Genomic DNA, 55044 nt, shown 5'->3' on the forward strand with positions numbered 1-55044 from the left:
GTTCCTCGCGACGCGGACGACGTCCTCACGGAACTCTTGGGGATAGGGAGCGGGCATGGCGCACATCCTTCCCTGCAACGCCGCACGGCGCCACAGATCATGTGACACCTGATCGTGCATCAGTCCCCCATGATGAGGCGCTCCCAGTGATGTGGCGTTGAGATTTGCTGTGGAGTCTATGCCACACCGTCACACGTTCGCGGCGCCCGCGATCGGGATCGAGGCGCCGGACATGAACGCCGCGCGCCCGGAGAGCAGGAACTCCAGCAGCGCGCCGATCTCCTCGGGTCTGCCGTAGCGGCCCATCGGGATGTGGGCCAGCAGCTCGGGCCCCACGGCCGGGTCGTCCATGTACCCCGCGGTCATCCGGCTGCGGAAGTAGCCCGGGCACACGGCCATGACGCTCAGCCCGTCTCCGGCCCAGTCGAGGGCGAGCGACTTCGCCAGCGCTTCGGCGGCTGCCTTGCTCGCGTTGTAGTCCGCGAAGCCGGGTTCCGGGCGAACGGCGTTGACCGAGGCGTTGATGACGAGCGTGCCCGGCCGGACCAGCCACTCGCGGGCCGCCTGCGCGCCGATGAGCGCCCCCACGACGTTGACGTCGAGGACGCGGCGGAAGTGCTCGGGGTCCAAGTCCTGCGCGGGCTTGGCCTCGCCGTCGATGCCGGCGTTGAGGAAGGCCGCGTCCACCCCGCCGAACGCATCGTGCGCCGCGGCGAAGGCCGAGGTGAGCGCGGAGGCGTCCCGCGCCTCGGCGACGGAACCGCCCGCGGCCACCCCCGCCTCCAGTGCGGGGGACAGGGACTCCTGGCGGGTGCCTGTGATCCACACGCGGTGCCCGGCGGCGGTGAGGTGGGCCGCGCAGGCGCGCCCGATCCCGCTGGTGCCGCCGGTGATGAGGTAGCGGCGGGGCACATCCGCCTGGGCAGTGTCCATGCCGCGAACGCTACCGGAGGCCGGCCACAACCCGCCCCAGCATGCTCCGCCGTGCCGCGTCGCCCGCCCCCAGCGCCCCCTCCGGTCTCGCCGAAGCGCGCCGCGAAACACGGCGCTCACGCGCTGGTTACACTCGCGACGTTCGGCCGTGCTCGAATGACCGGACACGCAGTCGCGCACCACACGCAGTCCCGCACCCGACGCAGTCGCGCAACTGGCCGCGCACCCGACCGGGTCCGCAGCCGCCTTCACCAGTGGCCCCCACCACGTGGGTCCATTGCCCGGTCCCATCCCCTCCGAGCGCAAGCGAGACCGCCCATGCCCAGCCCCCTCCTCACACCGGAGACCCGGTCCATCGAGTTCGTGCCGCTGACCGAGCGCCACGGCTCCCCGCGCAGCCTCTTCACGCTGTGGTTCGGCGCGAACCTGCAGGTGACGTCCATCGCCGCGGGCGCGCTCACCGTCACGGTGGGGCTCTCGCTGCCGTGGGCGCTGCTCGCCACCATCATCGGCACGCTCGTGGGCGCGGTCTTCATGGCGCTGCATTCGGCGCAGGGCCCCATCCTGGGCGTCCCGCAGATGATCCAGAGCCGCGCCCAGTTCGGCTACGTGGGCGCCGTGCTGCCCCTGGTCCTCGTCGTGCTCATGTACCTGGGCTACTTCTCCACGACCGCGGTGCAGGGCGGGGCCGCGCTCGCCTCGCTCACGCACCTCGACATCTCCGCGGCGATCGTCGTCATCATCGCCGTCATCGTGGTGGTGGCCGTCCTGGGCTACCCGCTCATCCACGCCGCCCAGAAGCTCCTGTCGATCCTCAGCGGCGCGGCCTTCCTCATCCTCACCGTCTGCCTCCTTCTCAACAACGACGTGGCCGCGGTGTGGACGTTCGACGAGTTCGCGTGGGGCCCCTTCGTGCTGGCGATTGCGATCGGGGCCACCTGGCAGCTGACCTACGCGCCCTACGTCGCCGACTACTCCCGCTACCTGCCGCCCGAGACCTCGGTCGCGAAGTCCTTCTGGTTCAGCTATGCGGGCACGACGATTGCGACGATCTGGATGTTCGGCTTCGGCGCGGTGGCCACGGCCGTCGCCGCCGACGCCTTCGAGGGCGGCTCGGTGGACTTCATCGTGGGGCAGGCGCCGTTCGGCCACGCGGCGTTCTACCTCATCATCATCGCCGGCGTGATCGGCATCGATGCGCTCAACCTCTACGGCCTCTTCATGTCCGCGACGACGATCCTGAATTCGCTCTTCCGGTTCCGGGTCACGCCGGCCGTGCGCCTGTCCATCATCGTTGTGGGCGCCGCGGTGGCCTGCGCGGTGAGCCTGGTGGGGCGCGAGAACTTCCTGGCGAACTTCACGAACTTCATCCTGCTGCTCGCGTACTTCCTCATCCCGTGGACGTCGATCAACCTGGCCGACTTCTACCTGGTGCGCCGCGAGCGGTACAACATCCGGGCCCTCTTCGATCCCGCCGGCGAATACGGCGGCATCGACTGGCGGACCATGCTCGCCTACGGCATCGGGATCGCCGTGGAGGTCCCGTTCATCTCCAGCGACTTCTACACCGGGCCGCTCGCGCAGGCCTTCGACGGCGCGGACATCTCCTGGATCCTCGGGATCTTCGCGGCGGCGGTGCCCTACGTGGCCCTCATGCACTGGTTCCCGATGCGCCGCGGCTTCCCGCCCGTCTCCACCGGGGCCGAGGCGGTGGCCGAGGAGGCCTCACACCTCCCGTCCGCGCGCTGAGGGTGAGGCTGGGCCGCCGGGCCCAGGCACGGTGGCCCGGGCCGGGTGTGGCCTCCGACCCCGCTGCGCGAGTCCGGCACCCGGTTCCAGCCTGAGCCCCAACCCCGGCCCAGATTCCGACCCCGGCCCAGATCCCGGCGCCGCAGGGGCAGCGGGGACGGGAGCCGGGCCGTGCGCTCAGCCCACGTGGGAGTCGAACCAGTCGACCGCCTCGGCGGGGTGCTCCCCGAAGTAGTTGTAGCCGCGGAAGCGCTCCGTGGTGCCCTCGATCCACACGAGCTTCTTGTCGTCGGTGGGCAGGGCGTCGTAGATGTCCTGGACGTCCTGCGGCTTCGTCATCGAGTCGTCGTGGACCTGCGCGACGAGCGTGGGCACCCCGATCGCTCCCATGTGCGGCAGCGGTGTCTGCTCCGCCAAACGGAAGCCCGTGCGCTCGTGCACAGCCGCGTCGAACGCGGTGTAGCCGGCCTCGCCCAGGCCCAGCCCCTCGGCGAACGTGTCGACGATGTAGGTGCCCGACACCGGCTGGAGCATGATCATCGCCTCGACCTCGGAGAACTCCTCCGGCATCCGGTCCCACGCGATCGCGGTGGAGTCCGCGCCCAAGCACACGGACAGCAGCGCCTTGTGCATGTTCTGCGTGTCCGGGCGCGCCTTTGCGTAGCGCAGGGAGCCGACGACGTCCTGCCACTCCGTCATCCCGATGCCGGCGATGCCGCCGTTGCCCTGCCCGCTCATGCCGTGGTTGCGCATGTCGTAGGCGAGGATCGCGTAGCCGGCGTCGTGGAGGGCCTTGTACTCGGGCAGGAAGTTGACCTCGAAGCCGCCGAGCCCCCCGAACTCCGGCAGGTGCCCGGCATAGCCGTAGCGCGAACCGGGGAGGAAGTGATTGTGGATGATGACCGCCTTGGCATCCTCGGCCGGGATGAACCAGCCGGACAGCGGGGTCCCGTCCAGCGACGGGAACGTCACATCCTCGTACTCCATGCCGTACTCATCGGGCCTGCGCAGGATCGGCGTGCGGCGGCCCGCGGTGGTCCCCGTCGTCCAGAGGTGGAGGAAGCCGTCGAAGGCCTCCCGGGTGTCCTTGTCCATCCCGAGGTCCTCGATGAGCTGTGCGGAACTGGCATCTGCCATGGTGTTCTCCTCTGCGGGTCGGTGGTGCTGAGTGGTTCGGTGGTGCTGAGTCGGTCACTGGTGCCGACTGTCACCGTGCACGCTATGCGAGCGGCCCGCGCATCGGAAGGCACGGCTAAGGGGGGTATTGCGAGCCCCCCGCTGGGCACGTTGGTGTGCAGTATCGTCGGTGTGCGTGACCGGCAGCCGCTTCCAGGAGTTCCTCGCCACCCGCCGCGCCCGCGTGCGCCCCGAGGACGTGGGCCTGCCCCGCGGGCCTCGCCGGCGGGTGCCCGGGCTGCGCCGCGAAGAAGTCGCGGCGCTGGCCGGAGTCAGCTCGGACTACTACATCCAGATCGAGCGGGGCCGCTCACGGGGGGTCTCGGACGAGGTGCTGGCGGCCATTGCGCACGCCCTGCGGCTGGACCAGGCCGAAACCGCGCACCTGTTCAACCTCGCCCACGCGACCCGGGCGGCCGCGGCTCCGCGCTCGCCCCTGCCCGCCGAGGCGCGCGACGGGCAGCCGCCGCCCGGGCTCCTCGCGCTCGTCGACGCACTCGCGACGCCGGCGCACGTGCAGAACGGGCGCCTCGACCTCCTCCACGCCAACGCCCAGGGCCGAGCGCTCTATGAGGCCGTGTCCGATCAGGACCCGGTGCGCCCGAACTTCGCGCGCTTCGTCTACCTGGACCCCGCTGCACGCAGCTTCTACGGCGACTGGCCGCAGGTGGCCGATGAGGCCGCCGCGATGCTCGAGGCGGAGGTGGGCCGCAGCCAGGCCGCCCGCGCAGACGAGGGCGGGGCCGGTGATGGCAGCGCAGTCGGCAGCGCAGTCGGGAATGAGCCCGGCGACGATGCGGACGCGCCACGCGGGGCCTACGGCAGCCTGGGCGAACTCGTGGGGGAGCTGCTGGCCGGCAGCGTCGAGTTCCGGTGCCGCTGGGGCCAGCGGGATGTCAGCGACCACCGGCGCGGAGCCAAGCGCCTGCTGCACCCGCGGGTGGGCGAGCTGCGCCTGCGCTTCGAGGCGCTCGAGGTGGGCGACCGGCCGGGCATGCGCCTGTTCGGATACACTGCGGACCCAGCTCACCCCGACACGGCCGCACGGCTGGGGCGGCTGGGCCGACCGGCCGACGATCTGCCGTCGCGGTGCGCTTGACCCGCGGGCGGGCCCGGTACGCGGGCAGGCAGGGTACGCGGGCACGCGGCGCCGGCCGGGAACGCCGGGTGCTGGGCCCAAGGAGGAATCGCCATGAGCAACGTCGAAGCACACCCGGCGCAGGTCCTGTGCCGCGGCGAGGGCCTGCCCGGCCCCCGCTCGGAGTGCGCCGGGGGCGCCGAGGTTGAGCTCATCGAGGCGCGCGAGGTGCCCCTGGGCGGACCGCGGGCCATGACCGTGCGCCGGACGCTGCCGCAGCGGCAGCGCTCCCTCATCGGCGCCTGGTGCTTCTTCGACCACTACGGGCCCGACGACGTCGCGGCCACCGGTGGCATGGACGTAGCGCCCCACCCGCACACCGGCCTGCAGACCGTGAGCTGGCTCTTCGACGGGGCCATCGCCCACATCGACTCCGGGGGCGGCCGCGGCACCGTGCTGCCCGGCGAGATCAACCTCATGACCGCGGGCACCGGCATCTGCCACTCGGAGACCTCCACCCCGGACACGCAGACCCTGCACGGGGTGCAGCTGTGGCTGGCGCTGCCGGACGCGGTGCGCGGCACGCTGGGCCGCGCCTTCGAGCACTTCGAGCCGGAGCCGGTGCCACTGGCCCGCGCCTCCGCGGGCGACTCGGACACTGGCTCGTCTGACGCTGGCGCCTCGGACGCTGGCGCCCCGGGTGCCGGCGACTCGGACCGTGCGGTGGACGGCTCGCCCGCCGGCGAGGCGCTCGTCTTCATCGGCAGCCTGCTGGGCCGCACCTCGCCCATCAGCGTCTACAGCCCCCTCGTGGGCGCGCAGCTGCGCCTGGAGCCGGGCGCCGTGGTGGACCTGGCCGTCGATCCCTCCTTCGAGCACGGTCTGCTGCTGGATTCCGGTGCCGTCGCGCTCGAGGGCGTCGAGATCCCCCGTGCGGGGCTGGCCTACACCGGCGTGGGCAGTCAGTCGCTGCGCATCGCCAACCTCGGCGAGGAGCCCGCGCTGCTCGTGCTCATCGGCGGGCAGCCGTTCGGCGAGGAGATCGTCATGTGGTGGAATTTCGTGGGCCGCGACTCGCAGGAGATCGCCCGCTACCGGGCGGAGTGGGAGGCCCACGGCGAGCGGTTCGGGGAGGTCGACGGCTACGTCGGGCACCTCGGGCCCGGCCGGAGCAAGGACGGCCTGGCGCGCCTGCCCGCCCCCGCCCTGCCCGATGTCGAGCTGCGTCCCCGCCGCAATCCGCCGCCCAGCGCCCAGCGCTCCCGGACCCAGCCGCTCACCCCCGCTCCCGGTGGAGCCGCCGCGGAGACAGCCCCGAATGGAGATTCCCATGGCCGATGACCAGCTGACCGACAAGAACGGCGCCCCCGTGAGCGTTGCCGTCGATCAGGCCAACAGCGCCTACGCGATCATGCTCGACGACGGCACCGTCGCCGGGCGCACGTTCTTCATGGCCGCGCCCGAGGCGCCCGGCGAGTGGATCTTCTACCACACCGAGGTCTCGGAGGAGTTCGGCGGCCGCGGCCTGGCCACGGTGCTCATCGCCGCGGCCATGGCCGACGTGCGCGCGCAGGGCATCACCGTCGTGCCGATCTGCCCCATGGTCCGTGCGTGGCTGCAGAAGAACGCCGAGGAGTACGAGGCCGCGGGCGGGCGCGTCCGCAAGGCGACGGGCAAGGACATGGAGGCCGTCGAGGACGCGGTGCAGGGCGGGCAGGCGTGAAGCGGCCCTACATCGACAAGGATGCGCCGCAGGTCCAGAAGGCCATGGAGAAGGCGGCCGTCGCCGCGCGGGAGGCCTCGCACGCCGCCGGCCTGGAGGACTCCACGATCGAGCTGGTCAACGTGCGCGTCTCGCAGCTCAACGGCTGCCCCACCTGCCTGAGCATCCATGTCCCGCAGGCCCGCGCCGCAGGCGTGAGCCAGCGCCAACTTGACCTGCTGCCCTCGTGGCCCGAGGCGCGCGGGGTCTACACGGACGTCGAGCGCGCGGCCCTGCTGCTGGCCGAATCGCTCACGGTCATCGACCAGTCCGCGGACCGCAATGCGCTGGTGGAGCGGGCCGCCCAGGCGCTCACCGCCGACCAGATCGCCGCCGTCGAATGGACGGCGGTGCTCATCAACGCGTTCAACCGCATCTCGATCGCCAGCGGCCACCCGCCGCGGCCGGAGTAGGAGCGTGCCGGTGACCACCGTGGGGGCTGCCGACGGCTTCGCGCTGGCCGTGCAGACCGGCGGCCCGCCCGTTGCGCCGCCGCTGCTCCTGCTGCCCGGGCAGGCGAACTCCCACCGCTGGTGGGACGGCCTGCGCGAGGTGTTCGAGCCGGTCTTTCGGACGATCACCTTCGACTACCGGGGCACCGGTGACAGCCGCGGTGAGGTGGGGGAGTGGGGCACGTCCCTCTTCGCCGCCGATGCCGCCGCCGTGCTCGTCCACCTGGGCTATGACGAGGCCTGCGTATTCGGCACCTCGATGGGCGGCCGGGTGGCGCAGAAGCTCGCCATCGAACACCCGCAGCGCGTATCGGCGCTGGCCATCGGGTGCAGTGCGCCCGGCGGCGAGCACGCCGTCGCGCGCGATCCGGCAGTGACGCGGGCGATGGGCCACGGCGACGTGCGCCAGCGGCTGCGCTTCCTCTTCGAGCTGTTCTACACCCCCGCGTGGCCGCATCCCCTGGAGGAGAGCACGCTGCTGGGTGATCCCAGCATGACGCGCGCGGAGAAGACCGCGCACCGCCGCGGCAGCCTGGCCCACGACGCGTGGGGCGAACTGCCCCGCATCGCCGCGTCCACCCTCGTCATCCACGGTGAGGACGACGTGATGACGCCCGCGGCCAATGCGCGCCTGCTGGCTGAGCGCATCCCCGGCGCGCGACTCGAGCTGTTCCCCGGCCGCCACGGGTTCTTCTCCGAATACGCAGACGAGGTGCTGCCGCGGGTGCGCGAGTTCCTGGCCACGACGGGTGTTGACGGTGGCCCCTGACTCGGCCCGCCGCCCCCCGACCGCCCGAATCCAGAGGATTGCCCCGTGAGTGAAACCGCCCCCGGTATGTCAATGCCCGCCGCCGCCTCGGCGACACCGGCCCCCGCCTCGGCAGCGGAGCCCGTGATCCGCCTGGACCGGGTGACGCTGCGGCGCGGGCAGACGCAGATCCTGCACGGGGTCGACCTCACGGTGCACGCGGGGCAGCGGTGGGCACTGCTGGGTCCCAACGGCGCCGGCAAGACCACAATGCTGGGGTTCTGCGGGGCGCAGACCCACCCCACGAGCGGGACCGTGGACGTGCTGGGCCACCGGATCGGGCGAGTGGACATGCAGGCGCTGCGGCGCGAGATCGGCCACGTCAATCCGCGCCACCCGCTGCGCTCGCCGCTGACCGTCACGCAGGTGGTGCTCACCGGATTGACGGGCACGATCGAGATGCCCATGCGCTGGGAGCCCACGGCGCAGGACACGCAACGGGCCCGCGCAGCCCTTGAGCGGATCGGCCTGTCCGAGCGCCGGGACGCGCCCTGGACCACCCTGTCCCAGGGTGAGCGCGGGCGCGCCCTCATCGCCCGCGCCCTCGTCATCGAGCCGGCGCTGCTGCTCCTCGACGAGCCCACCACCGGTCTGGACGTCGCGGCGCGCGAGCAGTTCCTCGAGACGATCAATGGGCTGGACCCCGGTCCCGCGCTCACCACGGTCCTCGTCACGCACCACCTCGAGGAGCTGCCGGAGACCACGACGCATGCCATGGTCATCGCCCACGGTCGCGCGGTCGCGGCGGGGCCGGTGGACGAGGTCCTGACCACGGAGACGATCAGCGCGGCCTTCGAGCATCCCATCGAGGTCTCGAAGGCCCACGGCCGGTGGGCCGCGCGCGCCCGGCGGGGCCGCTGAGCGCATACGTGGGCAGGCGCCGGGCGCGCGGTGCTATCCCGTCAGCGAGTTGAAGAGCAGACTCGTGCGGGTGTCGACCACCCCCGGGACGGCGCGGATGCGCTCGAGGACCGTGTCGAACTCGGAGAGGCTGATCGCGCGCAGATGCACGACCAGGTCCCATTCGCCGATCGTCGAATGGAGCTGCTCGACCTCCGGGTAGCCGCGGATGGCCCGCACGGCGTCGCGGCCGCGGTTCGGGGCGATCGAGACCATGGCGACGCCGCGGATCGCATCGCGGTCCACATCATTGGCGAGGCGGATGGTGAAGGCCTCGATGACCCCCTCGGCCACCAGCTTCTCGATGCGGCCCGTCACGGTCGAGCGATTCACCCCGACCTGCCGCGCGAGTTCGGCGATGGGGGTTCGGCTGTCCGCGCGCAGCAGCGAGATTACCCGGCGGTCCACGTCGTCCAACATGGCACATAGCCTATTCCAGGACCGCAGAATGCCTGTTTCCTAGGCGGAATATGGTCCATTCGGCGATTGAACGACCACATTGCCGAGTCATAGCGTGGCGGGTGTCAGCGAACGCCTCCCGGAAGAAGAGACCGCACATGCCCACTCCGCCCGCTCCCGGCCTCACCCACTTCGCCGCTCGCGCAGGCGACCACAACGACCGTGCGATGGCGGCCTCACCCCGCCTGGCGCAGGCCCTCGCCGGGCTCCTCGGCCAGCCCCCGACGGTCATCGGCGCCCCGGAGCCGGCCCTCGCCGCGGACTGGGACGTCGAGCTCACCGCCGCGCGCCCCGCGCTCCAGGCGATGCGCGCGCACTACGACGACGTGCTCGGCCGCGGCCTCACGCCCGTCACGGCGCTGAGCCGGTGCGCGGTCGCGCTCGCCACTCTCCCGGCCGTCGCGCAGCACCGCCCGGATGCCGTGGTGATCTGGTTCGATGCCCACGCGGACCTCAACACACCGGCCACGACCCCCACGGGCTACCTGGGCGGGCTGGCGCTGTCCGGCTCGCTCGGCTGGTGGGACTCCGGGCTCGGGGCCGGCCTTGCCCCCGATCGCACCGTCCTTGCGGGCGTCCGCGACATCGACCCGCCGGAGGCCGAGCTCATGCGCTCCCACGCCGTGGCGCTCGTGGCACCCGGACCGGACTTCGCACGGCGGCTGGGAGAGGCCGTCGCCGGTCGGCCGGTGTACATCCACATCGACTGCGATGTGCTCGATCCCGACACGGTGCCCACGGACTACCGGGTGCCGAACGGCCTGAGCCTCGGCGACCTCCGTGCCGCGGCGGCCGTGCTCACCGGCAGTGAGATCGTCGGACTCGAGATCGGCGAGCTGGAGACCCAGACGCAGGCGGAGGACCTCGACCCCCTCCTCCAGGCCCTCGCGCCCGTCCTCACGGCAGTCGTGCAGAGCTGAGGTCCGCGCGCCGAGCTGCGATCACTCCGGCATCTGCGCGACCGGGGCCCCAGGGACCGCCTGCCCTCAGCCCCCCGGTCCGCCGGCCCTGCGGCCCCGGCCCTGCTCACGCGCGGTCCGAGCCCGAGGCGCCCTCGTCGTCTGCCAGCTGCTGGGCCAGGTAGCGCCCCGTCACGCTGTCGGGGTCCGCGGCGACCTGGCGCGGCGTCCCGGTGGCGATGATGCGCCCGCCCTCGGTGCCGCCGCCGGGGCCCATGTCGACGATGTGGTCCGCGTTGGCGATCATGTCGAGGTCGTGCTCGATGACGAGGACGGTGCCGCCCTGGTCGAGCAGCCGCTGGAGCACTCCGATGAGCGTGCGCACGTCCAGCGGGTGCAGGCCCACGGTGGGCTCGTCGAAGACGAAGAGCGTCCCCCGCTGCCCGCGCTGGAGCTCGGAGACGAGCTTGAGGCGCTGGGCCTCGCCCCCGGAGAGCTCGGGTGTCGCCTCGGTGAGGGTGAGGTAGCCCAGGCCCACATCGCGCAGCCCCTCCAGGCGCGTGCGGACCGGCGCGAGGTCGCCCACCCGGTCCAGCAACTCGGCGGCGGTGAGCGCGAGCAGCTCCGGCAGCGCCAGCGCGGGCCCGCCATCCGCGCTGGGGCGGCGGTAGTCGAGCGCCTGCGGGGCGTAGCGGCCGCCCTCGCATTCGGGGCAGGCGATGTCCACGTCCGGCAGGAACTGCACGTCCAGGGTGACCTGGCCCGTCCCCTCGCAGCGCGGGCAGCGCAGCGCACCCGTGTTGTAGGAGAACGACCCGGCGTCCAGGCCAGCCTGCTGCGCCGCGGGCAGGCGGGCGTATGCACGGCGCAGCTCGTCCATGATCCCCGTGTAGGTGGCGACGGTGGAGCGCACGTTGATGCCGATGGGCGCCGCGTCGACGACGTTGACGCGGGTGATGCCGCCCGGCTCCACCGCCCTCACGTGCGCGGGCACGGTGGGACCGGAATCGCCGCCGGCCGCGGAGCCGCCTGTGGACCCGCCCCCGCCGCCCCCGCTGCCGCCACTGGTGGCTCCCCCGGTGCTGGCCTCCGTGCGGGCGCGCAGGGCGGGGATGAGGCTGTCGAGCACGAGCGTCGTCTTGCCCGAGCCGGAGACGCCCGTGACCGCCGTCATCCGGCCGACGGGGAAGGCGGCCTCGAGTTCGTGCACCGTGTGGATGGGGGCGGTGTTCAGCCGGATGGTGCCGTGGTCGAACGTCTTCGCCGCGGGGGCGGGCGTGCGCGCGCTCACCCGCTCGCTGCCGGTGAGGAACCCGCCGATGAGCGAGGCGGGATCGGCGCCCAGCTGCGCCACGGTGCCGGTGGCCACGACCCGGCCGCCGGCAGCGCCCGAGCCCGGGCCGATCTCGATGAGGTGGTCGGCCTGCCGCAGCACGAGCGGCTCATGGTCGACGAGGACCACCGAGTTGCCGTCGGCCAGCAGGTCCTCGACGACGCCCAGCAGCCCGGTGACGTTGGACGGGTGCAGCCCGATCGACGGCTCGTCGAGGACGTAGAGCACCCCGGTGGTCTCGTTGCGCACCGCGCGGGCCAGCTGCACGCGCTGCCGCTCGCCGGTCGACAGGGTCGCCGAGGCCCGGTCGAGGCCGAGGTAGCCCAGGCCCAGCTCCACGAGCCGACGGGCCATGCCGCGCAGCGCGTCGCTGAGGCTGCGGGCCATGGGCAGCATGTCCTCCGGCAGCGTGGCGGGCACGGTGTCCGTCCAGGCGAGCAGCTGATCGAGGGTCTTCGCGGTGACCGCCGCGAGGTTCTCATCCCCGATCTCCGGGCCGCGGGCGCGCTCGCTCAGGCGGCTGCCGCCGCAGGCGGGGCACGGTGAGACGGTGAGGAAGCGGCTCACGCGCCGCAGCCGCTTCTCATCCCCGGCGCGCTTGAGCTCCTCGAGCACGGTCAGCCGGGCGTTGCGGAAGGTGAAGTTGAGGTCGTGGACCCCGTTCTTCGTGGTGACGGTGATGTGCTTCTTCTCCTCGGGCCCGTCGAGCACGATCTGCCGCTCCGCGTCGCTCAGCTCGTCCCACGGCACGTCCGTGCGGACGCCGAATTCCCGGGCGATCTGCGGCTGGACGCGGAAGCCGAACATCTGCCAGGGGATGACCGCGCCCTCGTCGAGGCTCAGGTGCGGATCGCGGATGAGCGAGGCGTCGTCGACCGTGCGCACCACCCCGGTGCCCTCGCACTCGGGGCAGGCCCCCTCGGAGTTGAAGGCGAGCTCCTCCGCGCCGGGCGGGTGGACCTGGGCCCCGCAGATCGGGCAGGAGAACGGCACTTCCTCGGCCACCCGCAGGGTGGGCTCCTGCCGGTGGCCGTGGGGGCACAGGTGGCCGGCCAGGCGGGAGAACATGAGCCGCAGGACGTTGAGCAGCTCCGTGGACGTGCCGAACGTGGAGCGGACACCGGGCACGCCGGGCCGCTGGCGCAGGGCCAGCGCGGCCGGCACGTGGCTTACGCGGTTCACGTCCGCGCGGGCGGCCTGGCCCATCCGGCGGCGCGTGTAGGTGGACAGCGCCTCGATGTAGCGCCGGGAGCCCTCCGCATAGAGCACGCCCATGGCCAGGGAGGACTTCCCGGACCCGGACACCCCGGCGATCCCCACGAGCTTGCCCAGCGGCACGTCGACGTCGATGTCGCGCAGGTTGTGCACGCGTGCCCCGCGCACCTCGATGATGCCGGTGAAGGCCCGTTCGGCCCGCTGTGCCGCCGAGGTGCGGGCCGGCTTACCGCGTTCGTCCGGTTCCGGGTTCGCTGCGTCCGCCATGACCCGATTCTTCCACCACCGGCGTGGGCCCGCGACGGCCGTGTGGGGTCGCGGGGGGCCTTGCGGCGGCACCGCCGGGAGCGTGCTCAGCCTGCCGTGCTCACCCCATGAAGCCGGTGAGCGCCATCCAGGGGATCGCAACGGCGAAGAACACGATGAGCATGATGATGCCCGCGATCGCGCCCACGCGGAACCACTCGCCGGCCTTGACGTAGCCGGAGCCGAACACCACGCCGGCGGGGCCGGAGGCGTAGTGGGTGAGGCCGCCGAACAGGTTCGAGGCGAAGCCCAGGCTCAGCGCAGCGAACAGCGCTGGGGCGCCCGCGGTGATCGCCGCCCCCAGGAACACCGCGTACATCGCGACGATCTGGGCGGTGTTCGAGGCGAAGAAGTAGTGGGCGAAGAAGTAGACGAGCACGAGGATCGCAAACGCCGGCACCCAGCTCAGACCGCCCACCGCGTGCGCCACCGAGTCGCCGATCCAGCCGATGACGCCCAGGGCGTTGAGCTGGTCGGCCATGCCCACGAGCACGGCGAAGAAGATGAGGGTGGACCACGCCGAGGCGTTCTTCGCCAGGTCCTTCCAGGTCAGCACCCGGGTGACGAGCAGGATCGCGATGCCGGCGAAGGCGGCCGCCGTCGCGTTGACGTGCAGCTGGGTGCCCAGGCACCACAGGACGAGCAGGAGGACGAACGTGCCCGCCATCGTCCACTCGCCGGAACTCAGCCGGCCCATGCGCGCAAGCTCGGCCCGCGCCTCGGCGGGAGCGCCCGGCGTGCTCTTCTCCGTGGGCGGGTAGATCTTCGACATCACCCACGGCATGAGCAGCAGGGTGACGAGCCCGGGCACCAGCGCGGCGAGCGCCCAGCCGCCCCAGGTGATCTCGACTCCCTGCTGGGCCGCCGCGGCCTGCGCGATGGGGTTGCCCGCCATGGCCGTGAGGAACATGGCCGCCGTGACGGCGTTGACCTGCACCTCGGTCATGCCCAAATACGAGCCCAGCTTGCGGCGCGAGGCATCGGTGTCCGGGGTGGAGCCGTGGACCTCGGCCAGCGAGCGGATGATCGGGTAGATGACGCCGCCGGCGCGGGCGGTGTTCGACGGCGTGGCCGGGGCCAGGATGAGGTCCGTGATCGTGAGCCCGTAGGACAGGCCCAGGCTGGACTTGCCCAGCCAGGAGACGAACACGAGCGCGATGCGCCGGCCCAGTCCGGTGATGAGGAAGCCGTCGGCGATGAAGAACGCCGCGACGATGAGCCACACCGCGGAGTTGCCGAAGCCGGACAGCGCCTCGTCCTTGGCGTTCATGGCCCCCGTGAGCATGGCGGCCGCCAGTCCGATGAGGCCGACGGACGCGGTGGGCAGCGGCTGGAGGATGAGGCCCAGGATCGTGGCGACGAAGATCGCGAGCATGTGCATGCCGCGCTCGTCGACTCCCGCGGGCGGCGGGATGAAGTAGATGGCCAGCGCAGCGGCGGCCATGATCGCGAACTTGACGATGAGCCCGCGCGTCTGCCGGCGGGCGGCCGCCCGCTCGTCCGGCTGGGCGGGGCCCTGCGCCGCGGGCTGCGAGCCCGGCTGCGCGGTGGGCTGTGAGGTGGGATCGGCCACGGCCGTGTCCTCCGAGTCTGCTGTCTCAGTCCGCCGGGCGAATGGGGGCGCCGCACCGCGGCTGCGAAGGTGCGGCCGGGCGGGGCGGCGGCGCCGTCGAGGGGCGCCGTGGCCAGCGCGCGCGGCGGGGGCTGCGCACTGCCGCGCTGAACTCTAGGCGCGCGATCTCCCGCGCGATACCCCCGCACGGGTGACGTGAGACGCAGCGTCTTACCGGCACCGGAGCGGTGCCGGACCGCAGTCGGGGTGCTGCGGGCCGGCGGTCCGGATCGTGCGGCCCGGGGCCGGGGTGCAGCCGGCAGCGAGGGCTGAGTGCTGTCGGCGCACGGCCCGGGGACGGCGGGCGCCTGCGCGGTCTCAGGCCTCACCGGTGTCGCCGCGGTTGGCCGCCCGCAGCTCGCAGGCGATGTCGAGGTGGCCCGCGTGGCGCGCGTACTCCTGGAGGACGTGGAGCATGATCCAGTGCAGCTGCGCCACGCTGTCCGCATCCGCGAAGCGGCCGCCGGGGGCCGCCCACTCGTCGAGCGCGTGGGCCCGCACGATCGCGCGGGAGTCGGCCCCGGCCGCGTGCAGCGCTGCCAGGAGGTCGTCGATGTCCTGATCCGGATTGACCATGGGGCCTGCGCGCACGCCGCCCTCGCGGTCGCCGAACGGATCGTCGATCTGCTCGGCGAGGAACGCCCAGCGGAACCAGCGCCGCTCCATGTGCGCAAGGTGGTTGACGAGGCCCGCGGGGGTCCACCCCGAGGGCAGCTGGGAGGCGTAGAGCTCGGAGGGCTGCAGCCCGCGCACCTTCTCCTCGACCGTCCGGCGGTAGAACTCGAAGTAGTCGAGGAGGAGTTCGCGCACGTCCTGGCTGTTTCCCGGTTCCGCGGTCATGGGGCCAGCCTCTCACGCGCGGACCCCGCATCCGGGTCTCGTGGGCCCGGGACTTGTGGGCCCCGGGTCCGCTTGGCCCGGGCGTGCCCGGGGTTGTGCACCCGGGTCTGCCCGGGTCCGGCGCGGGCCCGCGCCGGGGTCCCGGCCACGCGGCACAGGCCGGGCGGTTAGGGTGCGGGGTGCGGCGGACCCATCCGGGCAGCCGCCGCGGGCGGCCGCTGCCGCGCACACCCCACTCCACCCGAAGGGCACCCTCCATGGCATTCTCTCCGTCCACGGCGATCCTGCGCGCCATCCCCGGCGCCTCCATCCTCAATTCCGGGGTGGAGAAGTTCGCGCTCGAAGACGGCAGCGCGGCGTTCCTCCAGCAGATGGCCGCGAAGGGCTTCCCTGCGCTCGCGAAGCTCGAGCCCGCGCAGTTCGGCAAGCTGCTCGCCGCCGCCGAGGTGGCCGTCGGCGCAGCGCTGCTGGCCCCCTTCGTGCCCACGAAGCTCGCCGGGCTCGGGCTGGCGGCGTTCTCCGGCGGCATGCTCACGATGTACTTCCGCACCGAGGAATTCACGAAGGACGACGGCCTGCGCCCGGCCGGGGACGGCGTGGCCGTCTCGCACAATGTGTGGCTGGCCGCGATCGCGCTCGCCCTGCTCCTCAAGCGGGGGAAGTAGGCGGCAGGTGGCGGACCACCGCGAGGGCGCGCACCACGACGCCCACCCAGGCACCCACCCGGATGCGCACTACGCCGACGAGCGGCTGGCGCGGGTCTACGACGCCTTCGAGGGGCCCCGCGATGATCTGGACCTCTACATGTCGATCGCGCAGGCGGTGGGGGCCACCTCCGTCCTGGACGTGGGCTGCGGCACGGGTGCTTTCGCGCTGTTCGCCCAGCGGGCGGGCATGGCCGCGGCCGGTATCGATCCCGCCCAGGCCATGCTCGACGTCGCCCGCCACAAGCCCGGTGGCGAGTTCGTCGACTGGTTCTGCGCCGATTCCCTCCATCCGCCGCCGGTGAGCGCGGATTTCGCGACGATGACGGGCAACGTCGCACAGGTGTTCCTCACCGATGACGCGTGGGCGGCCACGCTCAATGCCCTCGCCCAGCGCCTCGTGCCCGGTGGCCACCTGGTCTTCGAAACCCGCAGGCCCGAGGCGCGGGCGTGGGAAGCGTGGGCGCGGGCGGAGCCGGTCGAACACCATGTGCCCGGGATCGGCCGGGTGCGGGAGACGCGGACCGACGTCGTCGCGCACCCGCCCCTCGTCTCGTTCGCCCAGGTCTACGCGTTCCCCCACGGCGAGGAGCTGCGCTCGGAGTCGACACTGCGCTTCCGCGGCCGGGATGAGAACCGGGCGGCACTGGGCGCCGCCGGATTCGATGTGCTTGAGATCCGCGATGCCCCCGACCGGCCCGGCGCCGAGGACGTCTACGTCTGCCAGAAGGTCATCCGCTGAGCGGTTGTGGGCCGGCAGACACGCGGCCCGCGGAATGGGCGGCGCCCGCGCCCGGTTGACGCAGCGGGCCGCGGACGTGCGGTCACCGCGACCGCCGGCGCACTCGCACCGGCGGGGGAGAGGAGCAGCCACGATGCGCGCAGCGTTCTACGAGAAGCCGGCCAAGGACAATTCGACCCTGCGAACCGGGCAGCGCCCCTCCCCGACGGTGGGGCCGGGCACCGTGCTCATCGAGGTGCGGGCCGCTGGGGTGAACCCGGTGGACTGGAAGGTCATGGCCGGCGGCCTGGACGGGCTCATGGACACGCGTCTGCCGGCCATTCCCGGCTGGGATGTCGCTGGTGTCGTCGTGGAGACCGGGCCCGATACCCCGGAGTTCGCCCCCGGTGACGAGGTCATGGCGTATGCGCGGAAGGAGACCGTCCACGGCGGGACGTTCGCGCAGTACGTCGCCGTGCCCGTCGAGGCGGTTGCGGCGAAGCCGGCCGCGCTGTCGTGGGAGGAGGCAGGCGGTCTGCCGCTCGCCGGGCTCACCGCCCTGCGAGTGCTGCGGTTGACCGGTGTTTACCCCGAGGGGGCCGGCAGGACCGTTCTCGTCCACGCCGCGGCGGGCGGGGTGGGCAGCATGGCCGTGCAGCTGGCGAGGGTGGCGGGCGCCCGGGTCATCGGCACGGCCTCGGAGCGCAGCTTCGACTACCTGCGCGGGCTCGGCGCCGAGCCAGTGGAGTACGGCGAGGGCCTGCGTGAACGTGTTCAGCCGCTGGCGCCGGAGGGCGTCGACGCGGTCGTGGACTTCGTGGGCGGCGTCGAGGACGTCACCCTGGCGGTGCTGCGCGAGGGCGGTGCGCACGCCTCGGTCGCGGATCCGAGTGTGCTCGCCCACGGGGGCCAGTTCGTGTGGGTGCGCCCGTCCGGGGCGGAGCTCGAGGTACTCAGCGAGCACGTGTCCGCTGGTGAGCTGCGCGTCAACGTTGCGCAGGCGTTTGGCTTGGACGAGGTGGGCGCCGCATTCGATGCCAGCCGCTCCGGTTCGACGCGAGGCAAGCTCGTCATCGTGCCCTGAGGGCACTATGGTGTGAACATGTTCAATGAACGTGTTCAGGACCGGGGTGCGCGGAGGGCTCAGACGGGGGAGGCGGTACTCGCAGCCGCGCGCGAGCTCTTCCGCGAGGGCGGCTATGCGGGCACCACCATCCGCCAGATCGCCCAGCGCGCCGGGGTGAGCGTGGGCACCGTCATGGGCGTGGGGGACAAGAGCGCGCTGCTCGTCCGCTCCTTTGAGGACTGGATCGCCGAGGTGCATGCCGAGCGCACGGCGGCAGGCGCCTCGGCGGCGGGGGACGCGGTGCGAGCAGCCGGTGGCGCAGGTGGGAAGAAGGGCGCACGGAAGCGCGCGGGAGCGAGCAGACCCCTCGCCCCGGTGGACGCGGTCATGGCGCTGTTCGCGCCGTTCATCGAGTACTTCGGCCAGGACCTGGAACTGTCGCGCGCCTATGCCGCGGTGCTCGTTGCCGGTCCTGCTCCCGGCGCCGGTGCGGGGAGCCTGGCTGCCGGAGCCGAGGCCGGAGCTGGGGCCGGAGCCGAGGCCGAGCGGCCCGCGATCTTCGGCTCGCTGGGCCGTGCGCTCCTCGGTGAGATCGTCGCCGTGCTCAAGAATGCCGGGCTCGCCCATCCCAAGCGCCGTGCGCGGGCGCTCTACTACGCGTATCTGGGCGTGCTCCTGACCGCGGCATCCGGCGCGGTCGCCTACGAGGACGTGACCGCGCGGGTGCGCGAGGCAGTCGCCGCGATTCTGGGCGGCGCGCGATGAACGGACAGAGCGCCATCCTGCTGGTGCCCGCGCTGGGCTGGCCGAGCGTGCTGCTCGCGGTCGGATTGGCCGGCGATGCGCTGGTCTCGCTGCGGCCGCCGGCCTTCGTGCGCCGCTGTTTGCACGGGGTGGGGCTGCCCCGCGACTGGTGGTGGGTACTCATCGTGGTCAAGCTTCTCGCAGCAGCGGGCCTGGTGGTAGGGCTCTGGGTGCCGGGTGTGGGTGCGGCCGCTGCACTGGGGGCCGTCGTCTACTTCTGCTGCGCGGCGACGGCCCACGTTCGAGCCCGCTTCTGCGGTCGCGAGCTGTGGCTCAACTGCCTGGGCATGCTCGGGCTGTCCGCATTCGCACTCGTGGCGGACTATCTGGTCTGAGCCGCGCCGGCCGCGGTCTCGGGAGCACCGCGGATGCCCTGTCGGTGGGGATCGCGCCGCGCCTCGAAGAGCTCGAGGCTCTGGTCGTAGTAGGCCGCGCTGCGGCCCACGCGGCGCATGCCGATGCGCTCGCACACCCGCTGGGATGCCACGTTGTCCGGGTGGGTGACCGCAACGACCCGCTCGAGGCCCGAGTTGAGTGCCGCTGTGAGGACCCGGGCGGCAGCCTCCCTTGCGTACCCGTGGCCGTTGCTGGACGCCGGCTGGCGCCAGCCGATCTCGGTGTCCTCGGGCTGGTCCGCCGTAGTCGGACTCGTGCACGCGGGCGGTTCGGAGGCGGGAATCGCCTTGAGGATGACGAGCGAGACGGGCGGCCCGCCGGGCAGGCACGCGAGCCACACGCCGCGCAATCGGTAGGCTTCGGGAGCCTGCTCCTGGGCCCTGGCCCGCTCCTCGGCCAGGCGCAGGCCGATCCAGGCCCGCGCCTCGGCAACGGAGTCCATGACGGCACCGGGGATGAAGCGGGCCAGCTGGGGGCTGCGGTGGACCTCGAGGACGAACGCGGCGTCTTCGGGGGAGAGTCTGCGCAGCGCGAGGCGCTCGGTGGCGAGCTGGGTGCCCTCGCTCATGCGGGCTTCCACGACAGCATTGCGGCCAGGGAGGTCGGCCAGTGCCGTCCAGTCGGCTTCCGCAGGCACCGTCCGCGGGGTCCGGCGAGCAGAGCCTCGGTGCTGATCATGGAGCGTCCCACGGCAGGTAGTCGATGTCACCGCGGGCCAGGCGCTCGGCCGCAGGACCCGCGATCGCGGACCATTCGCCGCCCCGCGGTCGGAACACGGCGCTGGTGTCCTCGTGTCGCCACGGGCCCTCGGGCAGCTCGACGACAGTCGTCGTCACCACGGCGTCCGCCCGTTCGGAGACGTGCTCGTGCACGCGGCCCTCTGCAGCGGCGGCCACGAGGCGGCGAAGTGTCGCAACGGACTCCGCGGCGGCGGGCAGCTCCCAGTCCGCGTCGGCCACGGTGACGTGCAGCGCGGTGCCGTCACTGCGCCAGTGGACGGCCGCCCGCTTGCCCCGCATGGGCTGGATCGTGCAGGCATCGCCGTCGAGGCTCGAGACCACCTGCGCATGTGAGCGGAAGTCCGCCTCCACCTCGGCGGCGAGACCCCGGAGGGCGGTGAGCACCGGGTCCGCACCCGTCCGGATGCGGCCTGAGGGCGGGGACTCATGGTCAGCGGGCAGCGAGCCGGCCGATGCCGCGGGGCCACCGCGGTGGGCGGGCCGGGGTGACCAGCCCGGCAGGCGCGCATCGTCGCCGACCTCCAGGCGCACGCGGAAGCCACTGTGCGCGCTCTCGCGGGCCGTGATCCGGTCGAGGTCGACGACGATGGGCGGAGCATCCGCCGCGCGCCACTGATCCGGAAACCCCGGCACGGGCTCCACGGGCTGATCGACCCCCTGGATCGCGCGGACCGTGCCGGTGACGCGGCGGTGCTCGGCTCCGTCGGGGAACTGATCGTGGAGCTCCTGGCGGAAGCGGCGCAGCCCCTCGGCTGAGCGCCGCGCAGGATCGAGTGCGCAGAGCTCCCAGGCGACGAACTCGTCCACGCGGATCTCCGCCCCGCAGCAGGCCTGAGCCCAGCCCTCGATCTCCACCGCGATGTCCATGCCACCAGCGTAGGGCGAAGCGGTGTGGCCTGCCCGTACCGCAGGCCCTGGCAGTGTCAACGGAACAGACCCGCGCCTCACCGGCAGCGCAGCACGTGACGAGCCAGACACGGCCCGCGCACATGCCTCATTGAAGGCTGAACTACGCTGGGAGGTGCCCGATCCCCACCCGGCACCCATTCGAGCCGCCCCCAGGCTCACCGGCGCTGTGGCGCCCTCTGGCCCACAAGCCCTCCAGCTCACAAGGGAGACCCCATGTCGAAGCCCGTCCTCCAGATCATCGTCGGCAGCACCCGGCCCGGCCGTGTCGGCCTGCCCGTGGCGCAGTGGTTCGAGGGCCTGGCCCGCGAATCCGGCGAGTTCGAGGTGGAGCTCGTCGACCTGGCCGAGGTCGACCTGCCGCTCATGGACGAGCCCAATCACCCGCGCATGCGCAAGTACACGAAGGACCACACGAAGCGCTGGTCGGAGACGATCGACCGCGCGGATGCCTTCGTCTTCGTCGTGCCCGAGTACAACTACGGCTTCTCCGCGGCGCTGAAGAACGCCATCGACTACCTGTGCCTCGAGTGGGCCTATAAGCCGGTGGGCCTCGTGAGCTACGGCGGCATCTCCGCCGGCACCCGCGCCGCGCAGATGATCAAGCAGGTCGTCACCACCCTGAAGATGACCCCCCTCTTCGAGGCCGTCTCCATCCCGTTCGTGCAGAAGTCGATCACCGACGGCACGTTCAGCCCCGAGGCGCCCGTCGACGAGGGCGCTCGGGCCATGCTCGCCGAGCTCGGACGCATGGAGGAGGCGCTGCGCGGCCTGCGCCGCGGCGGCGCGAAGGCCTGACCCGGGGGCCGGAGCCGGCGCGAATGGCGGGCCGGCCCCAGCTCCTCAGAGCTGTGCCGGAGCCGAGGCGCTGGCCGGGGCGGCGTCGGCCTGCGAGCCGCCGATGCTCATGGCCTGGCAGCCGGACGTGCCGATGCCCAGGATGAAGAACACGATCGACAGGATGATGCAGACCTTCCGGTTCTTCAGGTAGCCCGCCAGGGGGAGGCCCGCCTTGTCGCGGCCCGCGCCCGCCAGGTAGATGATGACGTCGATGAGCGACCAGATGCCCAGGCCGCCCAGGGTGATGAGCTTGAGGATGCCGGTGCCGATCTTGCCCAGGTAGAAGCGGTCGATGCCGAGCCAGCCCAGGAACCAGGCCAGCACCCAGGTGACGACGAAGCTCTTCGTGGACTCTCGCGTGTGCGTGTCGTATGCCATGGTCACGATGCTAACGGCCCGGTTTCGGCAACCCCAACGGGGTGCCCGCCGGGCACCGCACCGGAAATCGGGGCGGGCGCCTCGGCGGAAATCCCCGCGGAGAGCGCGTCGCCGATGCCGCGCGCCTGGCAGCTCGACGCGCCCAGTCCCACGATCACGAACACGCCCGTGAGGATGAGGCAGAGCTTGATGTTCTTGCGGTACCCGGCCAGCGGGCGGCCCTCGCGGTCCCGGCCGGCGCCCATGAGGTAGATGACGACATCCACGAGGCTCCAGATGCCCAGGCCGCCCAGGGTCACGAGCTTGAGCAGGCCGGTGCCGAGCTTTCCCAGGTAGAACCGGTCGGCGCCGAAGGTCCCCAAGAAGTAGGCGAGCAGCCACGTGACGACGAAGCTCTTGTCCGATTTCTGAGTCTGAGTCCCAAACACCATGAGCGGAGCATAGCCACGGCCGGTGAACTCTTGGCTCCCCCTGCTTCTGGCCTGTGCTCCGGCTGCCTGCGGTGTCGCTTCCGCTCCCTTCCGAGTGCCTGCGGTGCCAGGCCCGGCACCCCCGCCCCCGAGCGATGGGCCCGTACACTCGGCCCATGCACTCCTGGGGCCCGATCGCGCTCGCTCCGGTCGTCCTCGTCGCCCACACCCTGGCCCTCGCGGCCAGCTGCCCGGCACCCGTCCGCACCCGGTCCGCGGGCCCCGCATGAGCGGCAGCCAAGGTCCGCAGGCTGAGGGGAGCGGCCCGCCGGCAGACGTGCGGGGCCCGCTGCCCGGGGCCCAGGGGCGCTCGCCCCGGGTGCAGGGGCCGCTGCCCGAGGCGGATCGGCCGCTGGTGGCCCCGCGGGGACTGGCCGCCCACCGTATCCGCGCGGCCTACGACGAAGTCGCGGACACCTACGCCGATGCGCTCGTCGGCACCGCCGCCGAGCAGCCCGGGGAGCTCGCCATGATCGAGCGGTTCGCGCGCCATGCGGGGCGCGGTGCAGCCGTGCTCGACGCCGGCTGCGGAGCCGGGCGCATGCTGCCGGTGCTTGCCGGGCTGGGACTCGAGCCGCGGGGCATCGACCTCTCACCCCGGATGATCGCCCGTGCTCGTGCAGACCACCCGGGCTTCGGGACTCGGGTGGGCGATCTCACCGCCCTGCCGTATCCGGCCGGCGCCTTCGACGGCTACTTCGCGTGGTATTCGATCGTCCACGTGGCCGATTCCGCGGTGCCCGCGGTGCTGGCCGAGGCCGCGCGCGTGCTGCGCCCCGGTGGGACCGCGCTTGTTGCCTTCCAGGCCGGAACCGGCACTCGCGAGGTGGGCGCTGCCTTCCGCGCACGGGGCCACGCCGTGGAACTCCACCGCCGCCACCGTAGCGCCGCGGAGGTCGCCGCGGCGCTCAAGCGGGCGGGCTTCGCGGGCACCGCGCGCTTTGAGCGCGAACCGGTCCGGGGCACGGTCGCCGAGACGGAGGCCCAGGCGGTTGTCCTCGCGCGGCTCACAGGGCCTCGCGCAGTGTCCGCTCCAGACTCGCCGCGGGCGTCCCAGTGAGCTGCTTGATGTCGTCGCTCACGTGCTCCAGCTCGCCCTTGGCGATCGCCGTGTAGGTCGAGACCCACGCATCGAGCTGCCACTGCGGTGCCCCGCTGGCTGCGCGGGAGGCATAGGCCTCCTCGAGCGTCTCGTCCACGTAGCGCACCTCGCGGCCCTGCGCCTCGGAGAGGATGCGGGCGATCTCACCCAGCGTGAGCGCCCGCGGGCCGGTCATGTCGTAGGCGCGGCCGGCGTGCGGTGCCTCCTGGCCGGAGCCCGAGCCCAGGTGGCTGCCGATGTCGGCGAGCACGCGCGCCGCCGTGCGGGCCACGTCGTTGCGGGCCACGGCCGCGACCCGCCCGTCCCCCGCGGGCCCGCGCAGCGCACCGTCCTCGCCCACCCACAGCGGGAAGACCTCCTGGTAGAAGTTGTCGCGCAGGAAGGTGTACGCCATGCCGGCATCCCGGATGTGCGCCTCGGCGGCGGCGTGGGTGCGGGCGAACTCGAACGTGGCCGACTCGTCCGCGCCGGCGAACGAGGTGTAGACGATGTGCTGGACCCCGGCAGCGGCGGCGGCGGCGGCGAAGTCCTCCTGGGCCCGCTGCCGGTCCTCGGCCTCTGTGGCGGAGACCATGAAGAGGACGGAGACGCCGCGCAGCGCGCGCTGGACCTCGGCACCCCCGCCGAACGGGGCCTCGTAGACGGTGCTGTGCGGCAGTCGCGGTGCCCGCGAACGGTCGCGCACCAGCAGCCGCTGCGGCCAGCCGGCCATGTTCAGCAGGCGCGACACGCGTCCGCCCAGTGCGCCGGTGGCGCCCGTGACCGCGATGAGCGGCTCCCGGTCGGTGGTGCTCCCGTGCATCGCCATGATGCCTCCTTCGTGTGCAGCGCGCGCCGCGGGCACTGGCCGCGTGGCCGTGCCGCGGTCGCGCTGAGGCGACACTACCCCTCGCGGTTTGGCAGTGTCACTGTGGGCGACCTCAGATGACGGGCCCGCGGCGGCGTCGTGCGCCCGGTCCCTAGGGTGGGGGACATGAGTGCGATTGCGATCGTCGGCGGTGGGCCGCGCGGCATCTCCCTGGTCGAGCGGCTCGGCGCGGTGCTGGGCGCCAGCGGCGAGCCCGCGCCCGGTGAGCGCCTCGACCTGCACCTCATCGACGAGCACGAGCCGGGCGCGGGGGATGTGTGGCGCACCGGCCAGACGCGCCTGCTGTGCATGAACACGCTCGCCCACGCCGTCACGCTCTTCACCGAGCCCGGCGCCTCCGTCCGGGGCCCGGTGCGCGAGGGGCCCACGCTCTACGAGTGGATGCTCCTGGTCCTCGATGCCGCCGGCCGCTCACTGGAGCCACGGGCCGCAGCCGGCCTGGGCGATCCGCTGGCGGCCATCCCCGCCGCCCACCGCGCGCCGTTCGAGGCCCACCCGCCCCGTCTGGAGCCGCTCGAGCCGTTCCTTGCGGAGATGGCCGCCGCGCGCCCCGAATCCAATCCCAGCCGCGCCCTCTACGGCGCGTACCTGGGCTGGGTGCTGGACCTCGTGCGGGCCTGGCTGCCGGAGCGCGCACACCTGCACGTCCACCGGGCCCGCGCGGCGCACGTGGGCGAGGGCGGCGGCGTCGAGCTGCACCCCGCGCAGCCGGCCGCGCACCGGCCCCACGCTCCCGGCGATGCCGCGCACACGATCGCAGCCGATGCCGTCGTCCTCACCGGCGGCTGGCTCGCCCACGCTCCCACCCCCGCCGAGGCGCGCCTCGCCTCGGCCGTGCGGGCCGCGGGCGGCTCGGTGGCGGGCAGTCCCGTTGCGGGCGGTGCGGCAGCGGGCGGTTCGCCTGCTGGAGATGCGATGGCGGGTGGGGTGCCTGCTGGAGGTGCGCCGGCGGACGGGGCGCCGGCGGACGGGGCGCCTGCTGGAGCTTCGCTTGTCGAAGGTGCGCTCACGGGCGGATCGGCGATCGGCGATACGGCGGTGCGTGCGCCGCTGCGTTCGGAGGTGTCCGCGCCCCGAGCGGCTCCCGCTCCGGGCGCACCGCTGTGGGTGGCTCCCGGCAATCCGCTTGCCCAGGACCTCTCGGGCATCGCAGCGGGTGAGAATGTCCTGGTGAGGGGCCTGGGAATGGGTTTCTTCGACGCGCTGATCCTCCTCACCGCCGGACGCGGGGGGACCTTCGAGGAGGACCCGCGGCGCGCCGGGCGCCTGCGCTACCGCGCCTCCGGGCGCGAACCCCACCTGGTGGTCGCCTCGCATCGCGGCTACCCCTACCTGCCGAAGTCCGAATACGGCGGTCTGCCGCCCGCCGCCCACCTGCCGCGCGCCCGGGCGACCGCCGCGGAGCTGCGGGCGCGCCCGGCGGCCGAGCGGATCGAGTTCGACCGCGAGCTGTGGCCGGCGATCGTCCGCGACGCCTTCGAGGCCCACGCGCTCACGATCCTCGCTTCCGCCGGCACCGGCTCCCCGGACGCCGGTACCCCGGAGGCCGACTCTTCGAGCCACGGCTCCCCGGACGCCGGTACCCCGGAGGCCGGCTCTTCGAGCCACGGCTTCCCGGGCGGCGGTGCCCCGGACGCTGGTTCTTCGAGCGACGCATCCCCGGACGCCGGTACCGGTTCCGCTCATGCCGACGACCGCGCCTCCGATGCTGACACTGATACCGGCCCCACCGGCCCCACCGGCCCCACCGGCCCCACCGGCCCCACCGGCCCCACCGGCCCCACCGGCACCGCAGCTACCGCTGATACTGCAGCCCTCACCGCCGCGAGCACCGCCGCGGCGGTCACCGCCGCTCTCGACGCGGCCCCGCTCGAGCCCGCACAGTCCGTCGAGGAGCAGTTCGCCCGCGCCCGCACGGCACTGACCGGGCTCCTGGATCCCGCCGACGCATTCCACCCCGAGCGGTATGCGCTGCCCGTCGCCCCGGACGGTGCGCCCCTGCCCGATGCCGCGGCGCTCACGGCGTGGGCCGCCCCGCGCCTCGCCGCCGACCTCGCCGCAGCGCGCGCCGCGGCGGCGAGCCCGGAGAAGAACGGCCTGTGGTCGTTCAGCGCCGCCCGGCGCCTGGCGACCCTGCTGGGCAGCCGCGACCGCTTCACCGCCGAATCGCGCTCCGGGCACCTGCGCACGCTCCAGTCGCTCGGCCAGATGGTGGGCTCGGGCCCGCCCGCCTTCCGCACCCGGGAGCTGCTCGCGCTCATCGAGGCGGGTGTGGTGGAGCTTGCCGGAGCGCACCCCCGCGTGGAGGGGCCGCACGCAGGCGACGGCTTCGTCCTGCACACCTCGACCGTGCGGGCACCCGTGCGCGGGCGCGTGCTCCTCGATGCGTGGATGCACGCGCCCGACCTGCGCTTCACCGCCGACCCGCTGGTGGGCGAGCTGCTGGCCGCCGGCCGCCTGCGCCCCTATGCCCACCACGCGGCCGACGGCACCGCGGTGGACTCCCGCGCGCCGGACGTGGAGCTCTCCAGCAACCGGGCCATCCGCGCCGACGGCACGCCCGATCCGGTGCTCTTCCTCATGGGCCTGCCGCTCGAGGACGTCTTCGGGGACACGACGATCAGCCCCATGCCGGGCTCGGATCCCTCGATGCTGCGCGAGACCGACCGCGTGGCCCGCGCCCTCGCCGCCGCTGTGGGCTGAGGCACTGACGCAGGCACTGAGCTCAGATTCTGGCCTGAGGCCCGGCTGAGGTCAGGGTCGAGTTCGTGATGTCTGTCACGAATGTCCGAATGGTGTCCCGAGCCTCGCCTGCCGTCCGAGGCCGGGACTACGATGAGGTGAGGCTCACCACGCGGCGGACCTCCGGGACCGCCGCGCGTGCAGCCCCGACCGTACGTGAATCCCGCTGTTCGCCGGCGATCCACGCCAGCCGCACAGCCAGGAGGAGACGCCCGTGGTCGCGACGTTCGTCATCGGCCTGCGCGAAGGCCTCGAGGCCGCCCTCATCGTCGGCATCATCGCGGCCTTCCTCAAGCGTTGCGGCCAGTCGCTGCGGCCCATGTGGCTGGGCGTCATCCTCGCGATCATCATCTCGATCCTCGTCGGCGTCGCCCTCGAACTCGTCCAGCAGGCCCTTCCCCAGCGCCAGCAGGAGGGGATGGAGACCGTCATCGGCGCGATCGCCGTGGTCTTCGTCACCGGCATGGTGCTGTGGATGCGCGATCACGCCCGCAACCTCAAGGGAGACCTGGAGGGGCAGGCCGACGACGCCCTGGCCACCGGCACCGCGCGCGCCATGGCGATCATGGCGTTCCTCGCGGTCCTCAAGGAGGGCTTCGAGTCCGCCGTCTTCCTCCTCGCCACGTTCCAGGCATCGTCGTCCGTGGGCGCCGCGGCGCTCGGCGCGGTGCTCGGCATCCTCGTCTCCGTGGGGATCGGCTACGGCATCTACACCGGCGGCGTGCGCATCAACCTGGGGAAGTTCTTCCAGATCACCGGGCCGTTCCTCGTGCTCGTCGCCGCCGGGCTCGTCATCTCCGGCCTGCGCACCGCCCACGAGGCGGGCTGGATCCTCATCGGCCAGCAGCGCACCCTCGACCTGTCGTGGCTCGCGCCCAACGGCACGATCCGCGCCGCCCTCATCACCGGCGTCCTCGGCATCCCCGCGGACCCGCGGCTCATCGAGGTGCTGGGCTGGCTCGCCTACTTCGTCCCGATGATGATCATCGTGCTGCTGCCCGCCCGTCTGCGCCCCACGGGCGCGGCCCGGGTGCGCGCCCTGGCGGGCGGCGCAGTCGCACTGGCCGCGGCGGCCCTCGCGCTCGCCCTCTTCGTGCCGCTGCCCGCTCTCCAGGCGCCCGAGGCGCAGGCGCGCACCGCGGGCGGGGAGACCCTCGCGTTCGCCCAGCGCGACGACGGCTCTGCCACGCTGAGCGTCACCGACGCGAGCGGCAAGACCGCCGAATACGGATTCGCCGCGGAGGACGGCCAGCCGACCGGCGCCTCGGGCACCCTCCAGTGGCGCACGGAGAAGAAGGAGCCGGCGGCGAAGCAGACCATCACACTCGCCCAGCTCGCCGAGCTCAACGGCGGCCGCCTGCCCGTCGGCATCAACGTCGACCGTCAGCCTGGACCGTTCGCCGCGACCGTGGACGCCACCGACGCCATCGACGCCACAACGTACGAGGGCGGCCTGCTGGGCGGCGGCGTGACCCGCACGGGGACCGCCGCGCTCAGCGGCGGCGGCCTGAGCTCACCGCGCACCGTCAGCCTGTCCGGCGGCGGCGCCTCGATCGACCAGGACACTGCGAAGGCTGCCCAGCAGCAGCTCCAGCAGACCCAGCAGGCACGCGCCGAACGTCTTCTGTGGAAGATGTGGCTGCCGATTGCGGCGGGCCTGACCGCAATCGCCCTGGCAGTCCAGGCGCAGCTTGCCCACCGCAGGCTGACCACCCCCACCGAACCGGCGCAGCCGGCCCACCGCAAGGAGACACCATGAAGACCAGGACCATCGCGCGCGGCCTGTCCGCCGCCTCGATCGCGGCCATCGCGCTGACCGCCGCCGGCTGCGGCAGCGGCTCCAGCGACAGCTCGGACTCGAGCTCCGACGGCGGGACCACCGAGGTCAACGTCTCGCTGGAGAACAAGGACGGCAAGGACACCTGCTCGATCGACAAGACCGAGGCCAACGGCGGCCCCGTGAAGTTCAATGTGGAGAACAAGTCCGCCTCCGGCATCACCGAGGTCGAGCTGCTCCAGGACCAGCGGATCCTGGGCGAGAAGGAGAACCTGGCCCCCGGCCTGGCCCCCGTGTCGTTCACCGTCACGCTCTCCGGCGGGGACTACCAGGTCTACTGCCCTGGCGCGGAGACGGAGATGCAGGACTTCAAGGTCACCGGCGATGCCGCCAAGCCCACCGGCGACACGCAGGAGCTGCTGCAGCAGGGCGCCGACCAGTACGCGGACTTCGTCAAGGACCAGGTCGGCCAGATGAACGACGCCGTGAAGAAGCTCCAGGAAGCCGTGGACAAGGGCGACGTCGAGGCCGCGAAGAAGGCCTACGCGGATGCCCGCCCGTTCTACGAGAAGGTCGAGTCCGACGTCGACAGCTTCCTGCTGCCCGGTGGCTCTCCCGACGACAACGCCACGAACCTCGACTACCTCATCGACATGCGCCAGTCGAACATCGACAAGAAGGTGGGCTGGCACGGCTTCCACGCCATCGAGCGCGACCTGTGGCAGGGCAAGAAGATCGACGACGGCACCAAGAAGTACGCGAAGGAGCTCACGGACAACGTGGGCAAGCTCAACGAGCAGGTCCAGGATCTGAAGTTCAAGCCCGAGGACCTCGCCAACGGCGCCGCCGGCCTGCTCGAAGAGGTTCAGTCGGAGAAGATCACCGGTGAGGAGGAGGCCTACAGCCACCTCGACCTCGTCGACTTCGCGGCGAACGTCGAGGGCGCGCAGGATGCCTTCGCCAGCCTCAAGCCGGGCCTCGAGAAGATCGACCCGGACCTGACGAAGAAGATCTCCGGCCAGTTCGACAAGGTCCGCAAGGACCTCAACGCCTACCGCGACGCGGATGCGCTGGGCGGCTACAAGGCGTGGACGCCGGAGCTGCGCAAGAAGGACGCGAACAAGCTCTCGCAGTCCGTGCAGGGCCTGCAGGATCCGCTGTCGACGCTGGCGGAAAAGGTCGCCAAGGCCTGATGAAGCCGGATTCCGGCCCCAAGGGCATCGGCCGCCGAGGCCTCCTCGTCGGAGGCTTCGGCGGCCTTGCCGCGGGCGGGCTCGTCAGCGGCCTGTCCGTCGACGCCGCCCACCGGGAGCGCGAGGCGAGCGCCGGCTCGAAGATCGCGCAGTCGCACTACGAGTTCTACGACCAGCCCCACCCCGTGGGGGTCTCCACGATTCCCCAGCAGTACTCCGTATTCATGGCCTTCGACCTCACCCTGGCCACCGCCCAGGACCTGCAGGTGCTGCTGGCCCGCTGGTCCGCGGCCATCGACCAACTCATGCAGGGCAACTCGATCGGCCAGGTGGAGCCCGAGCACGAGCAGAGCGTCGCAACGGACACCGGCGAGGCACTGGGCCTGGGGCCCAACAACCTCACGGTCACCGTGGGCTTCGGGCCCGGCATGTTCGACGGGCGGTTCGGACTCGCGGCGAAGCGGCCCAAGAAGCTGGCCAAGCTGCCCAAGTTCTCCTCCGACCGTCTGGACCCCGCGGTGTGCGACGGCGACATCAGCCTGCAGGCGTGCGCCGATGACCCGCAGGTGGCGTACCACGCGATCCGCGACCTCGCTCGTATGGCGCGGGGCTCCGCCACGACCAAGTGGACCGTCATGGGCTTCGGCAAGGCCTCCGCGCAGGGCGGCCAGGAGACCCCGCGCAACCTGCTGGGCTACAAGGACGGGACCCGCAACGTCTCCACCGACCCGGATCACGAGAAGTTCGTGTGGGTGGGCGACGACGATGTGGCCTGGATGAGGGGCGGGACCTATCAGATCAGCCGCAAGATCCAGATGTTCATCGAGATCTGGGACGCCGACCGCGTCTCGGATCAGAACGAGGTCTTCGGCCGGTTCAAGGTCTCCGGCGCGCCGCTGAGCGGGCACGCGGAGTTCGACACCCCGGACTTCCACGCCAAGGGCGCCGACGGCGACCCCGTCATCCCGGTGAACTCCCACGTGGCGCTGAGCGCCCCGGAGAACAACGGCGGGGTGAAGATCCTGCGCCGACCGTACAACTACACCGACGGCATCAACTCCGATGGCCAATTGGACGCCGGGCTGCACTTCCTGGCCTACGTCAACGACCCGCAGCACTTCATCACGCTCCAAGACCGGCTGGGCGCCAGCGACATGCTCAACGAGTACATCGCCCACCGTGGCTCCGCGATCTTCGCCGTGCCGCCCAACCCGGCGCGCGGCAGCTTCATCGGGCGCGAGCTGTTCGGCTAGGGGCGGTTCTGTAGGCGCTGCTCGGGGTGGCGCCGTTCGCGGGGTGGGCCGCTGTGGGGGAGTCTTCACGTGATTGCGTCGCGGCGAGCGGGTGAAGACCTTTTGAGCGCTACGGCCCGAACCCGGGCGGAAAGTCTTCCCCTGACGGGTGGGGGCTGATCAGGTGAAGAGTTCTTTTCGAGCTCCGCGTGCGAGGCGCTGCGCTGCCTCCCGCCGCACCCACGTCGCCACACCTCCCCGCCCCCCAGCGGGGAAGCGCGCAGCCACTCGTACCGCGCAGTCACTCCTGCCGCGCAGCCCGCCGGGGCCCTCGCGGACCCGGGCTGCCGTCTTCCTGGTGCTGGTAAGACCACAGTGTTCCGCCGGGGCCCTCGCGGACCCGGGCTGCCGCCGCTACGCCTGCTGGCGGTACCCGGAGAGGAAGTCGCCGAGCCGGTTGAGCGCCTCGTCGAGGACCTCGACGCTCGGCAGCGTGACGAGCCGGAAGTGGTCCGGGCGCGCCCAGTTGAACGCGCTGCCGTGGCTCACGAGGATCTTCTGCTCGCGCAGCAGGTCGAGAGCGAAGCGCTCGTCGTCGACGATGCCGAAGCGCTCCACGTCGAGCTTGGGGAACAGGTAGAGCGCGCCGTGTGCGGGTTGGCACTCGATGCCGTCGATCGCGTTGAGCTTCTCGAGCGACAGGTCCATCTGCGCCCCCAGCCTGCCGGTGGGCAGCACGAGCTCCTCGATGGACTGCCGCCCGCCCAGCGCCGCCTGGATGGCGTGCTGGCCTGGCACATTGGCGCACATGCGCATGTTCGCGAGCAGCCGGATGCCCTCGATGTAGCTGGCCGCCTGGCCCTTGGGGCCCGTGATGGCCAGCCACCCCGAGCGGTAGCCGGCGATCCGGTAGGCCTTCGACAGGCCGGAGTACGTCAGGCACAGGACCTCGTCGCCGGCGACCTGCGCCGTGTTGACCATCTCCGCACCGTGGTACGTGATCTTCTCGTAGATCTCGTCGGAGAAGACGATGAGCCCGTGCTCGCGGGCGATGCGCACGATGCCCTCGAGCACCTCGCGGGGGTAGACGGCGCCGGTGGGGTTGTTCGGATTGATCACGACGATGCCCCGAGTGCGGTCGGTGATCTTCGCGGCGATGTCGTCGAGGTCCGGCAGCCAGCCGGCCTGCTCATCGCACTCGTAGTGGACGGGCGTGCCGCCGGAGAGCGTCACCGAGGCCGTCCACAGCGGGTAGTCCGGCGTGGGCACGAGGATCTCATCGCCCGGATCGCACAGCGCTGGAGGCTGAGGGTGATGAGCTCGGAGACGCCGTTGCCCAGGTAGACGTCGTCCGCGTCCAGCCCGTCGATGCCGCGTGTCTCGTAGTACTGGACGACCGCGCGGCGGGCCGAGGGGATGCCGCGGGAGTCGCTGTAGCCCTGCGCCGTGGGCAGGTGGGCGATCATGTCGACGAGGATCGAGTCCGGGCACTCGAAGCCGAACGGCGCGGGATTGCCGATGTTGAGCTTGAGGATCCGGTGGCCCTCCGCCTCCATCCGCTCGGCCTCGTCCAGGACGGGGCCGCGGATGTCGTAGAGGACGTCGGAGAGCTTCTGGGACTGGTCATAGCGGCGAGGAAGGCTGTTCACGCGCTCCACCCTACGCGCGGGCCGGGCGGCCACCGGGCAGCGCAAAGGTGTGACCTGGGGGCCTTTCGCGTCACGGGTGCGCGTCGGCCCACGGCCCGCGCACCGACGTCCGAGCATTCCCCGGGCTCGGGCTCGGGCTCGGGCTCGGGCTCGGGCTCGGGCAGGAGCACGGGTTCGGGCAGGAGCACGGGTCGGGCTTGGGTGCGGGCGGGCGCGAGGGTCGCGCGGGCCCGGTGCCGTGGCGCGGGGTGCGGGCCCGAGGCGCGGGTCGCCCCGCGGCTCGGGTGCGGAAGGAGTAAGGACACGGACCTGCACCGTCGCGCGGAAAGCGGGCCCGAAGCGCGGGTCGCCCTGCGGCCCTGGCGCAGGAAGTGCCCGGGTGCGGAAGGAGTGAGGACACGGGCGGGCACCGTCGCGCGGAACGCGGGCCCGAGGCGCGAGTCGCTCCCCGGCCCTGACGCGGACGGTGCCCGGGTGCGGACGTTGGCCCCGCTGCGGAGGGCGTGGCTGCTGTGGGGAGGGCCGACCCGAGTTGCGACCCGGGGCCTGCTGCGCGGCCGGGCCCAAGTGGCGGCGGCACGCGAGCCGCGCATGGGCGTTCACCCCAGACGCGCCTGCCCGAGGTGCGGCCCGGGGCGCGCTGCGCGGCCGGGCCCAAGTGGCGGCGCCACCCGAGCCGCGCGCGAGCGTTCGCCCGATCGGCGCGAACCAGGGGCGGGGCCGCCTGCATAGACTGGGCAGGCCATGACGAACACCGCCACGACGCTCCTTGCCCTGGACCTGCTGGGCATCGTTGCGTTCGCACTCTCCGGCAACCTGCTGGCGGCGCGCAAGAACATCGACATCACCGGCGGCCTGGTGCTGGGCGCCCTGGCGGGCCTGGGCGGGGGGATGCTGCGCGACGTCCTCCTGGGCACGCGCCCCCTGTCGCTGAGCGAGCCCGTCTACCTGATTCCGCCGCTGGTCACGACCGTCATCGTCTACTTCGTGGGCCAGCGCCTGGAGCGGGTGCGCTGGTTCATCGTCACCTTCGACGCCGCGGGCCTGGGCCTGTTCTGCATGACGGGCACCGTGCGCGCCCTGGACCTGGGGATGAACGTGCCCGCGGCTATCGTGCTGGGCCTCATGACCGCCTGCGGCGGCGGCCTTTTGCGCGATGTCGTCGCCAACGAGGTCCCCGCGCTGTTCAACGGCTCGGACCTCTACCTGCTGCCCGCCACCGCGGGCGCCGTGCTCACAGCAATGGCGGTCCGGCTGCACGCGTGGAACCTGTGGACGGCCCTGGCGATCGCGGCGTTCGTCTTCGCGTTCCGGATGGTGGCGTGGAACCTGCAGTGGCGGGTGCCCCAGCCCATGCGCGGCTGGTCCTACCGCGGCATCGACGCGAAGCTGCGGGGCACGCGCGGCGTCTTCCGGCGCCCCAAGCGCTGAGACCGGTTCGGTCGCGGGCGTGCGGTGTCGCGGGCGCGCGGTGCCGCGCCCGGTGGCCGCACCCGACGGCCGCAGGACGGAGGCCGGCCCCGGCGATCGTGGGATGGCGGAGCACCCGAGCCCCGCGCGCAGTGCCGGGAAGCCGCACACCACCGCAGCGCGGCGTCGCGCCTTCATCCCGCCAAGACATCGATGCACCCGACGGCCAGGGAAGCGCTGCGTTCCCGCTGGCCAAGCTGTGCCGAAGGGCGTTGAATGGGATCACGTCCAGGAGCGGTCCGCACCCCGGGCCGGCCCACGATCTCCACAGGCGAGGAGCGCAGATGTCCGCACCGGCATTCGACCAGATGTTCCCCCAGGGGGAGCCGAACGACGCATTCGCCCAGTACTTCACGGGGCAGAGCTATCTGGCACCGCTCACGGACGGCAGCGTGCCCGTCAGCAACGTCACGTTCGAACCTGGCTGCCGCAACAACTGGCATATCCACAACGGCAGCGCCGGCGGCGGTGACCAGATCCTCCTGTGCACCGCGGGCAGCGGTTGGTACCAGGCGCACGGCGCCGCCCCCGTGTCCCTCGAACCCGGTTCGGCGGTGCGCGTCCCCGCCGGCACGAAGCACTGGCACGGGGCGAAGGCGGGCGCCTGGTTCTCCCACCTCGCCTTCATCACGCCCGGGGAGGGCGTGAGCAATGAGTGGCTCGAGCCCGTCTCGGATGCGCAGTACGCCGCGCTGCCGGAGGCTGCCGGTCATTCACAGAACACCCGTCACCCGTACCCCACCGATCACCCGCAGCACACCGCGAATGGAGAGCGCGCATGAGCATCCTCGACGAGACCTACACCCTGGCCGATGGGTCCCCGATCCCCAAGCTCGGCCTCGGCACCTGGATGATCGACGACGACCGGGCGGCCCAGGCCGTCCGGGAGGCCATCGAGATGGGCTACCGCAATATCGACACCGCCCAGGCCTACGGCAACGAGCGCGGCGTCGGGGAGGGCGTGCGCACCTCGGGAGTGGCGCGCGAGCGGCTGTTCGTCTCCACGAAGCTCGCCGCCGAGGCCAAGGACTACGACACGGCGACCGCCGCCATCGACGAGTCGCTTGCCACCATGGGCCTCGACTACCTCGACCTCATGCTCATCCACAGCCCGCAGCCGTGGGATGACTTCCGCGGCGGCGACTACGCGCAGGGCAACCGGGAGGCCTGGCGGGCGCTCGAGGAGGCGCAGACCGCGGGGCGCATCCGCTCGATCGGCGTGTCGAACTTCCTCGAGGCTGACCTCGACAACATCCTCGCGGCGGCGACGGTGGCCCCGCAGGTCAACCAGCTGCTCGTGCACGCGGGCAATACGCCGGAGGCGCTGCTCGCCTACTGCGCCGAGCACGACATCCTCGTCGAGGCCTACTCGCCGATCGCCCACGGGGAGATCCTGGACAACGCGGACCTCGATGCGATGGCGCACCGCTACGGTGCGACCGTCCCTCAGCTGTGCATCCGCTACGACCTGCAGCTGGGCACGGTCGCACTGCCGAAGACGGCGAACCCGGAGCACATGCGCGCCAATGCGCAGGTCGACTTCGAGATCTCCGCCGAGGACATGGCGGCGCTGCGCCGCCTCGACGCGCGCGACTACGGCGAGTCGAGCGCGTTCCCGGTCTACAGCGGCCGCTGAGGCCGGCGGTTTCGGCTCGGCGCTCAGCCTTGCAGGTCCGCCGGCCGCAGCTCGAAGACGCGCGAGGTGCCGTGGTACCAGGGGTCGTCCACGACGCCCCGGTCCGCGGCGCCCAGCCGACGGGCCACCGCCGCGGACGGCTCGTTGTCGGCCCACATGTCGATGTAGAGCATGTCGAGCCCCTCGGCGAACACCTCGGCGGCGAGCAGGCGCGCGGCCGCCGTCACGTAGCCGCGGCCCTGGGCGGCCGGCCGCAGGGCCCAGCCGATGTGGTGGTCATCGTCCGAGGTGCCGTCCCTCCTGCCCAGGAGCACGATGTGGGCGGTGCCGACGACCTCGCCCGTGTCCGCATCGAGGATGCCGCGCAGCCGGTCGAAGTGCAGGCGCGCCTCGCGCTCGCGCCGTCGCTCGATGAGCGCCCGCGCCTCGTCCCGGGTCTCCATGGGATGCCAGGGCGGGTCGTCGAGCCAGCGCACGATCTCCAGGCGCGAGTGCATGTCGAAGACGGCCTCGACATGGGCCGGATCGTCCGGGTCCAGGGGCACGAGCCGCACCCGAGGCGCCCCCGGTGCGCGCTCACCCGCCGGGCGCTCACCCGCTGGGCGCTCGCCCACCGCCCGCTCCGCCTTGCCCGCGTCCGCCACTCCATATCCCCTCGTCCTTGCTTGCCCTTGCCGTTGCCCTTGCCTTTGCGCGTGACCGGGTGCCGGCCCTCCCGCCTCCTGGGCGCTCACTTCAGCAGCCGATCCATGCGGCGGTCGCTCAGCCGCCTGCCGCCGGTCTGGCAGCCCGGGCAGTACTGCAGCGAGCGCTCGGCGAAGGAGACCTCCGCGATGGCGGTGCCGCACACCGGGCACGGCTGCCCGGTGCGCCCGTGGACGCGCAGCAGCTTCTTCTTCGCCGCCTTGAGCTTGTCGAGGGGCACGCCGTCCAGGCCTGCGTGGGCGACCTCGAGCGTCTCCGCCAGGCCCGCGCAGAGCGCACCCGTGCGCTCGCCCAGCCGGTTCGCGGCGGCGAAGGGGGACAGGCGCGCGCGGTGGAGGATTTCATCGGACCACGCGTTGCCGATCCCGGCCATCCGTTCCTGGTCCGTGAGCACCGTCTTCGCCTGCGCCGAGGTGGCGCGCAGCAGCGCTTCGCACTGCCCCTCCGCGAGCTCCCCGGCCTCGGGGCCCAGCCGCGCAAGCGTCGGGAGCGAAGACGGCTCATCGCTGACCCACAGCGCGGCGGACTTCTTCGTGCCCTGCTCGGTGACGTCGAGCGCGGAGCCGTCGTCGAACGTCAGGCGCAGGGCCAGGGGCCCGCGGTGGGGCACGCGCCCGCGCGGGGCCGTGGGATGGTGGCGCAGCCAGCCGGCGGGCGCCAGGTGGAGCACGGCCGTGCGGCCCTCGAAGTCGAACAGGAGGTGCTTGCCGCGGCGGCCCACGCCGCTGAGCTCGCGGCCGATGAGGGAATCCGCCGGCGGCTGCGCGGTGCGCAGGACGCTGAAGGCCGCGATGTCCAGCCGGGTGAGGGTGCGCCCGGCCGCCAGCTCGCGCAGGCGGGCGGCCGCGGCATCGAGCTCGGGTGCCTCGGGCATCAGCGCCCCACCTCCGCCAGGGCCGCGTCGAGCTCCGTGAGGAAGCGGTCGATGTCATCGTCGTCGACGATGAGCGGCGGGCGGACCTTGAGCACGTCCCCGCCCGCTCCCGAGGCGCTGATGAGCACCCGCCGGGCGCGCAGCGCATCGACGACCGCCTGGGCGCGCTCCGCGGAGTCCAGTTGCGCTCCCGCGAACAGCCCGGCGTACCTGACCTGCGAGAACGCTCCCGTGTCCGCCATGCCCCGCGCAATGCGCTCGCCCAGCCTCGCGGCGCGCCCGGGCAGGTCCTCGCCCAGCACGGTTGCGAGGACGACCTGGGCGGCGGCGATCGAGACGGGGCTGCCGCCGAACGTGTTGAAGTAGCGCACCCGCTGGCCGAACTCGCGGCCGAGCGCCTCGCGGTGGATCACGGCGGAGATGGGCATCCCGTTGCCCATGGGCTTGCCGAGCACGGCGATATCGGGCACGTCGTCCGCACCGCCGGCCTCACCCGGCTCACCGTCCCGGGCCACAGCCCCACCGGTCACAGTCCCGCTGCCCGCGACCCCACTGGCCCCTGCGCCACTGATTCCTGCGCCGCCGGCCGCATCCCGGCTCGCTCCCGTGTGCCGCTCGAAGCCCCACATGGCGCCGGTGCGGCCGAACCCGGGTTGGACCTCGTCGGCCACCCACAGTCCGCCGCGGGCGCGCACCTGCGCCGCAGCGGCCGGCAGCGCGCCCACCGGGCCGGGCCGCACCCCGTCGGAGGAGAAGATCGAGTCGGCGAGGAGGCAGGCGGCGCCGGCACCGGACTCCTCGAGTCGGTCGGCGGCCGCGGCCACGCGCGCTGCGAAGTCCCCGGGCGCCTCGGCGGGGTCGGGCGGGTCCACCGTCACGACCTCGGGGCCCAGCGGATTGTCCGGCCCCAGGCTGGGAGAGACGGCGGCGGCCAGCGCCGTCGTGCCGTGATAGGCGTGGGCGCTCACGATGATCCCGCGCCGGCCGGTGGCGCAGCGGGCCATGCGCAGCGCCAGGTCCACGGCCTCGGACCCCGAACAGGCGAAGGTCACCCGGTCGAGTTCGGCGGGAAACGTGTCGAGCAGCGCCTCGGCGTAGTCAACCAGCCCCGCGGTGAGGTAGCGGGTGTGGGTGTTGAGCGTCGCGGCCTGGGCCGCCACGGCCCGCGCCACCCCCGGGTGGGAGTGCCCGATGGCGGGCACGTTGTTGTACATGTCGAGGAAGTCGCGGCCCTGGGCGTCGAACAGGTGCGCCCCCCGGCCGGCCACGAGCTCCACGGGCTCGGAGTAGAACAGCCGGTAGGAGGGGGAGAGCACCGCCGCGCGGCGCTCGCGCAGCGTCCCCGCCCGCGTGGGCCGGGAGGGCGCCTCCGCCCGCACAGCCTGCACCGCCCGCGTGGGCCGCGCCGTCTCGCCGAGGTCGTCCATGACCCCACTCTAGGCGCCGGGGTTACGCTGGGCCCATGCCCAGGCCACTCCACTCGCTGACCCGCGCGGAGATCGCGGAGATCTGCGCGCGGCACTTCGGCTGCGAGGTCAGCGCCGGAGGCTTCATGGCCGGCGAGATCGCGGTCAACGTCGCGGTGGAGCCCGCGGACGGCGCGGGCCGCCTCGTCCTCAAGGGCGAGTACCCGAACCCCGCCATGATGCCCGAGCACGCCGACTGGGTCTGCCGGGTCCAGCAGCGCGCCCACGCCGCGGGTCTGCCCGTCGCCGGCCAGCGGCCAGCCGTGGAGCCGTTCGCGCCCCCGGGTGGGGAGTCCTCCGGCGTCCTGGCCCTCGTCGACATCGACGGGGAGCTCGCGATGTTCCGCCTCCAGGAGTACCTGCCCGGCAGCGTGGCCGCCGGCCGCGACTCCTACCCCGATTACCCCGCGCAGGTGGGCCGCCTCGCCGCCCGCCTGGCGGACGCGCTGGCCGCGGCGGCACCGGAGCCGGCACCCGTCCTCCACCCGTGGGCGTTCGAGACCACGGGGGCGAACGTCGCGTTCGCCTGCGACCGCATCCGCACGCTCGAGGCCGCCGGGCGCGTGCCCGCGGACTACGGCGCGGCGCTGTCCGCGGACGTGGCCCTGGCCCGCCGCGCCGCGCTCGCCTTCGAGCGCCGCGTGCGCCCGCGCCTGCCCGAGCTGCCCCGCCAGGTCGTCCACCAGGACGTCAACGACTTCAACCTGCTCGTCGCCGACGGCCGGATCACCGGCCTCATCGACTTCGGCGACTGCCGCAGCGCCCCGCGCCTGGCCGAGGCCGCCATCGCCGGCAGCTACACGATGCTCGGCCGGGCGGACCCGCGCGCCGCCTTCGCGGCCTTCGCCGCCGCCTATCAGGAGGCCGCCGAGCACCCGCTGGCCCCCGCCGAGGCGCGCCTCATCGAGCTCTCCGCCCTCGCGCGGCTGTGCCTCAACGCGTGCACGTGGACCGCGCGTGCCCTCACCGCCGGTCACGGGGACCCGCAGGCCGAATACGGCCGCGCGCGGATGCGACGCACCTGGCCCGTCGTGCGCGCCGTGGCCGCCGCGGTCCTCGCCGAGGCGGAGGCCGCGTGAACCCGCCCGGAGGCTGGGGGGCCGCGCTCGCCGAGTGGGTGGGCATGGACCCCTGGCGCATCCCCATCACGATCGTCTCCGCCGTGGGCATCTACCTGGCGTTCCTCCTGCTGGTCAAGGTCTTCGGCCCCCGCATCCTCACGGCGATGACGAGCTTCGACGCGGTGGTCGTCATCATGTTCGGCGCGGTGGCCGGCCGCGTCATCCTGGGCGACCCGCCCACCCTGGCGGTGGGCATCGTGGGGCTCGTGACGCTCATGTGCATGGAGGCGGCGTTCGGCGCCATCCAGCACCGCGTGGGCGCCGTGCGCAGCATCAACGCCCGCCCCACGGTGGTGCTGGCCCACGGCCGCTTCGTCGAGGAGGCGGTGCGCCGCGCGCACGTCTCCGACGCCGATGTCGTCGTCGCCCTGCGCAAGGCGGGCCTGGCTCGCTTCGAGCAGGCCCAGTGCGTCATCCTGGAGCCCAGCGGCGGCCTGAGCGTCATCCGGGCCGGCGAGCGCATCGACCCCGGCATGCTGGCCGGGGTCAGGGGAGCGGAGCTGGTGCTCAGAGCGCCGGCGGACACGGAGACAGGGGAGAGCTGATGGGCGGACGGGCCGTGGAGGATGCCGTGCGGGGTGCCGGTGTGAGCCGGCGGCGCGCCATGCAGGGGGCGGCGCTGGCCGGCTCCCTCGTGAGCGCCGGGGCGCTGAGCGCGTGCTCGGAGGAGAAGTCCGATGCCGGGCCGGTCACGCTCAAGGCCGCCGAGGTGCCCGTGGGCTCGGGCGTCGTCACCGGCGGCTGGGTCGTCGTCCAGCCGGTCAAGGGCGAGTTCCACGCGTTCTCCGCCGTCTGCCCCCACCAGGGCTGCATGGTCAAGACGGTGACAAAGGACGACATCATCTGCCCATGCCACTCCTCGGACTTCTCCACCGCCGACGGTTCGGTGAAGTCCGGTCCCGCGCAGAGCGGGCTCGCGCCGGCCAAGCTCGAGCGCAGCGGCGGCGAGCTGACGGTCTCCCAGGCCTGAGCGTCCGCGCCCCTCAGCGCAGCACGAGCGGCGCCGCGATGGCGCAGACGGCGACCGCGAGGATGAGCAGGTCGAGCGCCAGCGCCCAGCCCTGCGAGCGTCGGGCCCGCACGGCGCGGGCGTCCCCGGTCTGGAGTGCGACCGCGTCGACCGCACGGGCGTGCGGCCACAGGGCGCACGCGGCCCAGACGAGGAACCCGAGGCCCAGGATGCCCACCGCCCAGACCGGGGCCAGCCAGGCGGGTAGGGAGAAGAAGGCGAGGATGAGCGCCAGCCAGCCCGCCGCGGACACCGGCAGGCGGGCGAGCTCGAGCCGGCCCAGGGGCCGGCGGGCCAGGGAGGCGGGGTGCAGGCGCAGCAGCGGCCAGGCGGTGGCGACCAGAATGAGCAGGGCGCCCGTGAGTGCGATGATCATGAGTCCGCGCCCTCCTCGCGCAGCGCATCCGCCGCTTCGTCCACGCTCACGGCGCTGTCGGTGAGCACGACGAGACCGCGGCCGTGGGCGTCGAACCCGGCCCACGAGCGGTAGCCCCCGGTGGCGCCGTTGTGCCAGGTCAGGCCGTCCGTGTGCATCCAGACGTAGCCGATCTTCGCCCCGTCGTCGGCGTCCGCGCGCTCCTTCGCCGCGGCCGCGCCGGGCGCCGTGCCGTCCGCCATCGCGGCCACCCACAGGGCCATGTCGTGGGCGGTGGAGCGGATGGAGCCGGCCGGCGCCAGTGCCCCCAGCGTCCAGGGGCCGGCGGGCAGCCCCGCGGCTGTGTAGCCGTGGGGGCTGCCCGCCGGCAGGTCGGCCGGCCGCATGGGAACGGTCGTCTCGGTCATCCCGAGGGGTTCTAGCAGCCGCGCCCGCACGAGCGCCGGGTAGTCCGTGTGCGCCGCGCGGGCCACGGCCTGGCCCAGGAGCGCGACGCCCAGGTTCGAATAGGCGTAGTGGCCCGGGTCCGGCTCCGTCCGCGCGGCGTGTGCGAGCACTCCCGCGAGGTCCTTCGTGCAGGGGTCGAGGCGGGCCAGGGTGCGCGGCAGCTGCCCGAGGGGGGCCGCGTCCGCGCGGCGGGGGAACCCGGTCTGCTGCTCGGCCAGCTGCTCGAGGGTGAGCTCTCCCGCGGGCGCATCGCGCAGCTCGGGGAAGATGCTGCCGAGGCGCTGGGCGGCCCGCACCTCGCCCCGGCGGACCGCATCGGCGAAGAGGGCGGCGGTGAACGTCTTCGTGACCGAGCCGATCTCGAACACCGTGTGCTCATCCGCGCCGAAGCCTCCGAACCGGGGGCTGCTGCCGTCCTTCACCAGCGCGAACGCTCCACTGTGGCGGTATCCGGCGGGCAGGGCCGCCTGCACGCTGCGCGCCAGGGACTCGTCGCCCGCGGGCGCGCCGCGGAAGCCGCGCGGCCACGGGAAGGCCAGTGCGCACGCGGCGACGAGGGCCAGGGCGAGGGCCGCCGCGAGCATCCCGCGGCGGCTGCGGAGCAGGGCGCGCAGGCGCGGTGGCGGGGCGGGGCGCTCGAGTGGGGCGGGGCCCTGCGGTGGGCCGGGGGGCTGTGGCTGGGCGGCGGGTGTGGACACCGGTGGGCTCCTTCGGCGGGAGTCGGGCACTGCGGGCGGTGGAACGGTATGGGTCGGAGTGGTGTGTGGGTCGGAGTGCGGCGCGGGCCGGAGACCTGAGCGCCGGCGTGCGTGCGTGCGGGTGCAGGGGGGGCGTTCGTGCGTACGGGTGCGGGCGGGTTCAGTGGGAGGCGATGAGGATGAGGGCGAGCAGGGCGACGACCCGGTCGCCGGGCACCTCCCAGTGGCCCCGGCGGGGACTGCGCAGCCAGCCGGCGGCCGACAGCTGCCCCAGGTGGTGGTAGACCTGCCCCGAGGTGCCCAGGCCGGGCAGCGCCGCGAGATCCGCGGCCGTGTCCACACCCGCCAGCACCGCCTGTGCGAGGGCGAGCCGCACGGGGTGGGCCAGGGCGCTCAGGCGCTCGGCGGCATCGGCGAAGTCGCCGTCGAGCAGCGCCGCGGTGGGCAGGCCGTACTGCCAGCGCAACCGCCCGCCCCCGGGCGCGGGGGCGGTGCCGGCGTAGAGCACGACATCCTCGTCCCCGTAGCGCTCCCGCATGCCGTCGAGTACCCAGAAGTCGCCCTCGGGCGGCGCCGCCTCGGCCCCAGCAGGCCCAGCGCCGGCCCCAGCAGCCCCAGCGCCCGCCTCGGCTGCGGTGCTCGCTGCGGCGGCACCGGCAGCACCGGGCGACGGAGCCAGCCCAGGGGCGCCCGGCTGTCCGGCGGCACCGGACAACTGGGGTGCACCGGACAACCGGGGTGCACCGGGCAGCCTCGGGGCACTGGACAGCCCAGATGCGCCCGGCAGCGCGGCGAGAAGGCGCTGGAGGGCGCCCTCGAGCGCGTCGATGCGCCGCTCGAGGCGCTCGTGGGGGGCGGGGCTGTCGCTGTCATCCTGATCGGCCATAGACCGATAATAACGTAATTACGTAGAACTAGGGTGCGCTGTCCGGCCGGCGGTAGAGTCGGGGCATGGACAGCGACGAGCGCTTCGAGCAGATGAACTTCCACACCCGCAAGTGGGTGCGCCCGGAGGACCTCAACGCCAACGGCACGCTGTTCGGCGGCAGCCTGCTGCGCTGGATCGACGACGAGGCAGTCGTCTACGCGATGATCCAGCTGGGCAACCAGCGCATCGTCACGAAGTACATCTCCGAGATCAACTTCCTCGCCTCCGCGGTGCAGGGCGACATCATCGAGATCGGGCTGCAGGCCGTGCACTTCGGCCGCACCTCGCTGACCATGCGCTGCGAGGTGCGCAACATCCTCACCGAGCAGATCATCCTCTCGATCGACAAGATCGTCTTCGTGGGCATCGGCGAGGACGGGCGCCCCAAGGAGCACGGCTACTCGACGATCACGTACGAGCGGGACCGCTTCTCAGACGCCATGCGCCGCCGCTGAGGCCTCACAGCGATCCCAGCGCCAGCGCGAGGCCCGCGGCCGCTCCCGCCGCGGCCCCGGCCGCGCTCGTGAGCCGCAGCCCGGCCAGTCGGGCGCGCCACGTCCGGGCCCCCTCCGGCAGGTCGCCGCTGCGGCCACGGGAATCCGCGCGGGCGTCGAAGGCGATGCGCGCCGGGTCCAGCGGGTCCAGGCGCACGGGGATGAGCGCCCCGGCCACCACGCGCTCGGCGTCCACGGCCTCGAGGTGCCAGACGAGCCGCGAGCGCACGGGCGGGGCCGGCCGCGCGCCCCGGGCCTCGGGGCGCGCGCTCACCAGCAGCGCCAGCCGCCACCCGGTGCCGGCGCGGCTGCGCCTGACGGTGCGGACCCGTGCGGAGCCCGGGATTCCCCGCGCCGCGAGCTCGCCGGCCGCGCGGCGCGGGACTTCGACGGTACGTCCGGGGCGGGCGCCCAGGGCCAGGAACCAGGCGGCGGCCAGGGCGAGGACCGGTGGCCAGCCCAGCAGCAGCGGGCGCAGCCCCGCATCGAGCCCGGGCAGCCTGCCCGTCGTGGAGCCGGCGGCGGCAGCGGCTGTGAGGGCGCAGCCCAGCCCCAGGCAGAACCACAGCGCGCAGCGGCCCAGCGGCAACCGGCGCGGGGGCGGCACGGCGGGGGAGCGCGGATGAGCGGCGACCATGGGCCCACGCTAGGGGCGGGCGGGAAACGGGGCGGAACACGGCGGCGACGGGCGCATGAATCCCGGCCGGCGCCCCGACGGCGGGCCCCGAACCGCGGGCCGGCGATCCTCTAGACTGATCCGGTGACTCCAGCCCACGACACGGCAGCGACCGCTGCCCCCGCCCCGCCGCCGGCGCGCCTGAGCGCGCGCGACGGCGCGTTCATGATCGCCCGGGGCGCCGCCGGCGCCGCGTTCGGGCTGGCGACCGTCTTCTGGCCGCGCGTGCAGCTGGCCAGCGCCGCCCAGCTGGCGATCGGCGTGCGCACCGCCGCGCTCGTCACCCTCGGCTACCTGCTCGTGGCGGGCATCCTCCTGTTCCTCCAGAGCGTGCGCCAGCGCGGCACCGTGCGCCTGGTCCTCCAGTGCGAGGCGATCATCGTGCTGCCGGCCGCGGTCTTCCTGCTGCTGGCCCAGCAGCCGGGCCAGCTGCGCGCCGCCGTGTGCATCTGGGCGCTGCTCTACGGCCTGCTCGAGCTGTGGATGTACCGCGTGCGCCGCGCGGAGCCCATGGCCGCCGACTTCCTCATCTCCGCGGGGCTGCACGTCCTGCTCGCGGTCATCGTGGGCTTCGGCACCCAGATGGCGGCCCTGTCGGTGTTCGGGTTCGCCGGCGCCGCCGTCCTCATCGTCTCCGTCCTCTTCATCGTCGGCGGCGCCACCCGCCGCATGCGCGCCCGGAAAGAAGCATGAACCCAAGCCTGGAGGCCGCCCGGCCCTTCCCCGACTCGTTTGACCCGGCAGCCCCCACCGCGGGACCGCTGGGCGACCTCGCCGTCGCGATGCGCACGCTCGATCCCGCCCTCTTCGAGGCGCTCGTGCAGGTGGCGCGCTCGCCCCGGCTGCTCGTGGCGACGGACTACGACGGCACGATCGCCCCGATCGTCGACCGCCCCACCCACGCCTACCCGCTCGAGCTGTCCGTCGTGTCGATGCGCGCCCTCGCCGCGCTGCGCGACACCTCCACCGCGGTGATCTCCGGGCGCTCCCTGCGCGACCTCGCCGCCATGTCGCGCCTGCCGCGCGAGGTGGCCCTCGTGGGCTCGCACGGCAGCGAGCGCGACACGGACTTCGACGAGACCTTCGACGAGCGCGAGCGGGCGAGCATCGACCGGATCCTCGCGGCCGCCGGTGAGCTCGCCGCGCAGCGCCCGGAGATCCACATCGAGAAGAAGCCCACCGGCGTCGCCGTGCACCTGCGCGGCCTGGCCCCGGAGGCGCGCGCGGATGCCCTGGCCGTCATCGACTCGCTGGCCGGAGTGGACGGGATCGGCGTCCTGTGGGGCAAGGAGGTCGCGGACCTCACCGCCACGGACTCCACGAAGGGCGACGCCCTGCGCGAGCTGCGCGAGCGCGGCGGCGATCCGGCCGTGCTCTACATCGGCGACGACACCTCAGACGAGGCCGCGTTCGTCACGCTCGGCGGCACGGACGTGGGCGTCAGGGTCGCCGAGGACGGTGCGGACGCTCCCACCGTCGCCGCCTACCGGGTGGCGGACCCGGACGCCGTGGCGCTCGTGCTCACCACGATCTTCGAGCTGCGCCGGGCGTGGCTGTTCGGCCGCACCGCCGTGCCGATCCAGCGCCACTCGCTGCTGGCCAACGGCCAGTCCACGGCGCTGGTGGACCCGGAGGGCAGCATCTGCTGGATGCCCCACCCCCTGCCGCACTCCGCCTCGCTGTTCTCCGAGATCCTCGGCTCGGACATCGCCGGCTACTTCTCCGTCACCCCGGCGGCGCTGAGCGGGCGGGCGGCCAAGCCGCTCACGCAGCGCTACCGGGGCGCCTCCACGATCGTCGAGACGCGCTGGGCCGGCCTCACCCTGCTCGACTACCTCGCCCCCGTGGACGAGGACAGCTCGGAGACCGTGCTCGTGCGCGTGCTCACCGGGGACGCGGAGGCCGAGGTGCGCTTCGCCCCCCGCCCCGACTACGGCTCCGCGCCCGTGCGCCTCGAGGCCGACGGCGACACCGTGCGCGTGCTCGGCACCCCCGAGCCCATCGTCCTGCACGCCCCGGGCCTCGAGTTCGAGATCGTCCAGGTCCGCGGCTCCGACACCGCGGTGGCACGGGTGCGGCCCGCGGACTGCGAATCGGGCCACGCCGTGCTCACCCTCGTGTGCGGGGAGTCGGAGGACATCGCCACGCTCACCCAGGGCAACGAGCAGGCGGTGCGCGCCCGCGCGGAGGGCTACTGGACGAACTGGGTGGCGAGCCTGCGGCTGCCGGGGCTGCGCCGCGATGAGGTGATCCGCTCCGCGATCACGCTGCGCGCGCTGTGCCACACGCCCACGGGCGGGGTGCTGGCCGCGGCCACCTCCTCGCTGCCGGAGGGGATCGGCGGCATCCGCAACTGGGACTACCGCTACTGCTGGCTGCGCGACGGGTCCATGACGGTGCACACGCTGCTCCAGCTGGGCTCCTCGGCGGAGGCCGAGGGCTTCCTCCAGTGGCTCAGCGGCATCCTCGCCGAGGCCTCCGGGCCCGAGCAGCTCCACCCCCTCTACGCGGTCGACGGCTCCGTGCTCACGACCGAGGCGGTCCTCGAGCACCTGCCCGGCTACGCCGGCTCGCGCCCCGTGCGCGTGGGCAACGCCGCCGAGCACCAGGTCCAGCTCGATGTCTTCGGGCCCGTCACGGAGCTCATCGCGGCGCTGGCCGCCGAGTTCGGCGACCTCAGCGACGAGCACTGGGAGCTGGCCTGCCAGATGGTCATCGCCGTCGAGCGGCGCTGGCGCGAGCCCGATCACGGGATCTGGGAGGCCCGCCGGGAGCCCAAGCACAACGTCTACACGAAGGTCATGTGCTGGGTGACGGTCGACCGCGCGATCCGCCTGGCCGACCGTTTCGGGCGCGAACTGCCCGGCGCCTGGCGCCAGCTGCGCGAGGAGATCGCCGAGGACGTCATCTCCCGCGGCTGGAACGAGGAGGTGGGCGCCTACACGGTTGCCTACGGCGAGGACGACCTCGACTCCGCGTGCCTGTTCGTGGGCCTGTCCGGGCTGCTGGCCCCGGATGACCCGCGCTTCATCGCGACCGTCGACGCCATCGAGCGCGACCTGCGGGTGGGGCCCACGGTCTTCCGCTACCGCTACGAGGACGGGCTGCCCGGCCTGGAGGGCGGCTTCCACATCTGCACGACGTGGCTCATCGAGGCGTTCATCCTCGTGGGCCGCCACGACGATGCGCGCGACCTGTTCGCCCGCCTCACGGACCTCATGGGCCCCACCGGGCTGTTCTCCGAGGAGTACGACCCCGCCTCCGAGGTCCACCTGGGCAACCACCCGCAGGCATACTCCCACCTGGGCTACATCCGGGTGGCCCGGATGCTCGACGCGCTGTAGCGCCGGCCGGGAGCCCGGGAGACCGGGAGACCCGGCGGCGGTGCGGTCGCCGGGTAGGGTGCCCCCATGAGGATCCCGCCCCGCACCCCGCTCTGGTGGCTCGGCATCGCGGTGCCGCTGGCCGGCGCCGCGCTGGCCGCGGGGTTTACCTGTACCTGGGCCCGAGCCCCCGCGACGCCGACGTCGAGCTGCTGGCGCTCGGCGCCGTCCTCCTGCTGCTGCGCACCCTGCCGTTCCTGGCGACGGCCGTGCTCATGGCGCTCGTGCGCACCGGCGGCCCCGCCTGGGCCGGGGGCCTCGCCTACGCCCTGCTGGCGGGGGCGCTCGAGGTGTGGGTCGACGTCTCGGTCCTCACCTCGGACAGCTCCACCGCCGGGATCGGGCTCATCATGGGCCCCGCGCTCAGCGTGTGCCTCGTGGCGCCGGCCGTCGCGATCGTCTGCGCGCTCGCCGTCGGCATCCGGCGCCTGCGCCGTCGCCGCGCGCGCGGCCGGGCGGACTGACAGACGGGCGCCTGACAGACCGCCGCCTGGCGCTTGCGCCGCCGCCGCGCGCGCAGCCGGGTCGCCTGACAGACGGGCGCCTGACAGGCCGCCGCCTGGTGCGTCGCCGCCGGGTTCGGCTCAGTGCCGGGCGCCGTGCGGGCCCGGCACGGTGTCCGCGGGGGCGGCCGAGGCGGGGCGCGCCTCGGCGGCGGCGCTCGCCTGGTCCGCCGGCGAGGGGAACTCGACGCGCGCCTGCGCGCCGCCATTCGCGCCGTTGCGGAAGACCAGCCGCATGCCCAGCAGCTTCGCCTGCCCCTGGGCGATGACGAGCCCGAGGCCCATGCCGCCGCCGCCCGCGGAGACGAAGCGGGTGGGCCCGGCGTCGATGATGTCCGCGGGGTAGCCCGCGCCCGCGTCGCTGACCATGACCGCGCCGTTGTCCACGACGATCGAGATCGGGTCGGCGCCGTGGCGCACCGCGTTGGTGATGAGGTTGCTCACGATCCGCTCGAAGCGGCGCTGGTCGGTGACGATGACGGCGTCCGGGGCGCGGTAGTCCTCGATCACCACGTGCTCGCCCAGCGCCCCCGAGGCGCGCAGCGTGGTGAGCAGGGACTTCACCGCGCTCACGACGGTGACCGGGCCCATGACGGGCTCCGCGCGCCCGGCGTCCAGGCGCGAGACCTCGAGCAGGTCCTCGACGAGCACCTGGAGCCGGTGCACGCGATCGCGGACGAGCTCGGCCGGCCGCGAGTCCTCCTCGAGGAGGTTCGCAGCGTTGACGAGGCCCGTGAGCGGGGTGCGCATCTCGTGGGCGAGGTCGGCGGTGAAGCGCTGCTCGGAGTCGAGGCGCTCGGCGAGCCGGGCGACGGCGGAGTCGACCGCCTCGGCGAAGGCGGAGACCTCGTCGTCGCCGGCCGCCACGACATCGGAGATCTTCTCGCTCGTGTCACCGGCGGCGATCCGCCGGGCCGTCTGGGCGCCCAGCGTGAGCCGGCGCGAGATCTGCCCCGCCACGAGCGAGCCGATGCCGCCGATCACCACCGCGGAGCCGATCATGCCGTAGAGGATCGCCCGGTCGATGCGCTCGAGGAGCTCCGCTGACTCCTCGGTGGAGGCGCGCACGGAGATGACCGCGGCGTGGGAGCCCACCTGGATGGGCCCGGCGGCCCAGATGACGTTCTTGCCGTCGACCTGCGAGCGGATCGTCACGCTCTGGCCCTTGAGGGCCGCACTGCGCGCCTCCGCGGGCAGCGCCGAGTCGTCGACGCTCGTGTTGAGGGTGAGGACGCCGGTCTCCGCGTAGATCGTCGTGGCATCGGAGAGCTGGTCGGTGACGTTCTCGCGCATCCGGTTGTCCTCCGCGGACGCCGCGGAGTGGCGGACGATGAAGCCGCAGGAGAGCACCGCGATGACGACGGAGGCGACGATGACGATGACGATCTTCCACCGCAGGGACATGCGGGGGCCTCAGCCTGCGAAGCGGTAGCCGAAGCCGCGGACGGTCTCGATCATCCGCGCGCCGATCTTCTTGCGCAGCCGCTGGATGTGGACGTCGACGACGCGGGAGTCGCCGGCCCACTCGTAGCCCCACACGGTGTAGGCGATCTTCTCCCGCGAGTACACGTGGCCCGGCTCCTCCGTGAGCAGGAGGAGGATGCGCAGCTCCGTGGGGGTGAGGTGGACGTCCTCCCCGTCGACGAGCACCGTGAGCCGGGCCGTGTCGAGGGTGAGCGAGCCGAGCTTCGTGCGATGGCCCTCGAGGTCCTGGCCGGCGTGGCCGAAGCCGCCCTGCGGCCCCGCGCTGCTCTCCGGGCGCGCCGGCTGGCTGCCGTGGCCGTGGGAGTCGTACGTCGTGGGGTTCGTCAGGCCGGGGCTGGGGCCAAGCACCTCGGGAATCCCATCGGAGTCGACGGTGCCGCCGGCGCCCAGCTCTGGGGCCTGCGCCGGGGCGCCGATCTCATCGGGGCTGAAGCCCAGCTGGCCGGTGCCGGCGGTGATGAAGCGGCGCACGACCGCGCGGATGCGCGCGTTGAGCACCTGCATATCGAACGGCTTCGTCAGGTAGTCGTCGGCGCCCGCCTCGAGGGCCTGGACGATGTCGATGGGCTCCGAGCGGGCGGAGATGACGATGATGGGCACCGTCGAGCGCTCCCGGATCGCGCGCGTGATGGAGGCGCCGTTCATGGTGGGCAGCATGAGGTCGAGCAGGACGATGTCCGTGCCGTGGGAGGCGACGAACTCGTAGCCGTCGCGGCCGTCCTCGAACGCGGTGACGGTGTAGCCGAAGCGCTCCAGCGCGATCTGGGTGGTCTCGCGGATGACCTCGTCATCCTCGACCAGCACGATGTGCATCCCTGTCCTCCCCTCAGCCCGTGGTGTCCCGGCTGATCCTCTGCCCCGCCTCGAAGCGCCCGCTGTGGTAACGGTACACGCGCACCGACCACCCGGACGGGCAGCAGCGCGGGTCGCCCTTGCGGTAGAGCGATTCCTGTGCAACGAGCGTCCCGCCCTGGCCGGGGCTGACCGTGAGGTCGTGGCCCGTGACGAAGAGCTTGACCGCCGGCCGGTCGGACTGGTCGGCCACGACGAACGCGGCGAACGGCTGGTCTTCGCTGGGCGCGGTGAGCGCGGCGAGCTGGAACTTCTCGCTGCCGATCCGCAGGGGCGTGCGCAGCTCGAGGCAGTCCTCGCACGAGCGCAGCACCTCGCCTGCCTGATCGTATCCTGCCTGGTCGGCCAGCCGGGACTCGGCCAGGATGGCGGTGCGCAGCCGGGCCGCGGAGTACGGGCGGTCCGCGCGCCCCGCCTGGGCGGTGCTCGCGGCGGTGGGCGCCTGGGCGGTCTCCTGCGCCTCGACGCGCAGGTTGTGCTGCCGGGCGGGCTGGCAGCCGCTGAGCGCGCACGCGCAGGCGAGCGCCGTGGCGAGCGCGCGGGCGGCGGCGCGGGCACCGGTGCGGAAGCCGGTGCGGGCGCCGCCGCGGGCCGCGGCGCGGGACAGGGGGAGGGGCACGCCCCAAGTGTAGAATGGGCGGCGCTATGAAGGCCTCAGATCACGCGCCGCAGTCGCCGGCGCAGCCCCCGCACCGGCCCCGCCGTTCGCGACAGGTGCCCTACTCCGATGCCCTCGTGCTGGGGATGATCGCCGCCGCGGTGGTGCTCATCAGCACGATCGTCTTCACGCGGGCTTGGCTGTCGCTGGCGGCCATGGGCCTGTGCGGCATCTACACGGTCGCCGCGTTCGTCCTGGTCGCGGGGATCTCCATGCTCCTCAACCGCCTCATCCGCAACGACGGCGGCGACGAGGAGGAGCAGTACCCGGTCCTGCACTGAGATGTCTGGCTGCATCGAACGGCCGGGCTGCATCGAGCGTCCGGGCCGGTGCGCCCGTCAGCGGAAGCGCAGCAGGCGCAGGCTGTTGAGGACGACGAAGACCGAGCTGAACGCCATCGCCGCCCCCGCGATCATCGGGTTGAGCAGGCCGAGCGCCGCCACCGGCAGCGCCGCCACGTTGTAGGCGAACGCCCAGAACAGGTTGCCCCGGATGAGCCGGACGGTGGCCCGCGAGAGCCGGATGGCCTGCGGGATCTGGCGCGGGTCGCTGCGCATGAGCGTGATGTCCGCGGCCGCAATCGCCGCGTCCGTGCCGCTGCCCATCGCGATCCCCAGGTTCGCCCGCGCGAGCGCCGCGGCGTCGTTGATCCCATCGCCCACCATCGCCGTCTGCCGGCCGGCGGCCTGGAGGGCGGCGATCGCGTCGGACTTGTCGGCCGGCCGGACGTCGGCGCGCACCTCGGCGATGCCCACCTCGGCGGCGACCGCGCGCGCATTGGCCTCGCTGTCGCCGGTGAGCAGGACGGTGGACAGCCCTAGCGCGTGGAGCTGCGCGATGGCCTCGCGGGCCCCCGGCCGCACGGTGTCGGCCACCGCGGCGCTGCCGCGATAGGAGCCGTCGACGGCCACCGCGATCCCGGCCCCGTCCGCCGCGGGGGGCACGTCGACACCCTACTCGCGCAGCAGCCCGGGCCGGCCGATGAGCACGCGGTGCCCGTCCACCCGGGCGCGGACACCGCCGCCGGGGATCGCGGCGAAGTCACAGACGGCGGCCCGGGCGGTGCCCTCCTGCGGTGCGGCGGCGGCGATGGCCCGCGCGATCGGATGCTCGGACATGGCCTCGGCGGCGGCGGCGAGCCGGAGGTCCGCGGCCGCCAGCGTGGTGCCGGCCACGCGCATCCGCCCCTCGGTGATGGTGCCCGTCTTGTCGAGCACGACGGTGTCGAGCGAGCGGGCGGACTCGAGCGCCTCGGCGCCGGAGACGAGGATGCCCAGCTGCGAGCCGCGCCCGGAGGAGACCGCCAGCGCCGTGGGCGTGGCGAGGCCCAGGGCGCACGGGCACGCGATGACGAGGACGGTGAGGCCGGCGCGCAGGCCCGCAGGCCAGTCGCCCGCGGCGAGCCCCCAGCCGAGCAGGGTCGCCAGGGCGATGGCGAAGACCACGGGGACGAAGACGGCGGAGATCCGGTCGGCCAGGCGCTGCATGCGCGGCTTGCCGGCCTGGGCCCGGGAGACGAGCTGGGCCAGCTGGGCGAGGGTCGAGTCCGCGCCCACGCGCTGGGTGCGCACCGTGAGCGCACCCGTCGTGTTGACGGTGCCGCCCACCACCTGAGCGCCGGGCGCCACGTCGACGGGCACCGGCTCGCCGGTGAGCATCGAGGTGTCGACCGCGGAGGTCCCGGCGACCACCTCGCCGTCGGCGGGAACGGTCTCGCCGGGGCGCACGAGCACGAGGTCGCCCGGGCGCAGCCCGTCGGCCGGGACGTCGACGGGCGCCGCCCCGGGCCGCTCGACGAGATGGGCGCTCTTGGCGCCCAGGCTCAGCAGTTCGCGCAGCGCCTTCGTGGCGCTGCCCTTCGCGCGCTCCTCGATGAGGCGGCCGGCCAGCAGGAACAGCGTGACGGCGTCCGCGGCCTCGAACCACACGTGCTCGGCCGAGCCCAGTGCCACGGTGGCCAGCGAGTAGCCCGTGGAGACGATGATCCCCACGCTCACTAGGGTGTCCATCGTCGAGGAGCCCCCGCGGGCGGCCTTGAAGGCGGCGACGTGGAACGGCCAGGCCGCCCACGTGACGACCGGGAGGCTGAGGAACGCGACGACCCACTGCCAGCCGGCGAAGTGCCACGGCATGACCATCGACAGCACGATGGCGGGCAGGCCGAAGGCGAGCGCGCCGATGAGGCGGGGGCGCAGCGCGCGCGGGTCGTAGTCCTCCACGAGCCCACCGCCGTCCGCGCCGGAGCGCACGGAGGCGCCGTAGCCGGTGCGCTCGACGGTGTCCGTCAGCTGCGCGTCGCTGACCCCGGCCGGCACCCGCACATGGGCCGAATTCAGCGGCAGGCTCACGGTGGCGTGCACCCCGTCGATGCGGTTGAGCTTCTTCTCGATGCGCGCCGAGCAGGCCGCGCAGGTCATCCCGGAGATGTCGAGGTCGACCTCGCGGGCGGGCGACGCGGGCGACGCGGGGGACTGGGCGGACGCGGCGGCCGTGCCGGGGCGGGCGGGGGAGGCGGGCATCAGGCCAGCTCGTATCCCGCCTCGTCGACGGCGGCGGCGACCTGGGCGGCGGCCAGCGGCTGCGCCGCGGTCACGCTCACCCGGCTCCGGCCGCCGGGGACCAGGTCGACGTCGACCGATTCGACGCCGGGCAGCGCGCCCAGCTCCTGGCTCACGGCGCGCACGCAGTGCTCGCAGGTCATGCCGGTGACGGTGTAGTGCTCGGTGCTCATGGCGCTCCTCCTGGTGGGGCCGGTCGATGGTGGGCTGCGTGATCGTGGGACTGCGTGATCGTGGGGCCGTGCGATGGGCGGGCTGTGCTCAGCTCTTGATGAGGCGCGCGATCGCGGCGCTCGCCTCGGCGAGCTTCGCCTCCCCGGCCTCCGGGGACTCGCGTGCCGCGTCGGCCACGCAGTGGGACATGTGGTCGTGGAGGAGCGTGACCCCCACGGCGTGCAGCGCCGCGTTGATCGCGGAGATCTGGGTGAGGACGTCGATGCAGTACGTGTCCTCCTCGATCATCCGGCCCACGCCGCGCACCTGGCCCTCGATGCGCCGCATGCGCTTGGCGAGCGCGTCCTTCTCCGCGGTATAGCCCGGCGGCTGGCTCTCGTCGATCTTCACGCCTCGAATATATACCCCCCGGAGGTATTGT

Annotated in this window: 53 protein-coding genes and 2 pseudogenes; 30 read left to right on the plus strand and 25 right to left on the minus strand. The window is 73.3% G+C overall.

What is annotated here, in order from left to right; genetic code table 11:
* Positions 1-189: 189 nt before the first annotated feature.
* Positions 190-933 carry an SDR family NAD(P)-dependent oxidoreductase gene (locus tag GSY69_RS04805; RefSeq protein WP_160952747.1) on the minus strand — a complete coding sequence of 248 codons (744 nt, stop codon included), beginning with the start codon at positions 931-933 and terminating at the stop codon, positions 190-192.
* A 318-nt stretch (positions 934-1251) separates the two neighbouring features.
* On the opposite strand from GSY69_RS04805, the gene GSY69_RS04810 reads away from it, so the two are divergent.
* Positions 1252-2682: a purine-cytosine permease family protein gene (locus GSY69_RS04810; protein WP_160952748.1), complete on the plus strand. Its 1431-nt coding sequence runs from the start codon at positions 1252-1254 to the stop codon at positions 2680-2682.
* A gap of 177 nt (positions 2683-2859) precedes the next feature.
* Here the strand turns inward: GSY69_RS04810 and GSY69_RS04815 are convergent, their stop codons facing one another.
* Positions 2860-3819, minus strand: a complete 960-nt coding sequence (locus GSY69_RS04815; protein ID WP_202410820.1) for an alpha/beta hydrolase family protein — start codon at positions 3817-3819, stop codon at positions 2860-2862.
* A 175-nt stretch (positions 3820-3994) separates the two neighbouring features.
* On the opposite strand from GSY69_RS04815, the gene GSY69_RS04820 reads away from it, so the two are divergent.
* From GSY69_RS04820 to GSY69_RS04845, 6 genes are all read left to right on the plus strand, one after another.
* Entirely contained in the window at positions 3995-4957 is a 963-nt protein-coding gene (locus GSY69_RS04820) for a helix-turn-helix domain-containing protein (protein WP_160952749.1), read from the plus strand.
* Positions 4958-5050: 93 nt separating this feature from the next.
* The gene (locus GSY69_RS04825; RefSeq protein WP_160952750.1) at positions 5051-6277 is read left to right on the plus strand and encodes a pirin family protein; all 1227 of its coding nucleotides are present in this window, start codon (positions 5051-5053) and stop codon (positions 6275-6277) included.
* Positions 6267-6659 carry a GNAT family N-acetyltransferase gene (locus GSY69_RS04830; RefSeq protein WP_160952751.1) on the plus strand — a complete coding sequence of 131 codons (393 nt, stop codon included), beginning with the start codon at positions 6267-6269 and terminating at the stop codon, positions 6657-6659. The genes GSY69_RS04825 and GSY69_RS04830 overlap by 11 nt, the downstream gene beginning before the upstream one ends.
* Entirely contained in the window at positions 6656-7111 is a 456-nt protein-coding gene (locus GSY69_RS04835) for a carboxymuconolactone decarboxylase family protein (RefSeq protein WP_328698767.1), read from the plus strand. The genes GSY69_RS04830 and GSY69_RS04835 overlap by 4 nt, the downstream gene beginning before the upstream one ends.
* Positions 7112-7121: 10 nt before the next feature.
* Positions 7122-7919 (plus strand): alpha/beta fold hydrolase, encoded by a 798-nt coding sequence (locus GSY69_RS04840; protein WP_160952752.1) that lies wholly within the window; start codon positions 7122-7124, stop codon positions 7917-7919.
* Between the two features lie 45 nt (positions 7920-7964).
* Positions 7965-8819, plus strand: coding sequence for an ATP-binding cassette domain-containing protein (locus tag GSY69_RS04845; protein WP_442864226.1), 855 nt, complete (start codon positions 7965-7967; stop codon positions 8817-8819).
* A 33-nt stretch (positions 8820-8852) separates the two neighbouring features.
* Here GSY69_RS04845 and GSY69_RS04850 read toward each other — a convergent pair whose 3' ends face one another.
* Positions 8853-9278 carry an Lrp/AsnC family transcriptional regulator gene (locus GSY69_RS04850; protein WP_160952753.1) on the minus strand — a complete coding sequence of 142 codons (426 nt, stop codon included), beginning with the start codon at positions 9276-9278 and terminating at the stop codon, positions 8853-8855.
* A gap of 137 nt (positions 9279-9415) precedes the next feature.
* On the opposite strand from GSY69_RS04850, the gene GSY69_RS04855 reads away from it, so the two are divergent.
* The gene (locus GSY69_RS04855) at positions 9416-10237 is read left to right on the plus strand and encodes an arginase family protein (RefSeq protein ID WP_160952754.1); all 822 of its coding nucleotides are present in this window, start codon (positions 9416-9418) and stop codon (positions 10235-10237) included.
* Positions 10238-10343: 106 nt separating this feature from the next.
* Here the strand turns inward: GSY69_RS04855 and GSY69_RS04860 are convergent, their stop codons facing one another.
* From GSY69_RS04860 to GSY69_RS04870, 3 genes are all read right to left on the minus strand, one after another.
* Complete coding sequence (locus tag GSY69_RS04860; RefSeq protein WP_160952755.1) at positions 10344-13031, minus strand: excinuclease ABC subunit UvrA; 2688 nt, start codon at positions 13029-13031, stop codon at positions 10344-10346.
* A gap of 100 nt (positions 13032-13131) precedes the next feature.
* Positions 13132-14514, minus strand: coding sequence for a DASS family sodium-coupled anion symporter (locus tag GSY69_RS04865; RefSeq protein ID WP_160952792.1), 1383 nt, complete (start codon positions 14512-14514; stop codon positions 13132-13134).
* A 486-nt stretch (positions 14515-15000) separates the two neighbouring features.
* The gene (locus GSY69_RS04870; RefSeq protein WP_160952756.1) at positions 15001-15522 is read right to left on the minus strand and encodes a mycothiol transferase; all 522 of its coding nucleotides are present in this window, start codon (positions 15520-15522) and stop codon (positions 15001-15003) included.
* Between the two features lie 257 nt (positions 15523-15779).
* Between GSY69_RS04870 and GSY69_RS04875 the strand changes: the two genes are divergently transcribed.
* From GSY69_RS04875 to GSY69_RS04895, 5 genes are all read left to right on the plus strand, one after another.
* Positions 15780-16187 (plus strand): hypothetical protein, encoded by a 408-nt coding sequence (locus tag GSY69_RS04875; RefSeq protein ID WP_160952757.1) that lies wholly within the window; start codon positions 15780-15782, stop codon positions 16185-16187.
* A gap of 7 nt (positions 16188-16194) precedes the next feature.
* Positions 16195-16968: a class I SAM-dependent methyltransferase gene (locus tag GSY69_RS04880; RefSeq protein WP_268525447.1), complete on the plus strand. Its 774-nt coding sequence runs from the start codon at positions 16195-16197 to the stop codon at positions 16966-16968.
* Positions 16969-17101: 133 nt separating this feature from the next.
* On the plus strand, positions 17102-18031 hold the full coding sequence (locus GSY69_RS04885; RefSeq protein ID WP_160952759.1) for an NADP-dependent oxidoreductase: 930 nt from the start codon (positions 17102-17104) through the stop codon (positions 18029-18031).
* Between the two features lie 18 nt (positions 18032-18049).
* A complete protein-coding gene (locus GSY69_RS04890; RefSeq protein ID WP_160952760.1) occupies positions 18050-18778 on the plus strand; it encodes a TetR/AcrR family transcriptional regulator in 729 nt (242 codons plus the stop codon).
* A complete protein-coding gene (locus tag GSY69_RS04895) occupies positions 18775-19152 on the plus strand; it encodes a DoxX family protein (protein ID WP_160952761.1) in 378 nt (125 codons plus the stop codon). The genes GSY69_RS04890 and GSY69_RS04895 overlap by 4 nt, the downstream gene beginning before the upstream one ends.
* Here GSY69_RS04895 and GSY69_RS04900 read toward each other — a convergent pair.
* Positions 19140-19781 (minus strand): GNAT family N-acetyltransferase, encoded by a 642-nt coding sequence (locus GSY69_RS04900; RefSeq protein ID WP_160952762.1) that lies wholly within the window; start codon positions 19779-19781, stop codon positions 19140-19142. The two genes, GSY69_RS04895 and GSY69_RS04900, sit on opposite strands and share 13 nt — an antisense overlap.
* Before the next feature lie 106 nt (positions 19782-19887).
* Entirely contained in the window at positions 19888-20820 is a 933-nt protein-coding gene (locus GSY69_RS04905) for a DUF6578 domain-containing protein (protein WP_160952763.1), read from the minus strand.
* A gap of 255 nt (positions 20821-21075) precedes the next feature.
* Between GSY69_RS04905 and GSY69_RS04910 the strand changes: the two genes are divergently transcribed.
* Positions 21076-21657: an NADPH-dependent FMN reductase gene (locus tag GSY69_RS04910; RefSeq protein WP_160952764.1), complete on the plus strand. Its 582-nt coding sequence runs from the start codon at positions 21076-21078 to the stop codon at positions 21655-21657.
* 45 nt (positions 21658-21702) lie between these two features.
* Here GSY69_RS04910 and GSY69_RS04915 read toward each other — a convergent pair whose 3' ends face one another.
* Together GSY69_RS04915 and GSY69_RS04920 are read right to left on the minus strand one after the other, a co-directional pair.
* Entirely contained in the window at positions 21703-22077 is a 375-nt protein-coding gene (locus GSY69_RS04915) for a TM2 domain-containing protein (RefSeq protein ID WP_160952765.1), read from the minus strand.
* A 2-nt stretch (positions 22078-22079) separates the two neighbouring features.
* Positions 22080-22508 carry a TM2 domain-containing protein gene (locus tag GSY69_RS04920; protein ID WP_160952766.1) on the minus strand — a complete coding sequence of 143 codons (429 nt, stop codon included), beginning with the start codon at positions 22506-22508 and terminating at the stop codon, positions 22080-22082.
* 394 nt (positions 22509-22902) lie between these two features.
* Between GSY69_RS04920 and GSY69_RS04925 the strand changes: the two genes are divergently transcribed.
* Positions 22903-23607, plus strand: coding sequence for a class I SAM-dependent DNA methyltransferase (locus GSY69_RS04925; protein WP_328698768.1), 705 nt, complete (start codon positions 22903-22905; stop codon positions 23605-23607).
* On the opposite strand, the gene GSY69_RS04930 is transcribed toward GSY69_RS04925, so the two are convergent.
* Complete coding sequence (locus tag GSY69_RS04930; RefSeq protein WP_235936299.1) at positions 23555-24457, minus strand: SDR family oxidoreductase; 903 nt, start codon at positions 24455-24457, stop codon at positions 23555-23557. The genes GSY69_RS04925 and GSY69_RS04930 overlap by 53 nt on opposite strands.
* A 165-nt stretch (positions 24458-24622) precedes the next feature.
* On the opposite strand from GSY69_RS04930, the gene GSY69_RS14905 reads away from it, so the two are divergent.
* The 4 genes from GSY69_RS14905 (at position 24623) to GSY69_RS04955 (ending at position 31482) form a co-directional block, all read left to right on the plus strand.
* On the plus strand, positions 24623-27220 hold the full coding sequence (locus GSY69_RS14905; protein ID WP_202410821.1) for an FAD/NAD(P)-binding protein: 2598 nt from the start codon (positions 24623-24625) through the stop codon (positions 27218-27220).
* Between the two features lie 253 nt (positions 27221-27473).
* The gene (gene efeU / locus GSY69_RS04945; RefSeq protein ID WP_160952768.1) at positions 27474-29018 is read left to right on the plus strand and encodes an iron uptake transporter permease EfeU; all 1545 of its coding nucleotides are present in this window, start codon (positions 27474-27476) and stop codon (positions 29016-29018) included.
* Entirely contained in the window at positions 29015-30229 is a 1215-nt protein-coding gene (gene efeO / locus GSY69_RS04950; RefSeq protein ID WP_160952769.1) for an iron uptake system protein EfeO, read from the plus strand. Before efeU ends, efeO begins: the two co-directional genes overlap by 4 nt.
* A complete protein-coding gene (locus tag GSY69_RS04955) occupies positions 30229-31482 on the plus strand; it encodes a Dyp-type peroxidase (RefSeq protein WP_160952770.1) in 1254 nt (417 codons plus the stop codon). Before efeO ends, GSY69_RS04955 begins: the two co-directional genes overlap by 1 nt.
* A gap of 393 nt (positions 31483-31875) precedes the next feature.
* On the opposite strand, the pseudogene GSY69_RS04960 reads toward GSY69_RS04955, so the two are convergent.
* A pseudogene (locus GSY69_RS04960) lies at positions 31876-33110 on the minus strand (pyridoxal phosphate-dependent aminotransferase).
* A 744-nt stretch (positions 33111-33854) separates the two neighbouring features.
* Between GSY69_RS04960 and GSY69_RS04965 the strand changes: the two are divergent.
* The 3 genes from GSY69_RS04965 (at position 33855) to GSY69_RS04975 (ending at position 36216) form a co-directional block, all read left to right on the plus strand.
* On the plus strand, positions 33855-34541 hold the full coding sequence (locus GSY69_RS04965; RefSeq protein WP_160952771.1) for a trimeric intracellular cation channel family protein: 687 nt from the start codon (positions 33855-33857) through the stop codon (positions 34539-34541).
* A 323-nt stretch (positions 34542-34864) separates the two neighbouring features.
* Entirely contained in the window at positions 34865-35362 is a 498-nt protein-coding gene (locus GSY69_RS04970; protein ID WP_235936300.1) for a cupin domain-containing protein, read from the plus strand.
* On the plus strand, positions 35359-36216 hold the full coding sequence (locus tag GSY69_RS04975) for an aldo/keto reductase (protein WP_160952772.1): 858 nt from the start codon (positions 35359-35361) through the stop codon (positions 36214-36216). Before GSY69_RS04970 ends, GSY69_RS04975 begins: the two co-directional genes overlap by 4 nt.
* A gap of 23 nt (positions 36217-36239) precedes the next feature.
* On the opposite strand, the gene GSY69_RS14910 is transcribed toward GSY69_RS04975, so the two are convergent.
* From GSY69_RS14910 to GSY69_RS04990, 3 genes are all read right to left on the minus strand, one after another.
* Positions 36240-36860: a GNAT family N-acetyltransferase gene (locus tag GSY69_RS14910; protein WP_160952773.1), complete on the minus strand. Its 621-nt coding sequence runs from the start codon at positions 36858-36860 to the stop codon at positions 36240-36242.
* Between the two features lie 86 nt (positions 36861-36946).
* Positions 36947-37795: a DNA-formamidopyrimidine glycosylase family protein gene (locus GSY69_RS04985; protein WP_160952774.1), complete on the minus strand. Its 849-nt coding sequence runs from the start codon at positions 37793-37795 to the stop codon at positions 36947-36949.
* A complete protein-coding gene (locus GSY69_RS04990; RefSeq protein ID WP_160952775.1) occupies positions 37795-39222 on the minus strand; it encodes an aspartate aminotransferase family protein in 1428 nt (475 codons plus the stop codon). Before GSY69_RS04990 ends, GSY69_RS04985 begins: the two co-directional genes overlap by 1 nt.
* 35 nt (positions 39223-39257) lie before the next feature.
* Between GSY69_RS04990 and GSY69_RS04995 the strand changes: the two genes are divergently transcribed.
* From GSY69_RS04995 to GSY69_RS05005, 3 genes are read left to right on the plus strand one after another with little or no spacing between them, the layout of a single operon-like run.
* Positions 39258-40340 carry a phosphotransferase gene (locus GSY69_RS04995; RefSeq protein ID WP_160952776.1) on the plus strand — a complete coding sequence of 361 codons (1083 nt, stop codon included), beginning with the start codon at positions 39258-39260 and terminating at the stop codon, positions 40338-40340.
* A complete protein-coding gene (locus GSY69_RS05000; RefSeq protein ID WP_268525410.1) occupies positions 40337-40927 on the plus strand; it encodes a DUF421 domain-containing protein in 591 nt (196 codons plus the stop codon). The genes GSY69_RS04995 and GSY69_RS05000 overlap by 4 nt, the downstream gene beginning before the upstream one ends.
* Positions 40927-41352 (plus strand): Rieske (2Fe-2S) protein, encoded by a 426-nt coding sequence (locus GSY69_RS05005; protein WP_235936301.1) that lies wholly within the window; start codon positions 40927-40929, stop codon positions 41350-41352. The genes GSY69_RS05000 and GSY69_RS05005 overlap by 1 nt, the downstream gene beginning before the upstream one ends.
* A gap of 13 nt (positions 41353-41365) precedes the next feature.
* On the opposite strand, the gene GSY69_RS05010 is transcribed toward GSY69_RS05005, so the two are convergent.
* The 3 genes from GSY69_RS05010 to GSY69_RS14165 all read right to left on the minus strand — a co-directional run bounded on the left by GSY69_RS05010 (position 41366) and on the right by GSY69_RS14165 (position 43798).
* The gene (locus GSY69_RS05010) at positions 41366-41767 is read right to left on the minus strand and encodes a hypothetical protein (RefSeq protein WP_160952777.1); all 402 of its coding nucleotides are present in this window, start codon (positions 41765-41767) and stop codon (positions 41366-41368) included.
* Positions 41764-42912 carry a serine hydrolase domain-containing protein gene (locus GSY69_RS05015; protein ID WP_160952778.1) on the minus strand — a complete coding sequence of 383 codons (1149 nt, stop codon included), beginning with the start codon at positions 42910-42912 and terminating at the stop codon, positions 41764-41766. Before GSY69_RS05015 ends, GSY69_RS05010 begins: the two co-directional genes overlap by 4 nt.
* A gap of 160 nt (positions 42913-43072) precedes the next feature.
* Positions 43073-43798, minus strand: coding sequence for an ArsR/SmtB family transcription factor (locus GSY69_RS14165; protein WP_202410822.1), 726 nt, complete (start codon positions 43796-43798; stop codon positions 43073-43075).
* 65 nt (positions 43799-43863) lie between these two features.
* Between GSY69_RS14165 and GSY69_RS05025 the strand changes: the two genes are divergently transcribed.
* Positions 43864-44295, plus strand: a complete 432-nt coding sequence (locus GSY69_RS05025) for an acyl-CoA thioesterase (protein WP_202410823.1) — start codon at positions 43864-43866, stop codon at positions 44293-44295.
* Between the two features lie 4 nt (positions 44296-44299).
* On the opposite strand, the gene GSY69_RS05030 is transcribed toward GSY69_RS05025, so the two are convergent.
* The gene (locus GSY69_RS05030) at positions 44300-44971 is read right to left on the minus strand and encodes a hypothetical protein (RefSeq protein WP_160952780.1); all 672 of its coding nucleotides are present in this window, start codon (positions 44969-44971) and stop codon (positions 44300-44302) included.
* Between the two features lie 123 nt (positions 44972-45094).
* Between GSY69_RS05030 and GSY69_RS05035 the strand changes: the two genes are divergently transcribed.
* From GSY69_RS05035 to GSY69_RS05045, 3 genes are all read left to right on the plus strand, one after another.
* Positions 45095-45703, plus strand: a complete 609-nt coding sequence (locus GSY69_RS05035; protein WP_160952781.1) for a hypothetical protein — start codon at positions 45095-45097, stop codon at positions 45701-45703.
* Positions 45700-48354 (plus strand): trehalose-phosphatase, encoded by a 2655-nt coding sequence (gene otsB / locus GSY69_RS05040; protein ID WP_160952782.1) that lies wholly within the window; start codon positions 45700-45702, stop codon positions 48352-48354. The genes GSY69_RS05035 and otsB overlap by 4 nt, the downstream gene beginning before the upstream one ends.
* 95 nt (positions 48355-48449) lie before the next feature.
* A complete protein-coding gene (locus tag GSY69_RS05045; RefSeq protein ID WP_160952783.1) occupies positions 48450-48857 on the plus strand; it encodes a hypothetical protein in 408 nt (135 codons plus the stop codon).
* A gap of 120 nt (positions 48858-48977) precedes the next feature.
* On the opposite strand, the gene GSY69_RS05050 is transcribed toward GSY69_RS05045, so the two are convergent.
* From GSY69_RS05050 to GSY69_RS05060, 3 genes are read right to left on the minus strand one after another with little or no spacing between them, the layout of a single operon-like run.
* Positions 48978-50300 carry a sensor histidine kinase gene (locus GSY69_RS05050; protein WP_160952784.1) on the minus strand — a complete coding sequence of 441 codons (1323 nt, stop codon included), beginning with the start codon at positions 50298-50300 and terminating at the stop codon, positions 48978-48980.
* Between the two features lie 9 nt (positions 50301-50309).
* A complete protein-coding gene (locus GSY69_RS05055) occupies positions 50310-51194 on the minus strand; it encodes a response regulator transcription factor (RefSeq protein WP_160952785.1) in 885 nt (294 codons plus the stop codon).
* 13 nt (positions 51195-51207) lie between these two features.
* Positions 51208-51852: a hypothetical protein gene (locus tag GSY69_RS05060; RefSeq protein WP_160952786.1), complete on the minus strand. Its 645-nt coding sequence runs from the start codon at positions 51850-51852 to the stop codon at positions 51208-51210.
* 26 nt (positions 51853-51878) lie between these two features.
* Between GSY69_RS05060 and GSY69_RS05065 the strand changes: the two genes are divergently transcribed.
* On the plus strand, positions 51879-52172 hold the full coding sequence (locus GSY69_RS05065; protein WP_160952787.1) for a hypothetical protein: 294 nt from the start codon (positions 51879-51881) through the stop codon (positions 52170-52172).
* A gap of 57 nt (positions 52173-52229) precedes the next feature.
* Here the strand turns inward: GSY69_RS05065 and GSY69_RS05070 are convergent.
* From GSY69_RS05070 to GSY69_RS05080, 3 genes and pseudogenes are all read right to left on the minus strand, one after another.
* Positions 52230-54410: pseudogene (locus tag GSY69_RS05070) on the minus strand (heavy metal translocating P-type ATPase).
* Positions 54410-54622, minus strand: coding sequence for a heavy-metal-associated domain-containing protein (locus GSY69_RS05075; RefSeq protein ID WP_160952788.1), 213 nt, complete (start codon positions 54620-54622; stop codon positions 54410-54412). The pseudogene GSY69_RS05070 and the gene GSY69_RS05075 overlap by 1 nt, the downstream one beginning before the upstream one ends.
* Positions 54623-54710: 88 nt before the next feature.
* Entirely contained in the window at positions 54711-55013 is a 303-nt protein-coding gene (locus GSY69_RS05080) for a metal-sensitive transcriptional regulator (protein ID WP_328698769.1), read from the minus strand.
* Positions 55014-55044: the final 31 nt, after the last annotated feature.

The sequence above is a fragment of the Brevibacterium rongguiense genome (assembly GCF_009857845.1).
In the GTDB taxonomy this organism is placed as follows: Bacteria; Actinomycetota; Actinomycetes; order Actinomycetales; family Brevibacteriaceae; genus Brevibacterium; species Brevibacterium rongguiense.

Excerpts from the sequence above, each read along its gene's own strand:
- GSY69_RS05055 (WP_160952785.1), bottom strand. The coding sequence starts at position 51,194 with ATGCACATCGTGCTGGTCGAGGATGACGAGGTCATCCGCGAGACCACC.
- GSY69_RS04985 (WP_160952774.1), bottom strand. The coding sequence starts at position 37,795 with ATGCCCGAGGCACCCGAGCTCGATGCCGCGGCCGCCCGCCTGCGCGAG.
- GSY69_RS04810 (WP_160952748.1), top strand. The coding sequence starts at position 1,252 with ATGCCCAGCCCCCTCCTCACACCGGAGACCCGGTCCATCGAGTTCGTG.
- GSY69_RS04865 (WP_160952792.1), bottom strand. The coding sequence starts at position 14,514 with ATGGCCGCCGCTGCGCTGGCCATCTACTTCATCCCGCCGCCCGCGGGA.
- GSY69_RS04870 (WP_160952756.1), bottom strand. The coding sequence starts at position 15,522 with ATGACCGCGGAACCGGGAAACAGCCAGGACGTGCGCGAACTCCTCCTC.
- GSY69_RS04815 (WP_202410820.1), bottom strand. The coding sequence starts at position 3,819 with ATGGCAGATGCCAGTTCCGCACAGCTCATCGAGGACCTCGGGATGGAC.
- GSY69_RS04895 (WP_160952761.1), top strand. The coding sequence starts at position 18,775 with ATGAACGGACAGAGCGCCATCCTGCTGGTGCCCGCGCTGGGCTGGCCG.
- GSY69_RS05075 (WP_160952788.1), bottom strand. The coding sequence starts at position 54,622 with ATGAGCACCGAGCACTACACCGTCACCGGCATGACCTGCGAGCACTGC.
- GSY69_RS05005 (WP_235936301.1), top strand. The coding sequence starts at position 40,927 with ATGGGCGGACGGGCCGTGGAGGATGCCGTGCGGGGTGCCGGTGTGAGC.
- otsB (WP_160952782.1), top strand. The coding sequence starts at position 45,700 with ATGAACCCAAGCCTGGAGGCCGCCCGGCCCTTCCCCGACTCGTTTGAC.
- GSY69_RS05065 (WP_160952787.1), top strand. The coding sequence starts at position 51,879 with ATGAAGGCCTCAGATCACGCGCCGCAGTCGCCGGCGCAGCCCCCGCAC.
- GSY69_RS04965 (WP_160952771.1), top strand. The coding sequence starts at position 33,855 with ATGACGAACACCGCCACGACGCTCCTTGCCCTGGACCTGCTGGGCATC.
- GSY69_RS04825 (WP_160952750.1), top strand. The coding sequence starts at position 5,051 with ATGAGCAACGTCGAAGCACACCCGGCGCAGGTCCTGTGCCGCGGCGAG.
- GSY69_RS05010 (WP_160952777.1), bottom strand. The coding sequence starts at position 41,767 with ATGATCATCGCACTCACGGGCGCCCTGCTCATTCTGGTCGCCACCGCC.
- GSY69_RS04920 (WP_160952766.1), bottom strand. The coding sequence starts at position 22,508 with ATGGTGTTTGGGACTCAGACTCAGAAATCGGACAAGAGCTTCGTCGTC.
- GSY69_RS04905 (WP_160952763.1), bottom strand. The coding sequence starts at position 20,820 with ATGGACATCGCGGTGGAGATCGAGGGCTGGGCTCAGGCCTGCTGCGGG.
- GSY69_RS04805 (WP_160952747.1), bottom strand. The coding sequence starts at position 933 with ATGGACACTGCCCAGGCGGATGTGCCCCGCCGCTACCTCATCACCGGC.
- GSY69_RS04830 (WP_160952751.1), top strand. The coding sequence starts at position 6,267 with ATGGCCGATGACCAGCTGACCGACAAGAACGGCGCCCCCGTGAGCGTT.
- GSY69_RS04910 (WP_160952764.1), top strand. The coding sequence starts at position 21,076 with ATGTCGAAGCCCGTCCTCCAGATCATCGTCGGCAGCACCCGGCCCGGC.
- GSY69_RS04990 (WP_160952775.1), bottom strand. The coding sequence starts at position 39,222 with ATGGACGACCTCGGCGAGACGGCGCGGCCCACGCGGGCGGTGCAGGCT.
- GSY69_RS04850 (WP_160952753.1), bottom strand. The coding sequence starts at position 9,278 with ATGTTGGACGACGTGGACCGCCGGGTAATCTCGCTGCTGCGCGCGGAC.
- GSY69_RS05030 (WP_160952780.1), bottom strand. The coding sequence starts at position 44,971 with ATGGTCGCCGCTCATCCGCGCTCCCCCGCCGTGCCGCCCCCGCGCCGG.
- GSY69_RS04885 (WP_160952759.1), top strand. The coding sequence starts at position 17,102 with ATGCGCGCAGCGTTCTACGAGAAGCCGGCCAAGGACAATTCGACCCTG.
- GSY69_RS04970 (WP_235936300.1), top strand. The coding sequence starts at position 34,865 with ATGTCCGCACCGGCATTCGACCAGATGTTCCCCCAGGGGGAGCCGAAC.
- GSY69_RS04915 (WP_160952765.1), bottom strand. The coding sequence starts at position 22,077 with ATGGCATACGACACGCACACGCGAGAGTCCACGAAGAGCTTCGTCGTC.
- GSY69_RS05025 (WP_202410823.1), top strand. The coding sequence starts at position 43,864 with ATGGACAGCGACGAGCGCTTCGAGCAGATGAACTTCCACACCCGCAAG.
- GSY69_RS04900 (WP_160952762.1), bottom strand. The coding sequence starts at position 19,781 with ATGAGCGAGGGCACCCAGCTCGCCACCGAGCGCCTCGCGCTGCGCAGA.
- GSY69_RS14905 (WP_202410821.1), top strand. The coding sequence starts at position 24,623 with ATGAGTGCGATTGCGATCGTCGGCGGTGGGCCGCGCGGCATCTCCCTG.
- GSY69_RS04955 (WP_160952770.1), top strand. The coding sequence starts at position 30,229 with ATGAAGCCGGATTCCGGCCCCAAGGGCATCGGCCGCCGAGGCCTCCTC.
- GSY69_RS04930 (WP_235936299.1), bottom strand. The coding sequence starts at position 24,457 with ATGGCGATGCACGGGAGCACCACCGACCGGGAGCCGCTCATCGCGGTC.
- GSY69_RS14165 (WP_202410822.1), bottom strand. The coding sequence starts at position 43,798 with ATGGCCGATCAGGATGACAGCGACAGCCCCGCCCCCCACGAGCGCCTC.
- GSY69_RS04995 (WP_160952776.1), top strand. The coding sequence starts at position 39,258 with ATGCCCAGGCCACTCCACTCGCTGACCCGCGCGGAGATCGCGGAGATC.
- GSY69_RS04875 (WP_160952757.1), top strand. The coding sequence starts at position 15,780 with ATGGCATTCTCTCCGTCCACGGCGATCCTGCGCGCCATCCCCGGCGCC.
- GSY69_RS04975 (WP_160952772.1), top strand. The coding sequence starts at position 35,359 with ATGAGCATCCTCGACGAGACCTACACCCTGGCCGATGGGTCCCCGATC.
- GSY69_RS04860 (WP_160952755.1), bottom strand. The coding sequence starts at position 13,031 with ATGGCGGACGCAGCGAACCCGGAACCGGACGAACGCGGTAAGCCGGCC.
- GSY69_RS04855 (WP_160952754.1), top strand. The coding sequence starts at position 9,416 with ATGCCCACTCCGCCCGCTCCCGGCCTCACCCACTTCGCCGCTCGCGCA.
- GSY69_RS05050 (WP_160952784.1), bottom strand. The coding sequence starts at position 50,300 with ATGTCCCTGCGGTGGAAGATCGTCATCGTCATCGTCGCCTCCGTCGTC.
- GSY69_RS04890 (WP_160952760.1), top strand. The coding sequence starts at position 18,050 with ATGTTCAATGAACGTGTTCAGGACCGGGGTGCGCGGAGGGCTCAGACG.
- efeO (WP_160952769.1), top strand. The coding sequence starts at position 29,015 with ATGAAGACCAGGACCATCGCGCGCGGCCTGTCCGCCGCCTCGATCGCG.